At 38.6% G+C, this 55,870-nt stretch carries 65 protein-coding genes and 7 tRNA genes (1 of these 72 cut by a window edge); 29 read left to right on the top strand and 43 right to left on the bottom strand.

The window, feature by feature from the left end; all coding sequences use genetic code 11:
* The 6 genes in view from ABD009_RS02910 to pspF are tightly spaced (at most 6 nt apart) and all read right to left on the bottom strand, a layout consistent with a single transcriptional unit that may run on beyond the window.
* A protein-coding gene (locus ABD009_RS02910; RefSeq protein WP_155695309.1) for an ATP-binding cassette domain-containing protein crosses the window boundary here: on the bottom strand, positions 1 to 350 show its 5' end (the start). 424 nt of this gene lie to the left of the window's left edge; the window shows 350 of its 774 coding nt (coding positions 1–350); it begins with the start codon at positions 348 to 350; the stop codon falls past the left edge of the window.
* Complete coding sequence (locus ABD009_RS02905; protein WP_343822519.1) at positions 351 to 1,346, bottom strand: oligopeptide/dipeptide ABC transporter ATP-binding protein; 996 nt, start codon at positions 1,344 to 1,346, stop codon at positions 351 to 353.
* Positions 1,347 to 1,352: 6 nt separating this feature from the next.
* Positions 1,353 to 2,246 (bottom strand): ABC transporter permease subunit, encoded by an 894-nt coding sequence (locus ABD009_RS02900; protein WP_155695308.1) that lies wholly within the window; start codon positions 2,244 to 2,246, stop codon positions 1,353 to 1,355.
* Positions 2,233 to 3,264: an ABC transporter permease gene (locus ABD009_RS02895; protein ID WP_343822516.1), complete on the bottom strand. Its 1,032-nt coding sequence runs from the start codon at positions 3,262 to 3,264 to the stop codon at positions 2,233 to 2,235. The genes ABD009_RS02900 and ABD009_RS02895 overlap by 14 nt, the downstream gene beginning before the upstream one ends.
* Positions 3,264 to 4,892, bottom strand: a complete 1,629-nt coding sequence (locus ABD009_RS02890; protein WP_343822514.1) for an ABC transporter substrate-binding protein — start codon at positions 4,890 to 4,892, stop codon at positions 3,264 to 3,266. Before ABD009_RS02890 ends, ABD009_RS02895 begins: the two co-directional genes overlap by 1 nt.
* The gene (gene pspF, locus ABD009_RS02885; RefSeq protein WP_343822512.1) at positions 4,879 to 5,976 is read right to left on the bottom strand and encodes a phage shock protein operon transcriptional activator; all 1,098 of its coding nucleotides are present in this window, start codon (positions 5,974 to 5,976) and stop codon (positions 4,879 to 4,881) included. The genes ABD009_RS02890 and pspF overlap by 14 nt, the downstream gene beginning before the upstream one ends.
* A 215-nt stretch (positions 5,977 to 6,191) precedes the next feature.
* On the opposite strand from pspF, the gene pspA reads away from it, so the two are divergent.
* The 17 genes from pspA to ABD009_RS02800 all read left to right on the top strand — a co-directional run bounded on the left by pspA (position 6,192) and on the right by ABD009_RS02800 (position 16,535).
* Entirely contained in the window at positions 6,192 to 6,863 is a 672-nt protein-coding gene (gene pspA / locus ABD009_RS02880; protein WP_343822510.1) for a phage shock protein PspA, read from the top strand.
* Positions 6,864 to 6,886: 23 nt separating this feature from the next.
* Positions 6,887 to 7,126 (top strand): envelope stress response membrane protein PspB, encoded by a 240-nt coding sequence (pspB, locus tag ABD009_RS02875; protein ID WP_155695303.1) that lies wholly within the window; start codon positions 6,887 to 6,889, stop codon positions 7,124 to 7,126.
* A gap of 18 nt (positions 7,127 to 7,144) precedes the next feature.
* On the top strand, positions 7,145 to 7,582 hold the full coding sequence (pspC, locus tag ABD009_RS02870) for an envelope stress response membrane protein PspC (protein ID WP_155695302.1): 438 nt from the start codon (positions 7,145 to 7,147) through the stop codon (positions 7,580 to 7,582).
* A gap of 214 nt (positions 7,583 to 7,796) precedes the next feature.
* On the top strand, positions 7,797 to 9,041 hold the full coding sequence (locus ABD009_RS02865; protein WP_343822507.1) for a trans-sulfuration enzyme family protein: 1,245 nt from the start codon (positions 7,797 to 7,799) through the stop codon (positions 9,039 to 9,041).
* Positions 9,042 to 9,047: 6 nt separating this feature from the next.
* Positions 9,048 to 9,842, top strand: a complete 795-nt coding sequence (gene phhA, locus ABD009_RS02860) for a phenylalanine 4-monooxygenase (protein WP_155695300.1) — start codon at positions 9,048 to 9,050, stop codon at positions 9,840 to 9,842.
* 170 nt (positions 9,843 to 10,012) lie between these two features.
* A complete protein-coding gene (tyrR, locus tag ABD009_RS02855; protein WP_155695299.1) occupies positions 10,013 to 11,578 on the top strand; it encodes a transcriptional regulator TyrR in 1,566 nt (521 codons plus the stop codon).
* Between the two features lie 2 nt (positions 11,579 to 11,580).
* Entirely contained in the window at positions 11,581 to 12,219 is a 639-nt protein-coding gene (maiA, locus tag ABD009_RS02850; RefSeq protein WP_343822504.1) for a maleylacetoacetate isomerase, read from the top strand.
* A gap of 120 nt (positions 12,220 to 12,339) precedes the next feature.
* Positions 12,340 to 12,987: a UvrY/SirA/GacA family response regulator transcription factor gene (uvrY, locus tag ABD009_RS02845; RefSeq protein ID WP_343822502.1), complete on the top strand. Its 648-nt coding sequence runs from the start codon at positions 12,340 to 12,342 to the stop codon at positions 12,985 to 12,987.
* Positions 12,988 to 12,996: 9 nt separating this feature from the next.
* Positions 12,997 to 14,829, top strand: a complete 1,833-nt coding sequence (gene uvrC, locus ABD009_RS02840; protein ID WP_343822500.1) for an excinuclease ABC subunit UvrC — start codon at positions 12,997 to 12,999, stop codon at positions 14,827 to 14,829.
* Between the two features lie 52 nt (positions 14,830 to 14,881).
* On the top strand, positions 14,882 to 15,475 hold the full coding sequence (gene pgsA / locus ABD009_RS02835) for a CDP-diacylglycerol--glycerol-3-phosphate 3-phosphatidyltransferase (RefSeq protein WP_155695295.1): 594 nt from the start codon (positions 14,882 to 14,884) through the stop codon (positions 15,473 to 15,475).
* A 154-nt stretch (positions 15,476 to 15,629) separates the two neighbouring features.
* Positions 15,630 to 15,705, top strand: a tRNA-Gly gene (locus ABD009_RS02830).
* Between the two features lie 25 nt (positions 15,706 to 15,730).
* Positions 15,731 to 15,804 (top strand) — tRNA-Cys (locus ABD009_RS02825).
* Between the two features lie 18 nt (positions 15,805 to 15,822).
* A tRNA-Leu gene (locus ABD009_RS02820) sits at positions 15,823 to 15,909 on the top strand.
* Positions 15,910 to 15,987: 78 nt separating this feature from the next.
* Positions 15,988 to 16,063, top strand: a tRNA-Gly gene (locus tag ABD009_RS02815).
* 94 nt (positions 16,064 to 16,157) lie between these two features.
* A tRNA-Gly gene (locus ABD009_RS02810) sits at positions 16,158 to 16,233 on the top strand.
* Between the two features lie 61 nt (positions 16,234 to 16,294).
* Positions 16,295 to 16,381, top strand: a tRNA-Leu gene (locus ABD009_RS02805).
* 78 nt (positions 16,382 to 16,459) lie between these two features.
* Positions 16,460 to 16,535, top strand: a tRNA-Gly gene (locus tag ABD009_RS02800).
* 243 nt (positions 16,536 to 16,778) lie between these two features.
* Here ABD009_RS02800 and ABD009_RS02795 read toward each other — a convergent pair.
* Entirely contained in the window at positions 16,779 to 17,717 is a 939-nt protein-coding gene (locus ABD009_RS02795) for a mechanosensitive ion channel family protein (RefSeq protein ID WP_343822498.1), read from the bottom strand.
* A 9-nt stretch (positions 17,718 to 17,726) separates the two neighbouring features.
* On the bottom strand, positions 17,727 to 18,698 hold the full coding sequence (locus tag ABD009_RS02790) for a magnesium transporter CorA family protein (RefSeq protein WP_343822495.1): 972 nt from the start codon (positions 18,696 to 18,698) through the stop codon (positions 17,727 to 17,729).
* A 257-nt stretch (positions 18,699 to 18,955) separates the two neighbouring features.
* Between ABD009_RS02790 and ABD009_RS02785 the strand changes: the two genes are divergently transcribed.
* The 3 genes from ABD009_RS02785 (at position 18,956) to ABD009_RS02775 (ending at position 21,716) form a co-directional block, all read left to right on the top strand.
* A complete protein-coding gene (locus ABD009_RS02785) occupies positions 18,956 to 19,678 on the top strand; it encodes a YebC/PmpR family DNA-binding transcriptional regulator (RefSeq protein WP_155695292.1) in 723 nt (240 codons plus the stop codon).
* A 408-nt stretch (positions 19,679 to 20,086) separates the two neighbouring features.
* Entirely contained in the window at positions 20,087 to 20,563 is a 477-nt protein-coding gene (locus ABD009_RS02780; protein ID WP_343822493.1) for a hypothetical protein, read from the top strand.
* Positions 20,564 to 21,386: 823 nt separating this feature from the next.
* Complete coding sequence (locus ABD009_RS02775) at positions 21,387 to 21,716, top strand: hypothetical protein (protein WP_343822491.1); 330 nt, start codon at positions 21,387 to 21,389, stop codon at positions 21,714 to 21,716.
* A 295-nt stretch (positions 21,717 to 22,011) separates the two neighbouring features.
* Here ABD009_RS02775 and ABD009_RS02770 read toward each other — a convergent pair whose 3' ends face one another.
* Positions 22,012 to 23,079, bottom strand: coding sequence for a tetratricopeptide repeat protein (locus tag ABD009_RS02770; protein ID WP_343822489.1), 1,068 nt, complete (start codon positions 23,077 to 23,079; stop codon positions 22,012 to 22,014).
* 302 nt (positions 23,080 to 23,381) lie between these two features.
* Between ABD009_RS02770 and ABD009_RS02765 the strand changes: the two genes are divergently transcribed.
* A complete protein-coding gene (locus tag ABD009_RS02765; protein WP_343822487.1) occupies positions 23,382 to 24,515 on the top strand; it encodes an alpha/beta hydrolase in 1,134 nt (377 codons plus the stop codon).
* Between the two features lie 147 nt (positions 24,516 to 24,662).
* On the opposite strand, the gene ABD009_RS02760 is transcribed toward ABD009_RS02765, so the two are convergent.
* The 6 genes from ABD009_RS02760 to ABD009_RS02735 form a co-directional block, all read right to left on the bottom strand.
* A complete protein-coding gene (locus ABD009_RS02760; RefSeq protein WP_343822485.1) occupies positions 24,663 to 24,944 on the bottom strand; it encodes a hypothetical protein in 282 nt (93 codons plus the stop codon).
* Positions 24,941 to 25,477, bottom strand: a complete 537-nt coding sequence (locus ABD009_RS02755) for an RNA polymerase sigma factor (protein ID WP_343822483.1) — start codon at positions 25,475 to 25,477, stop codon at positions 24,941 to 24,943. Before ABD009_RS02755 ends, ABD009_RS02760 begins: the two co-directional genes overlap by 4 nt.
* Complete coding sequence (locus ABD009_RS02750) at positions 25,477 to 25,827, bottom strand: DUF6249 domain-containing protein (protein ID WP_343822481.1); 351 nt, start codon at positions 25,825 to 25,827, stop codon at positions 25,477 to 25,479. The genes ABD009_RS02755 and ABD009_RS02750 overlap by 1 nt, the downstream gene beginning before the upstream one ends.
* 62 nt (positions 25,828 to 25,889) lie before the next feature.
* Complete coding sequence (locus tag ABD009_RS02745; protein WP_343822479.1) at positions 25,890 to 27,404, bottom strand: serine hydrolase domain-containing protein; 1,515 nt, start codon at positions 27,402 to 27,404, stop codon at positions 25,890 to 25,892.
* Between the two features lie 103 nt (positions 27,405 to 27,507).
* Positions 27,508 to 28,179 carry an RluA family pseudouridine synthase gene (locus tag ABD009_RS02740; RefSeq protein WP_343822477.1) on the bottom strand — a complete coding sequence of 224 codons (672 nt, stop codon included), beginning with the start codon at positions 28,177 to 28,179 and terminating at the stop codon, positions 27,508 to 27,510.
* 163 nt (positions 28,180 to 28,342) lie between these two features.
* Positions 28,343 to 28,681, bottom strand: a complete 339-nt coding sequence (locus ABD009_RS02735; RefSeq protein WP_343822475.1) for a PBPRA1643 family SWIM/SEC-C metal-binding motif protein — start codon at positions 28,679 to 28,681, stop codon at positions 28,343 to 28,345.
* Positions 28,682 to 29,145: 464 nt separating this feature from the next.
* Here ABD009_RS02735 and ABD009_RS02730 point away from each other — a divergent pair, with 464 nt between their 5' ends.
* The gene (locus ABD009_RS02730; protein ID WP_343822473.1) at positions 29,146 to 29,763 is read left to right on the top strand and encodes an RraA family protein; all 618 of its coding nucleotides are present in this window, start codon (positions 29,146 to 29,148) and stop codon (positions 29,761 to 29,763) included.
* 26 nt (positions 29,764 to 29,789) lie between these two features.
* Here ABD009_RS02730 and ABD009_RS02725 read toward each other — a convergent pair whose 3' ends face one another.
* The 4 genes from ABD009_RS02725 to ABD009_RS02710 form a co-directional block, all read right to left on the bottom strand.
* Positions 29,790 to 30,617 carry a class I SAM-dependent methyltransferase gene (locus ABD009_RS02725; RefSeq protein ID WP_343822471.1) on the bottom strand — a complete coding sequence of 276 codons (828 nt, stop codon included), beginning with the start codon at positions 30,615 to 30,617 and terminating at the stop codon, positions 29,790 to 29,792.
* A gap of 169 nt (positions 30,618 to 30,786) precedes the next feature.
* Positions 30,787 to 31,785: a cytochrome d ubiquinol oxidase subunit II gene (cydB, locus tag ABD009_RS02720; RefSeq protein WP_343822469.1), complete on the bottom strand. Its 999-nt coding sequence runs from the start codon at positions 31,783 to 31,785 to the stop codon at positions 30,787 to 30,789.
* Positions 31,778 to 33,145 carry a cytochrome ubiquinol oxidase subunit I gene (locus ABD009_RS02715; protein ID WP_155695286.1) on the bottom strand — a complete coding sequence of 456 codons (1,368 nt, stop codon included), beginning with the start codon at positions 33,143 to 33,145 and terminating at the stop codon, positions 31,778 to 31,780. Before ABD009_RS02715 ends, cydB begins: the two co-directional genes overlap by 8 nt.
* 53 nt (positions 33,146 to 33,198) lie before the next feature.
* The gene (locus tag ABD009_RS02710) at positions 33,199 to 33,741 is read right to left on the bottom strand and encodes a GbsR/MarR family transcriptional regulator (protein WP_155695285.1); all 543 of its coding nucleotides are present in this window, start codon (positions 33,739 to 33,741) and stop codon (positions 33,199 to 33,201) included.
* A 204-nt stretch (positions 33,742 to 33,945) separates the two neighbouring features.
* Here ABD009_RS02710 and ABD009_RS02705 point away from each other — a divergent pair, with 204 nt between their 5' ends.
* The gene (locus ABD009_RS02705; RefSeq protein WP_343822468.1) at positions 33,946 to 36,378 is read left to right on the top strand and encodes a TonB-dependent receptor domain-containing protein; all 2,433 of its coding nucleotides are present in this window, start codon (positions 33,946 to 33,948) and stop codon (positions 36,376 to 36,378) included.
* A 26-nt stretch (positions 36,379 to 36,404) separates the two neighbouring features.
* On the opposite strand, the gene ABD009_RS02700 is transcribed toward ABD009_RS02705, so the two are convergent.
* The 9 genes from ABD009_RS02700 to ABD009_RS02660 all read right to left on the bottom strand — a co-directional run bounded on the left by ABD009_RS02700 (position 36,405) and on the right by ABD009_RS02660 (position 42,861).
* Positions 36,405 to 36,941 carry a lipocalin family protein gene (locus tag ABD009_RS02700; RefSeq protein WP_425543058.1) on the bottom strand — a complete coding sequence of 179 codons (537 nt, stop codon included), beginning with the start codon at positions 36,939 to 36,941 and terminating at the stop codon, positions 36,405 to 36,407.
* Positions 36,942 to 37,008: 67 nt separating this feature from the next.
* The gene (locus ABD009_RS02695) at positions 37,009 to 37,581 is read right to left on the bottom strand and encodes a hypothetical protein (RefSeq protein ID WP_343822467.1); all 573 of its coding nucleotides are present in this window, start codon (positions 37,579 to 37,581) and stop codon (positions 37,009 to 37,011) included.
* A 7-nt stretch (positions 37,582 to 37,588) separates the two neighbouring features.
* The gene (locus ABD009_RS02690) at positions 37,589 to 38,473 is read right to left on the bottom strand and encodes a pentapeptide repeat-containing protein (RefSeq protein ID WP_343822466.1); all 885 of its coding nucleotides are present in this window, start codon (positions 38,471 to 38,473) and stop codon (positions 37,589 to 37,591) included.
* Positions 38,470 to 39,450 (bottom strand): hypothetical protein, encoded by a 981-nt coding sequence (locus ABD009_RS02685; protein WP_343822465.1) that lies wholly within the window; start codon positions 39,448 to 39,450, stop codon positions 38,470 to 38,472. The genes ABD009_RS02690 and ABD009_RS02685 overlap by 4 nt, the downstream gene beginning before the upstream one ends.
* Before the next feature lie 78 nt (positions 39,451 to 39,528).
* Entirely contained in the window at positions 39,529 to 40,152 is a 624-nt protein-coding gene (locus ABD009_RS02680; protein ID WP_343822464.1) for a fumarylacetoacetate hydrolase family protein, read from the bottom strand.
* Positions 40,153 to 40,154: 2 nt separating this feature from the next.
* Complete coding sequence (locus ABD009_RS02675; RefSeq protein WP_343822463.1) at positions 40,155 to 40,889, bottom strand: SIMPL domain-containing protein; 735 nt, start codon at positions 40,887 to 40,889, stop codon at positions 40,155 to 40,157.
* A 46-nt stretch (positions 40,890 to 40,935) separates the two neighbouring features.
* Positions 40,936 to 41,331 (bottom strand): ACT domain-containing protein, encoded by a 396-nt coding sequence (locus tag ABD009_RS02670; protein WP_343822462.1) that lies wholly within the window; start codon positions 41,329 to 41,331, stop codon positions 40,936 to 40,938.
* A 270-nt stretch (positions 41,332 to 41,601) separates the two neighbouring features.
* On the bottom strand, positions 41,602 to 42,249 hold the full coding sequence (locus tag ABD009_RS02665; protein ID WP_343823884.1) for a 2OG-Fe(II) oxygenase: 648 nt from the start codon (positions 42,247 to 42,249) through the stop codon (positions 41,602 to 41,604).
* 345 nt (positions 42,250 to 42,594) lie between these two features.
* The gene (locus ABD009_RS02660) at positions 42,595 to 42,861 is read right to left on the bottom strand and encodes a TIGR03643 family protein (RefSeq protein WP_155695277.1); all 267 of its coding nucleotides are present in this window, start codon (positions 42,859 to 42,861) and stop codon (positions 42,595 to 42,597) included.
* Between the two features lie 320 nt (positions 42,862 to 43,181).
* Here ABD009_RS02660 and ABD009_RS02655 point away from each other — a divergent pair, with 320 nt between their 5' ends.
* From ABD009_RS02655 to ABD009_RS02645, 3 genes are all read left to right on the top strand, one after another.
* Positions 43,182 to 44,036 carry a DMT family transporter gene (locus ABD009_RS02655; protein ID WP_343822461.1) on the top strand — a complete coding sequence of 285 codons (855 nt, stop codon included), beginning with the start codon at positions 43,182 to 43,184 and terminating at the stop codon, positions 44,034 to 44,036.
* A 101-nt stretch (positions 44,037 to 44,137) separates the two neighbouring features.
* Entirely contained in the window at positions 44,138 to 45,097 is a 960-nt protein-coding gene (locus ABD009_RS02650) for an ATP-grasp domain-containing protein (protein WP_343822460.1), read from the top strand.
* Between the two features lie 136 nt (positions 45,098 to 45,233).
* Positions 45,234 to 45,560 (top strand): hypothetical protein, encoded by a 327-nt coding sequence (locus ABD009_RS02645; RefSeq protein ID WP_155695274.1) that lies wholly within the window; start codon positions 45,234 to 45,236, stop codon positions 45,558 to 45,560.
* A gap of 147 nt (positions 45,561 to 45,707) precedes the next feature.
* On the opposite strand, the gene ABD009_RS02640 is transcribed toward ABD009_RS02645, so the two are convergent.
* From ABD009_RS02640 to ABD009_RS02595, 10 genes are all read right to left on the bottom strand, one after another.
* On the bottom strand, positions 45,708 to 46,178 hold the full coding sequence (locus ABD009_RS02640) for a YehS family protein (RefSeq protein WP_155695273.1): 471 nt from the start codon (positions 46,176 to 46,178) through the stop codon (positions 45,708 to 45,710).
* A gap of 173 nt (positions 46,179 to 46,351) precedes the next feature.
* Positions 46,352 to 46,831 (bottom strand): hypothetical protein, encoded by a 480-nt coding sequence (locus ABD009_RS02635; RefSeq protein WP_343822459.1) that lies wholly within the window; start codon positions 46,829 to 46,831, stop codon positions 46,352 to 46,354.
* Positions 46,832 to 47,070: 239 nt separating this feature from the next.
* On the bottom strand, positions 47,071 to 47,682 hold the full coding sequence (locus ABD009_RS02630; protein ID WP_343822458.1) for a MarC family protein: 612 nt from the start codon (positions 47,680 to 47,682) through the stop codon (positions 47,071 to 47,073).
* Between the two features lie 96 nt (positions 47,683 to 47,778).
* Positions 47,779 to 48,186: a GFA family protein gene (locus tag ABD009_RS02625; RefSeq protein ID WP_343822457.1), complete on the bottom strand. Its 408-nt coding sequence runs from the start codon at positions 48,184 to 48,186 to the stop codon at positions 47,779 to 47,781.
* A 28-nt stretch (positions 48,187 to 48,214) separates the two neighbouring features.
* Positions 48,215 to 48,637 carry a VOC family protein gene (locus ABD009_RS02620; RefSeq protein ID WP_343822456.1) on the bottom strand — a complete coding sequence of 141 codons (423 nt, stop codon included), beginning with the start codon at positions 48,635 to 48,637 and terminating at the stop codon, positions 48,215 to 48,217.
* 8 nt (positions 48,638 to 48,645) lie between these two features.
* Positions 48,646 to 49,077: a GNAT family N-acetyltransferase gene (locus ABD009_RS02615; RefSeq protein WP_343822455.1), complete on the bottom strand. Its 432-nt coding sequence runs from the start codon at positions 49,075 to 49,077 to the stop codon at positions 48,646 to 48,648.
* A 121-nt stretch (positions 49,078 to 49,198) separates the two neighbouring features.
* Positions 49,199 to 49,417, bottom strand: a complete 219-nt coding sequence (locus ABD009_RS02610; protein ID WP_343822454.1) for a DUF6500 family protein — start codon at positions 49,415 to 49,417, stop codon at positions 49,199 to 49,201.
* 373 nt (positions 49,418 to 49,790) lie between these two features.
* Positions 49,791 to 50,174, bottom strand: coding sequence for a hypothetical protein (locus ABD009_RS02605; RefSeq protein WP_343822453.1), 384 nt, complete (start codon positions 50,172 to 50,174; stop codon positions 49,791 to 49,793).
* Between the two features lie 69 nt (positions 50,175 to 50,243).
* Positions 50,244 to 50,528, bottom strand: coding sequence for a hypothetical protein (locus ABD009_RS02600; protein WP_343822452.1), 285 nt, complete (start codon positions 50,526 to 50,528; stop codon positions 50,244 to 50,246).
* Between the two features lie 96 nt (positions 50,529 to 50,624).
* Complete coding sequence (locus tag ABD009_RS02595; RefSeq protein WP_343822451.1) at positions 50,625 to 51,053, bottom strand: P-loop NTPase family protein; 429 nt, start codon at positions 51,051 to 51,053, stop codon at positions 50,625 to 50,627.
* A 278-nt stretch (positions 51,054 to 51,331) separates the two neighbouring features.
* On the opposite strand from ABD009_RS02595, the gene ABD009_RS02590 reads away from it, so the two are divergent.
* The gene (locus ABD009_RS02590) at positions 51,332 to 52,282 is read left to right on the top strand and encodes an IS110 family RNA-guided transposase (RefSeq protein ID WP_343822450.1); all 951 of its coding nucleotides are present in this window, start codon (positions 51,332 to 51,334) and stop codon (positions 52,280 to 52,282) included.
* Between the two features lie 28 nt (positions 52,283 to 52,310).
* On the opposite strand, the gene ABD009_RS02585 is transcribed toward ABD009_RS02590, so the two are convergent.
* Both ABD009_RS02585 and ABD009_RS02580 read right to left on the bottom strand, forming a co-directional pair.
* Complete coding sequence (locus ABD009_RS02585) at positions 52,311 to 52,574, bottom strand: type II toxin-antitoxin system RelE family toxin (protein WP_155695260.1); 264 nt, start codon at positions 52,572 to 52,574, stop codon at positions 52,311 to 52,313.
* The gene (locus ABD009_RS02580; RefSeq protein WP_155695259.1) at positions 52,561 to 52,794 is read right to left on the bottom strand and encodes a ribbon-helix-helix domain-containing protein; all 234 of its coding nucleotides are present in this window, start codon (positions 52,792 to 52,794) and stop codon (positions 52,561 to 52,563) included. Before ABD009_RS02580 ends, ABD009_RS02585 begins: the two co-directional genes overlap by 14 nt.
* Before the next feature lie 222 nt (positions 52,795 to 53,016).
* On the opposite strand from ABD009_RS02580, the gene ABD009_RS02575 reads away from it, so the two are divergent.
* Both ABD009_RS02575 and ABD009_RS02570 read left to right on the top strand, forming a co-directional pair.
* Complete coding sequence (locus ABD009_RS02575) at positions 53,017 to 53,295, top strand: type II toxin-antitoxin system RelB/DinJ family antitoxin (RefSeq protein ID WP_343822449.1); 279 nt, start codon at positions 53,017 to 53,019, stop codon at positions 53,293 to 53,295.
* Positions 53,296 to 53,297: 2 nt separating this feature from the next.
* Positions 53,298 to 53,573, top strand: a complete 276-nt coding sequence (locus ABD009_RS02570; protein ID WP_343822448.1) for a type II toxin-antitoxin system RelE/ParE family toxin — start codon at positions 53,298 to 53,300, stop codon at positions 53,571 to 53,573.
* A 104-nt stretch (positions 53,574 to 53,677) separates the two neighbouring features.
* Here the strand turns inward: ABD009_RS02570 and ABD009_RS02565 are convergent, their stop codons facing one another.
* From ABD009_RS02565 to ABD009_RS02555, 3 genes are all read right to left on the bottom strand, one after another.
* Entirely contained in the window at positions 53,678 to 54,121 is a 444-nt protein-coding gene (locus ABD009_RS02565; RefSeq protein ID WP_343822447.1) for a T6SS immunity protein Tdi1 domain-containing protein, read from the bottom strand.
* A gap of 107 nt (positions 54,122 to 54,228) precedes the next feature.
* On the bottom strand, positions 54,229 to 54,813 hold the full coding sequence (locus ABD009_RS02560) for a class I SAM-dependent DNA methyltransferase (RefSeq protein ID WP_343822446.1): 585 nt from the start codon (positions 54,811 to 54,813) through the stop codon (positions 54,229 to 54,231).
* 143 nt (positions 54,814 to 54,956) lie between these two features.
* Positions 54,957 to 55,610, bottom strand: a complete 654-nt coding sequence (locus ABD009_RS02555; RefSeq protein ID WP_343822445.1) for an HNH endonuclease — start codon at positions 55,608 to 55,610, stop codon at positions 54,957 to 54,959.
* Between the last annotated feature and the right edge of the window lie 260 nt (positions 55,611 to 55,870).

Genomic DNA, 55,870 nt, shown 5'->3' with positions numbered 1-55,870 from the left:
AGTAACGGTTGCTCAAGTTGGTCGCCAATTCGAACTGTAGGGTTTAGAGACTTCTGTGAGTCTTGAAAAATCATTCTAATGTTTTGGCAGAAAAACTTAGAGTCGTTCCAATTAATTTCATCATCGCCTAAATATAATTTGCCACCATCGGGTAACTCAGCGCCGGCAAGCAGTCTGCCTACCGTACTTTTACCAGAACCGGCTTCGCCAACAATAGCGAGTGTTTCTCCGCGGTGTAAATCAAAGGAAACAGGGCCAATTTCTACAACACGACCTTTTTTAAACCAATTTGATTTATCTTTGTAAATCTTTTTAATTTCTCTGACTGAAAATAGAGGAATGGACTCCATTTACTTTATTTCCTCAATTAAAGGGTAATGACATCGAAACTGCTGACGCTTAATCTTTTGCTGCTCAGGCATTACAACACAGGCTTTTTGAGCATTAGGGCAGCGTGGCCCGAGTCGGCACCCAGCTGGTAGATGTTGTAGCGTAGGGATTGTGCCTTTTAGCGTATATAACCTTTGCTTATTGTGCATATCAACTTTACTAAAGTCGGGTTCACTATCAAACAAGGCCTTTGTATAAGGGTGTTTAGGCGCTGATAATAGTTTTTTAGTGGGCCCACTTTCAATTAATTGACCACAGTACATAACATTTATAGTGTCAGCCCAACTCGTAATCGTATTTAGATTATGAGTAATGAAAATAACCGCCATATCTTTTAATTGGTTCAAACTCTTAAGTAGTTTTATTACCTGCATAGATGTATTACTTTCTAGTGCGGTTGTAGGCTCATCAGCTATTAGCAACTTTGGCGCTTTGGCAATAGCCATGGCAATCATGATTTTTTGGCAAACACCCTCTGATAACATATGAGGGTAGCTATTAAAAATAGCAACGTGGTCTTTTATTCCTACTTTATGGAGCAGGTTGCTGCACTTTTTAACGCGCTGTTCTTTGTTACCGCCAAACCAACCTGCATAGTCGCTATCAGGAAGTGATTCCTCTAATTGGGAAAATATGTCTGCGGTAGGATCTAGGCATCGACGTGGCTCTTGGTAGATCATGGAAATATTGGAACTGATTATCTTTCGTCGTGCACTATCAGACATTTTATTGAGGTCTTCACCTAAAAAATGCAAACGGTCCGCTGAAACATTCCACCTGTTGTTTAATACACCTACTAAGGCCTTTGCAATTAAACTTTTACCTGACCCTGACTCTCCGATAAGGCCACTAACTTCACCCATTTTCATCGAAAAATTAGCAGACTCCACCGCTCGAACCGCTTCGTCGTTAGTTTGTAATTCTATGTTTAAATTTCGGATATCTAATAAGCGCATAATTACCTACTGTAAACGGCGTTCTTTAAGAGCGCGACGCAATCCATCACCCACTATATTGACTGTTAAAATACATACAAAGAGCAGTAGACCCGGAAGCATAACTGTCCAAGGGCTAAGATAAAATACATCAATACTATCGGCAATCATTGTCCCTAGCTCTGGCTCGGGAGTTTGTGCCCCAATTCCAATAAAACCTAGAACAACAATATCTAAAATTGCAGATGATATGGCCATGGCGCCAAAAATCACCAGCCCTTCAACTAAGTTTGGTATCAAAGCATACTTAAATAGTTGAAATTTATTTGCACCATCAAGGCGATACGCAATAACAAAGTCTTTATTTAATAAGTCTGCTACTTCTGTGCGTACGTGGTGTATAAATTGAGGCAACATTGCTAATACAACGGCCCAAAAGGTGTTTGCGATACCAGGGCCCAGAATTGCCACGATAACAATAGCAATAAGCAATGATGGCATAATCAATGCGATATCAAGTATATGATTAAGTGCACTTGCTCTTATACCTTTGCTAAAGCCGGCTAGGGTACCAATGAACAACCCAATAGTAAGTGCTAACACGACCGCAATTATCGCCAGACCAAAGGAGTAACTAATACCACTTAATACTCGAGACAGGATATCTCTACCCAGTGCGTCAGTGCCAAATAAGTAATTTATTTGACCATCCAAAGCCCATGCTGGGGGAACGAGCAATGCTTCTGGGTGTTGTTCATACGGAGAATAAGGAGCCAACAATGGGCCAAAAATTGACAGTATGAACATGACGATGAAAATCCAAAACGCAACAAGCGCAAAGTGATTCCGTTCAAATAAACTCCAAAGCTGCTTTAATGGAGAGTAATTGCTAGGCGAAGAGAAAAACCTAAATTTTGCCATGACCATGCCTTCTCGCCAGTGGATCAAAAATCATGTACACCACATCAAATAATATTGTGGCCACAAAAACCATGCCTGATAAAACCATTAAGCCACCTTGTATGGCGGGGTAATCTCGTTGGTGTATAGCGTCTACTAACCAAAGGCCAATGCCTGGCCACGAAAATATAACTTCGGTAACCATTGCTAATGTTATTAGAGTACCAAAATGGATACCTAACATTTGAATCACGGGTAATAAACCATTTCTCAAGGCATGTCGCTTCAATACTTGAAAGTCGCTTAAACCTTTAGCTTTTGCTGCTTTAACATAACTCGTATCTAAGACATTGTGCATTGATTGTCGTGTTGTTCGTATTAAAACCGTTGTTGGGTAAGCAGCTAGAACAAATGTTGGCATAATAAGGTGCGTGAGTGCATCAAACATTGCTTCTGCTTTATATGTGACTTCGGACATAAGAATATCAATAAGAATAAAACCTGTAGACACTGGAATGTCATAAATTAGGCTCAAACGACCAGATACCGGAAACCAACCGAGATTAATTGAAAATACCAGGATCATTATAAGTGCGAGCCAAAATATAGGCATAGAAAAGCCGATTAATGACAACGCCAGTATAGGTTTATCTAGCCAAGGGCGATCTGGATTAGACGCGAGGATGCCAAGGGGAATGGCGACAATAAAACTATATAAGAGCGCATACATAGCAAGTTCGATGGTGGCAGGTAAAGCGGTAAATACTTGTTCAAATATACTGGTGTTCGTTATGAAGGAAACGCCCCAATCGCCGTGAACCAAGCGCTCTATATAAGAAAAGTACTGGAAAACGACATTACTATCTAAACGATACTCTTCTATTAAAATTTGATGTAATTCAGTCGATATAGCTTGGTTTCCAGTCATGTTTGTTAACACATCACCCGGAAATAAATAGTTTAGTGAAAAGGCGAATACGGTTACACCAAAAGTAACAAAAACTAATAAGTAAAATTTCCGTAATACATAATTCAACATTACGGTTTACCTTTTTTGGTCGCGGAAAAGTCAATGCCGCCGTAAGGGTTTATATTTACATTACTAATGTATTTATGTTGCACCTTATGTCTTGTTGCATGCGCAATAGGTACTAGCGGAACTTGGTCTCTAATTATATTTTCAGCGTTGGTATAAAATACTTTTCTTTGAGCTTGATCAGCTGTAGATAAAGCCCGTTTAACATTACGGTCAAATTCGTTGTTACACCACGCACTTCTATTTGAACCAGACATAGCCGCAGCACAACTTAATAGAGGTCTATAAAAGTTATCTGGATCTGAATTGTCAGCCAACCAACCAATCAATACCGAGTCATGCTCCCCATTAGCCAATTTCTTTCTGAATGTGCCCCAGTCATAGGTCACAATATTGGCTTTAATGTTCAACTCTTTTAAACTTTGTTGAAGGATCTCCGCCATTTTACTGGCATTTGGATTATAAACGCGTTGCACGGGCATGGCCCAAATATCCATTTCAAACCCATCAGGAAATCCAGCTTCAACTAATAATGCTTTTGCTTTCTCTAAATTGTATTGGCTTACATAAGAGTCAGCATTATAAGCCCAAGAGGTTGGTGGTAGTAAACTTGTAGCTGGTTGAGCCAAACCAAAATAAACAGCATCAATAATAGCGCTCTGGTCTACTGCATATGATAGGGCTTTTCTAACTTGTGGATTATGAAAAGGTGGAACTTCGGTATTAAATGCCCAATAACTCACATTCATTGAGGTACTGTCTTTAATATCTATATCGCTGCGCTTTTCTAAAAAGCCCACATCTGAAGCGGAAGGATAACCCAGCACATCGCACTCTTTGGTTAATAGTTTTGCTAAACGAGTGGAATTATCTGGTGTGATATCAAAAATGATTTGTTCTAAGTTTGACTCTGGTTGCCAGTAGTCCTCATTTTTTGCGTATCGAATATAATGATCTCTCTTATATTCTTTAAATTTGAATGGACCACTGCCAATTGGCATCTGATCGATTTGTTCTTTGTGGTTTTCATTAATTAACTGCTCGCCATATTCTGCAGAAAGAATAACGGCAAAGTCAGTGGCCATATTAGCCAGGAACGAAGCTTGAGGATCAACCAACCTAAACTCTATTGTTAAATCGTCTACGACAATTATCTGCTCAATTAATTGGGATAAGCCAATTCCTTCAAAAAAGGGATATTGACCGCCACTCACTTCGTGAAATGGGTGGTCGGAATGCAGTATCCTTGAAAAAGTAAAAAGTATGTCCGAGCTGTTTAAGTCACGCGTAGGAGTAAAGTAGTCGGTGGTATGAAATTTAATCCCTTTTCGTAGATAAAAGCGATACCGCATAGCGTCACTAGACACAATAACTTTGCGGGCTATATCAGAGACAACCTGACCTGAATCAGAGTCTATTTTAACTAAACGATTATAAATTTGCTGTGATACGGCGTCGATAGTCGTACCGCTGGTGACTAACTGCGGGTTAAATGATTCTGGAGAGCCTTCACTACAATACAGCAGGGTTTTAGATGCTAACCCTGAGTCTTGTTGAATATCACAAGCCGCTATGCTTGATACTCCAAGCATAATTAAGCAGCTGTTTAGTAAGCTTTTAATCTTCGCCATTACTGTCCAACAGATTGTACTTCTTTAAATAGCCACGCAACTGATGATAAGTAACACCAAGTTGTTCAGCAGATTTTTTTTGATTGTAATGACAATTAGCGAGTGCTTTTTTTATCAAATTAATCTCAAACTCCTGGCTGGCCAGTTTAAAGTCTAACGGAAAGGTAGGCTCTAATTCTAAAGGACTACTGGTTTGATTGACAGAAGCATTTACTAAATCATGACTAGAAGTAGCAACTGCAGCTGGGCTAATGACCACGTCAGACTGTCTATCTTGAGTTTTTACACGTTGTTTAGGTCTATAAGGACTATCAAAAGGGTCAATCACAATGTCGTGTACTGGAACGTGAGGGTTGGCCGCACGATAAACACTTCGCTCAACAACATTTTTTAGCTCCCTTACATTTCCTGGCCAATGATACTCCATCAAAAACTCTTTAGCTTTTCTCGAAAACCCGCTAAAAAGCTCCCAACCGAGCTCTTTTACCATCGATATTGCAAAGTGCTCAGCAAGGATCATTATATCCTCTCGACGTTCTCTCAAAGGAGGGAGCGTAATAACATCAAATGCCAGTCGGTCTAATAAATCTGATCTAAACTCACCAGCTTCAGCAAGCGCAGGTAAGTCTTCATTTGTTGCACAGACTAATCGAGTATCAACCTTAACGGTTTTTGAACCACCAACGCGCTCAAACTCACCATACTCAATAACTCTTAATAATTTTTCTTGAACTAACCCTGAAGTGTTTGCAAGCTCATCTAAAAAAAGTGTACCGCTATTTGCTCGCTCAAATCGCCCTTCATGGCGCTTACCAGCTCCTGTAAAGGCACCGGATTCATGGCCAAACAATTCACTTTCAAGAAGATTTTCATTTAATGCAGCACAATTAAGGGTAACGTAGTTCTGATCCCATCGGCTAGAAAGGTAGTGTAGTCGGGCTGCAATAAGCTCTTTACCCGTTCCTCGCTCGCCAATTATTAATACGGGCTTATTTAAGGACGCCAACTGTGAAACTTGCTCTAGTACTTCTAAAAACGAGTTTGCTTGGCCAATGAGGTTATCTTTCTTCCTAAAATGATTCATAGTTTCAACAGTTGGTTAAAATGACTAATTAGTAGTGTATTTTATATTCATCAAAACTAAAAGAACTGATTGAATAAAAATTAAACTTATATAAAACAGGTGTTTAAGTTATTTTTAAAAACTGGCAAGATACCTGAATGTATTATCGCAACGTGACATTAGGTTACTGTTTACAGAACGGGAACGTTCAAACAACCAACATAGAGGTAAGTATTATGGGAATTTTTTCACGCTTTGCGGATATTGTGAATGCAAACATTAATTCATTGCTTGATAAGGCGGAAGATCCAGAAAAAATGGTTCGCTTAATTATTCAAGAAATGGAAGATACTTTAGTTGAGGTTCGTTCATCGTCAGCAAGAACCTTAGCGGATAAAAAAGATGTGGTTCGAATTATTGAACGATTAAAAGCAGAAGCTTCGGATTGGCAGAATAAAGCTGAGCTTGCGCTTTCTAAAGATAGAGAAGACTTGGCGCGTCAAGCGTTAGCTGAAAAGCAAAAAAGCGAAGAGCAAGTGGAAGCTTATGATAAAGACTTGTCTGCTCTTGATGATCAAGTTAGCCGTCTTCAAGATGAAATTGGTCAATTACAAGCTAAGTTAGAAGATGCAAAAGCTCGTCAGAAAACAATTTTGATGCGCGGTAAAACAGCTTCTTCAAGATTAGATGTGAAAAGCAAGCTAAGTAACGGCAAGCTGAATGATGCGCTTTCTCGATTTGAACAGTACGAACGTAAAATTGATAGCATTGAAGCTGAAGCTGAGTCTTACGACTTAGGCAACAAAACATTAGCGGATGAATTTGCTGAATTAGAGTCATCAGAAAAAGTGGATAGTGAACTTGAAGCACTAAAAGCAAAATTAAAGTCGAACAAAAAAGAAAGTTAATTAAATAGGCCAAGGAGAACAATATGGACGATGTAGTAGGAATTTTAGTAGCGCCTATAATTATATTCATGATTTTTGTGGCGCCAATCTGGTTGATTATGCATTACCGTAGTAAAAAGCAAGTTAGCCAAGGATTAAACGAAAGAGAGATTCAAGAGCTATACGACTTAGCGCATAAGGCTGAGTCGTTGGGAGAGCGAGTTAAAACTCTAGAGTCTATATTAGATGTTGAAGCGCCAGGATGGCGTGGACAACCTCGTTAAAAGATGAAGAGGTTTATTATGACAAAGCAAACAACTAAAAAGTTACAACGTATACCGAGTAAAGGCAAAGTAGCAGGCGTGTGTGCCGGTTTGGCCGAGTTCTCAGGAATTGAAACTTGGCTAATAAGAGTTATTTGGTTCAGTGGCATTATCTTTTCAGGCGGCTTTTTTATCGTCGCTTATATCGCCGCTTGGTTTATTTTGGATAAGGATGTAACAGAAAGTCCAACAAAAGGGAGCTTTTCCTCACAAACCAAGCCGTGGGCTACTTTTGAGCAGGAAATTGACCAAGCTGTTCATGTAAAACGCAATGTATATCAGGCTGGAGAACCACCAGTGAAAGCGTTTAGAGATATTAAAAGACAGTTTGATGGCATTGAAGCGCGTATTAGAGGAATGGAAACCTACGTTACGTCGAACGAATACACGTTAAAACGTGAAATTAATAAACTTTAAATAAATACCTACTATTTACATATTGTTCTTTAATTTCTAAAGCCGCTTAAATGCGGCTTTTTGCTGTTTGTTGCTGTTGTCTGGAATGTAAATTTTGATTTACATTCGGTTTGCACTTAATAGTACATTTAGATTATTAACTCTAACAAAATTTATGCAAAGTCTCTCTCAAATGACTCATTAGTAATGTCATGCCTTTTAAGAAGAGTACTTTATGAATATTAATAACAACAAGAATAAAGCTCCACATCCAGACACACTTTGCATCCACGCGGGCAAAGAAAAAGGAGCCTATCACGGCGCATTAACCAGTCCATTATTTCAAACGTCTACCTTTGTATTTGAAAATGCAGCGCAAGGTGCTGCGAGATTCGCAGGTGAAGAGCCTGGATATATTTATACTCGATTAGGCAACCCTACAACCCGTGAGCTTGAAGTAAAAATGGCTGCGCTAGAGAAAATGGAAGACGCCGCAGCGACCGCAACCGGAATGGCCGCTGTTTCAGGTGCGTTATTGAGCTTTTTAGAAGCGGGCGATCACATCATTGCCTGTAAGGCTATTTATGGCTGTTCATTTGCGTTACTAAATCATCAGTTGCCTAAGTGGGGCATTGAAGTGACCTTTATTGATATGGACAACATCGAAGAGTTTAATCAAGCGCTAAAGCCAAATACAAAGATGGTATTTGCTGAGACACCAATTAACCCAAATCTCAGGGTACTTGATTTAGAAATGTTCGGTAATTTTTGTCAGAAACATAATTTAATATCCGTTATCGACAATACGTTCATGTCTCCGCTGTTACAGTGCCCGGCTGATTTTGGCATTGATATCGTTATTCATAGCGCCACAAAATACCTAAATGGCCACGGTGATGTCATTGCTGGAATAATCGTTTCTTCGGCAGAAAAGATAGAAACTATCAAGTTAACTATCCTAAAAGACGTTGGCGGCACGATGAGTCCACATGATGCGTGGTTAATTCTACGTGGATTAAAAACACTTTCTGTTAGAATGGCTAGGCATTGTGAGTCAGCTCAAACCGTTGCAGAGTATTTAGAAATGCATCCGTTGGTTTCAAAAGTCTATTACCCTGGTTTACCATCACACCAAGGTCACCAATTTATTGGTAAACAAATGAAAGGGGCAGGTGGCGTTGTTGGTTTTGAATTAGAAGCCTCAATTGAAGAAGGACAAGCGTTCATAGATGCAATGCAGTTATTTTCTATTGCGGTGAGTTTAGGTGACGCTGAGTCATTAATTCAGCACCCTGCGTCAATGACACACTCGCCGTATACTCCGGAAGAACGTTTATCAGCCGGAATTAGCGATGGACTTATTCGTATATCGGTAGGTCTGGAAAATGTAAATGATTTAATAGCTGATCTAAAGCAAGCGTTTGACTATATACTTGCATTAAGATCAGATTCAGTAAGTACAGCAGTAAGCTGGAGGTAAGGCAACATGGCTAAACAGTCGACATACAGTTCAAAGCAGTCTGACGCAAATGGTATTATTCATTGGAGTGACGATGAAAACCAAGTTTGGAGCGAATTGATCGAACGCCAACTAGACGTAATTAAAGGCAAGGCTTGTGATGAGTACTTTGAAGGCCTAGAGAAACTCGACATGCCAAAAGATCGAGTACCGCAACTTGGCGAAATAAGTGAAGTTTTGCTGGATACAACCGGTTGGCAGTGTGCGGAAGTTCCTGCATTAATAAACTTTGAGTCGTTTTTTAAATTATTAGCAGAAAAGAAATTCCCAACGGCTTCGTTTATAAGACGCAGAGAGCACTTTGATTATTTGCAAGAGCCTGATATTTTTCATGAAATATTTGGTCACTGTGCAATGTTAACAAACCCTGCATTTTCTGAGTTTACTCATACTTACGGTAAGTTAGGTTTAGCTGCGACCAAAGAAGAACGCGTTTATTTAGCTCGCCTATATTGGTTTACTGTAGAATTTGGTTTGATGAAACAAAACGACGAACTTCGCATCTATGGTGGTGGTATTTTATCCTCACCAGGTGAAACGGAGTACGCCTTTAATTCAGATATTCCTGAGCGTAACACTATGAATGTTATTGATGCATTTAGAACGCCTTACCGTATAGACATTATGCAACCTAAATATTATGTCATTGACGGCATCGAGCAATTATTTGAAATATCTCAAATGGACTTGATGGGCATGGTGAGAGATGCGATGAAATTAGGTTTATATCCACCTACTTTTCCGCCAAAAAACGTTGCTTAACAGTGTAATACGCGTTTATAAAACAAACGTTTAAATTACTATTTAAAGAGGCACTTGATTGTGCCTTTTTTGATCCATCAAGGTGTAAATAATTGTTGCCAACGTGGCGCTTTTGTATTTACAATTGCAAACTTACAAGAACACTTTCAGTTTTCATACTCGGAGCAATGATGCGGTTACAAATTGCCTGCCAAGACCGAATGGGCTTAGCGAAAGAAGTACTTAATATTCTCGTTGATCACGATATTGATTTGCGAGGCATTGAGTTTGATAAAGTCAGTAAGTGTCTTTATGTCGCGTTTCCAAAAATAGACTTTGAAGCGTTTCAACAAGTCATGGCCGCGATTCGACGAGTTGATGGCATCACGGATGTTAAAACCACTAACTTTTTACCTTATGAACGCGAACATAATGAATTGGTGACGTTGTTAAGAATATTACCTGACGGCGTTATTTCAATAGATAGCAAAGGTCAAATTGTAACTGCAAACCAAGCTTCGTTGGTGGATCTTGGCGTATCTGAATCAGACATTATTGGTCAGCCAATTCAAAGTATTCTAAAAGGGTTTAACTTTGTAAAATGGCTTGATGCTAAAGAAGTAACCGGCCAAACATTAAAGCTTACCGGCAATAATGAAGAGTTTGTAACAGATATTCTCCCTATTAACGTGACCGACGAAGACGGCAACGTGCAGTTAGCTGGCGCTGTTGTTAACTTAAAATCTCATAGTCGTTTAGGCCAACAAATAAATGCCTTTAGAGATGACAACAACGAGTCGTTTAATGATATTTTGGCAAATAGCACAAGTATGCGAAGAGTCATTCGTGAAGCGAAAAAAATGTCTCAACTTGATGCGCCAGTATTATTACAAGGCGAAACAGGCACTGGCAAAGAACTTCTAGCTAGAGCCTGCCATGACGCAAGTGCTCGCAGTGAACATCCATTTATTGCACTAAGCTGCGCATCTTTACCTGACAACGTCGCTGAGTCAGAGTTATTTGGATTTAGCGGAGACGCTTTTGATACACAAGATACATCAGGTAAAAGAGGTATTTTTGAGCAGGCTAATGGCGGCACTGTATTCTTAGATGAAGTAAGTGAAATGTCATCTGAAATGCAAACCAAGTTACTTCGTTTTTTACAAGATGGCACCTTTAGAAGAGTAGCTGAAGAGCAAGAAGTAAAAGTAGACGTTCGTGTTATCTGTTCTACCCAAAAAGATTTATCAAATATGGTGCAAGAGGGCGAGTTTAGAGAAGACTTGTATTATCGCTTAAATGTTTTGAGCATCACCATTCCACCACTTCGTGAACGAAGAATGGACATCAACCCGCTCGCTAATCACTTTATTCAGAAATTTGCCACAGAGCTTGGCAAACGCGCCCCTACGTTATCTAAAAATTGCTCTGAGTATATTCAAGGTTACCCTTGGCCTGGTAATACGCGCCAACTGGAAAACAGCCTGTATCGTGCAATTAGCATTTCTGAGAACGACATATTAGAGCAACAAGACCTAGAACTACCTTGTTACAGCAATGAATTTGGTTATTTAGATGAAGGGTTTGAGGGCAGTTTAGATCAAGCCGTAAAACGATTTGAAGCAAGTTTATTAAGAAAGCTTTACCCGGCTTATCCAAGCTCACGACAATTAGCCAAAAAATTAGGCCTGAGCCATACCGCCATTGCAAACAAACTACGTGATTACGGCATTAATAAAAAAAGCACGAAGGTATAACTATGAAATTATTTGGATACTGGCGATCATCAGCGGCATACAGGGTAAGAATCGCTTTAAATTTAAAGAAGATAGACTGCGAATTAATTAGCATACACTTAGTTAAAGATGGTGGTCAGCAACACTCACAAAGCTATAAAGAATTAAATCCTAATGAGTTAGTGCCAACGTTAGTTGATGGTGAGATGTCACTAAACCAGTCAATGGCGATATTAGATTACCTAGAACAAAAATACCCTGAGGTTGCTCTCTTGCCAAAAGGCCTAGAGGACAATGTAAAAGCAAAAGCGTTAGCTTACGATATTGCCTGTGACATTCATCCGCTAAATAACCTTAGAGTATTAAGTTATTTAAGCAATGAGTTAAACCAAGAAGACGCTATTAAAAAGCAGTGGTATCAGCATTGGGTTGTTGTCGGTTTTAAAGCGCTTGAAGCTTCTTTGGCTAAGACAAAAGGGCTGTTTTGTTATGGTGATGAAATTAGCTGGGCCGATATCTGTTTGATTCCACAAGTGTATAACGCAGAGCGCTTTAATGTTGATATGAGCCAATTTCCAAACATAATGGAAGTAACAAACCGTTGCAGGGCGCTACCAGAGTTTTGGGCTGCGGCACCAGAACAGCAGGCTGACGCAACTTAACCAACTGATAAATATATTTTTATTCGTTTTTTTAGTAACCAGAGTGACGGTATATTTATATTGCCTTACTTTGAGTTTATGGTAGTTTAATGCGGTATTTTGTGACTGAGGAGAAAGGCCTTGATCAACATATTATTAGTTGATGATCACGAGTTAGTTCGTACTGGTATCAGACGTATATTAGAAGACGTACGCGGCATGAAAGTGATTGGTGAAGAAGAATCAGGCGAAGCTGCGTTTCAGTTTTGTCGTTCTAATGAGCCTGATATCGTATTGATGGACATGAACATGCCAGGCATAGGTGGTATTGAGGCGACAAAGAAGATTTCTCGCTACTGTCCCGACGTAAAAGTGATTATTTTAACCATGTATGCAGAAGACCCTTTCCCAACAAAGGTAATGCAGAATGGTGCTCAAGGTTTTTTAGCTAAAACGACTTCTCCGGATGATCTTGTTAATGCTATAAAACAGGTTAATGTTGGCCAACGATTTATTTCTGCCGAAATAGCCCAACAAATGGCGTTAAGCCAATTTAATGGTGTTGATTCAGATAAACCTTTTGATGCTCTCAGTGAGCGTGAACTTCAAATCATGATGATGATCACCAAAGGTGAGAAAGTACAAGATATTGCCACTCAACTTAATTTAAGCTCAAAAACGGTTAATAGTTATCGTTATAGAATGTTTGAAAAGCTGAATGTCTGTAACGACGTTGAGTTGACTCATCTTGCTATTCGTCACGGCATGCTTGATATGGAAAAACTGTAATTCTAAATTATGTCTGCCGACAAATTCGACTCTTCTAAGTTTTTAAAACATGTAACCACTGAGCCTGGCGTCTATCGTATGTTTGACGCTGGTGCGACGGTTATTTATGTTGGTAAAGCAAAAAACCTAAAAAACCGTTTATCTAGCTATTTTCAGAAGAACGTATCCAGTGTTAAAACGCAAGCGCTGGTGGCTCAGATTTGTAATATTGAAGTTACCGTTACAGAAACTGAAACAGAAGCGTTAATTCTAGAAAACAATCTAATAAAAGAGTATCTCCCCAAATACAATATTCTTTTGCGTGATGATAAATCTTATCCTTACATTTTAATTACTGATCACAAGCATCCAAGACTCACTATGCATCGTGGTAAAAAGCGAAATAAAGGCCACTACTTTGGGCCGTTTCCTAGCGCCGGTGCAGTTTGGCAAAGCTTAAGGATCATGCAAAAAATATTTCCTGTTAGGCAATGTGAAGATGGGTTTTATAAAGTTCGAAGTCGTCCATGCCTTCAGCATCAATTAAAAAGGTGTTCCGCACCTTGTGTGGAAGGTTTTGTTACGGACGAGCAGTATCAAGAGCAAGTTGAGTTGGTTAAAAAGTTTCTTACTGGTAAAAGCCAAGATGTTATCGACTTGCTGATAAATAAAATGGAAGTTGCTAGCGAAAAGCTTCATTTTGAAGATGCCGGTTTTTACCGAGATCAAATATTCGCACTGCGTAAAGTTACAGAGCAACAAAATGTAAGCGGTACTATTGATGAAATAGACGTTTTAGCCTTCTCTAGTGATAAAGGCTTAGCCTCAATGCATGTTTTGTATATTCGAGACCAAAAAGTATTAGGCAGTAAAAACTTTTCTCCAACAGTTCCAGCAAATTCAGAGCCAAGCGAAATTGTCACTTCGTTTATTAGTCAGTTTTACTTAAACGGTGTTGGTGGCCAAAATATACCTAAAACCATCATTGTCCCGCCAGAAACAGAAGAGCTTGAAGAGCTGGCAGCTGCGATTGGCCAAGTACGAAGTGCAAAGGTAGAGTTGGTTAAACCTCAACGAGGTGAAAAGTTTAAGTATTACCAACTGGCACAAAAAAACGCGGATATTGATTTAGCGACTAAGTTATCAGATGGCCGTGCGATAAGTAGCAAGTACAAAGAGTTATGCGAAGTACTTAAAGTGCCTAAAATCGAAAGGATGGAATGTTTTGATATTAGTCACACATTTGGTGAGTATCCTATAGCGTCTTGTGTTGTTTTTGGTCCAGAAGGTCCAACTAAGTCGGCTTATCGTCGCTATAACGTTAAAGGCGTAAAGGGTGGCGATGACTATGGTGCCATGGAGTTTGCGCTTAATAAGCGATACAAGAACGTAGAATCCGCTGAAAATGTACCTGATGTATTGTTTATCGATGGTGGCAAAGGGCAACTGAATAAAGCGGAAGCATTTTTTTCTGACTGGCCTTTAGAAAAGTCTCCAATTATTGCAGGTATTGCAAAAGGAGAGGGCAGAAAGGCAGGATTAGAAATTTTGTATTTAAATGGTGGTGAAATAGAAATTGATTTACCACCAACCTCCTTGGCCCTGCATTTGATTCAACATATCCGAGACGAGTCTCACAGATTCGCAATAACAGGCCATAGAAATAAGCGCAATAAAGCAAAAACGCAGTCTGTTTTGCAAGATATGCCTGGAGTAGGTGCAAAACGACGACAAGCTCTGCTTAAAAACTTTGGTGGTCTACAAGGCGTTATGGCAGCCAAAGCAGAAGACTTTGCTAAAGTTCCTGGTATTAGTAAACAATTAGCAGAAGACTTGCATGCGTTCTTGCATGACAAGGATTAAATAGGCATCATCTACACTATCTCCTCCAAAACAATAATGTAGTAAAATTTTTATGTGGAATATTCCAAATATTTTAACGTCTTTTCGTATCTTTTTAATTCCGGTAATGGTGTATTTTTACTATTTACCTGCGGATGTTTATGAGTGGAAATACTTTGCTACGGCCTTTATTTTTTGGTTTGCTGCAATAACTGATGCTCTTGATGGATATTTAGCAAGAAAACTAGATCAATCTACTCCGTTTGGTGCGTTTTTTGATCCCGTGGCAGATAAGGTGATGGTTGCTGTCGCGTTTATTGTTGCTGTGGATGATTACACTAATGCTTGGGTTGCTGTGCCTGCAATGATTATTGTTGGGCGCGAAATTGTTATTTCTGCGCTTCGTGAATGGATGGCTCAAATGGGACACAGCGGTGATGTGTCTGTATCTATGGTAGGAAAATTCAAAACCGCTGCTCAAATGTTAGCCTTGATTGGTTTGTTGTGGCACCCAAATGAGTATTGGGTGTTTGAAGGTTGGTTGTTAGGTCCACTCTTAGACTATGCAACGTGGTTCTTTTTATATACAGCTACGTTACTAACGGTTTGGTCGCTATTTATTTACTTTAAAGCAGCCTGGCCATTCATTTCTGGTAAAAAAGACTGATTTTTGAGCGTGTCAGCTAAAAAAACAGCAAACGACACTAAAATGTCATTTTTATTGCAATTAGCGGTTGACTACAAACAATCAAAATGTAGAATGCGTTTCCGTTGTCAGCGATGATAACAAACAGAAGTCTAGGAAGACATTTGTGAAGTGCGCGAGTGTAGCTCAGCTGGTAGAGCGCAACCTTGCCAAGGTTGAGGTCACGAGTTCGAACCTCGTTACTCGCTCCAAACAAATGTAGTCAAGCAATAGCTTGGCGGGTTGGCAGAGTGGCTATGCAGCGGATTGCAAATCCGTGGACCTCGGTTCGACTCCGGGACCCGCCTCCATGATTTCGAAATAGTGTCGCCCGGGTGGTGAAATTGGTAGACACAAGGGATTTAAAATCCCTCGCTTAACAAAGCGTGCCGGTTCAAGTCCGGCCCCGGGCACCATTTACTGCTTAGCAGTAAGGTTAGATGAAACATACCAGGATCATCTAATTATCTAAATTACACGAAAGTGTATGTGACGCGAGTGTAGCTCAGCTGGTAGAGCGCAACCTTGCCAAGGTTGAGGTCACGAGTTCGAGCCTCGTTACTCGCTCCAATTTAGATTGGTGTAAGATACAGTGTTAGTGATACAAGTATGAAAGATAAATAAGGCTTATTGCTTTTATTAATCGGACAGAACGTAATGTGACGCGAGTGTAGCTCAGCTGGTAGAGCGCAACCTTGCCAAGGTTGAGGTCACGAGTTCGAGCCTCGTTACTCGCTCCAAATTTTGAAGCTAGAAATAGCTTAAGTAGAGTGCCAACTTTACTATAAAAATACCCCCGATGCCCGGGTGGTGAAATTGGTAGACACAAGGGATTTAAAATCCCTCGCTTAACAAAGCGTGCCGGTTCAAGTCCGGCCCCGGGCACCATTTACTGCTTAGCAGTAACGTTAGATGAAACATACCAGGGTCATCTAATTGTATAAGTTACACGAAAGTGTATGTGACGCGAGTATAGCTCAGCTGGTAGAGCGCAACCTTGCCAAGGTTGAGGTCACGAGTTCGAGCCTCGTTACTCGCTCCAATTCTTATCTAAAGAAAAAGCCCACAAAGTAAAGCCTTCAAAAAGAATACAAAAACACAAAGTTTTAAAAACAAAGCTTAAAAATTTCAAATTTCAGATAATCTAAATCTAAATCTAAATCTAAATCTGCTCGTTGGGTTTGATTGCGCTAGACAGAACGCCAGCGCAAGTTGTGGGAGTATTACTCTCTAGAGACAGATAAACAGTTTGTTTAGTAGAGCATTCCTTGCCTTCTAGTTATTTTCAGTCATGTGGTTTAATGCTGTCGTTACTAATGCTGTCGCGACTAATGCTTTGGCTGCTGCTTTGGTTGGCAGCGCTACCACCAAACCCAACTTCACTGCTTCGAATGTGCAAATCGCGTTGTGGGAACGGGATTTCAATGTTGTTTTCGCGTAACGCGTCGTCTATGGCCCACAAGTAATCAGACATCAGTGCAGTAGGGCGTTTAACCTGCTCATGTGATACCCAAACCCCAAGAGTAAAGTTAATAGCACTGTCGCCAAAGCCTGTCATCCAAACAATGGGTTGTCGACCTGGAACTGATAATGTGTAATTAACGGCTTTAGCAGCCTCTAGAGCCGCCGTTTTGACAACTTCCTTGTCAGAGCCATAAGCAACACTAAAAGGTATCCTGAAGCGTCTCACATTGTCTGCAAGTGTCCAGTTGGTAACAATACCTGACACTAAATCTGCGTTAGGAATTAAAATATCAATATTGTCGTTGGTTCTTACTAAAGTGGCTCGCATATTAATTTCTATTACTTCGCCAACCAAACCTGAACTAATCTCAATAAAATCGCCTACTTTTAAGCTTCGTTCAAACATGATCATTAAGCCGGAAACAAAGTTATTCACCATTCCTTGCAGGCCTAAACCAATACCAATACCTAGCGCACTGGCCATAATCGCCAGCTCAGTTACCTTGAAGCCAAGCATGGTAAGGGCAATAATAAAGCCGACAAACAGAATTAAGTAGTGAATGATCCGGCTTATAATATAAAGATGATGATGGCTTGTATTACCTTGTTGTCGGGCAAGTCTGTTAAAACCAGCCTGAAGCACCTTGCTAACAACTGCAGTAATGACCAGCACCACAAAAAATGAAATTAATTGCCCTAGTTTTAAACTAAAATCCCCAACTTTAAACAGTTGAACATCTAACCACGCTGCATCAATCATTTGCTTTTCCTATAACCAGTTTTTCTTTTTGAATAGCCCAATCAAACCAACGGCGATAGTGAGCATGACGCCAATCAAAATAAAGTATCCGTTTTCAACCTTGAGTTCGGGAATATAGTCAAAATTCATCCCATACAGTCCAGCTAAAAAGCTAAGAGGAACAAATACCGCGGTAATGACAGTTAAAACCCGCATCGTTGCATTTAGCTGGTGAGAGGTTACAGAAAGGTAACCATCAACGAGATCGCCACAAATGTCGTAGTAAAGTTGAGACAAGCTTAATAGCCTATCCAAACGCTCGTTTAGGTCGTTAATTGTGTGAGTCTCTTTGTTGGTTATAAGCTGAGTATCTTCATCATCAATGTAAGACGCCAATGCTTTACCAATATTTACATGGTAGCTAAATGCACGACGAAGCTTTACCAGCCTAGACCGATAAGTTGTTATATCTCGCATTAACGAGTCTGAACCTTTGTTTTGAAACTGATCTTCCAAATTCTCTAGTTCTGTCTCAAAATCTAAAAGTTCAGTTAAATAGAGGCCACAGCTGTGATGAAATATTCTGGTCGCTAAATGAATAGGGCTTCGTTTTAAGTATTTTGCTCCAGCTTCAGTGAACATTGCATTGATGGCCGTCGACTCTTTTTCATGACGCGAAATGAAAATACGTTCGCCAATAAAAAAGCTAATTTGTAGGTGCTCAAATATTAATCCAGGCTGAGTTTTATAAATGCCACGATACAACAAGAACAAATAATCTTTGAATAGCTCAATTTTTGGCGGGTGTCGGTCTCTTTGAGCATCGGTAATAGCCAACGTATGACACCCTAAACTCGTTAGAAGTTTAGCTTCAGACTTTTGCTCCTCTCCCGTCAAATCAATCCAAATGGAACAGGTTGTGTCAGACTTCCACTGTTCTACTAGTTCTGCGCCGCCAAATAGTGTATTTCCATTGGCATCCAACAACATACAATTAATCATTTATAGAATTCCCAAATATTACCGTAGAGTTACGATATTTTTGTCCTTATAGCAGTAGTTTAGCCTAAGTAAAACAAAAGTTTTTATGTAACTAATTCTGCTAGCAACCTAATCAGCCTGCTATTTTTAATAGACCTGAAGCATTAATCAAAAAATAATCTTAAAAAATGTTATCAACACTGCACGAAATCTTTCGTTTATGTATAATGCCAAACTATACCAATGCGTAAAATCATCAAATAAAAAAAGAGATTAAGATGGGAAGAGCTTACCAAAACCGCAAAGAATCAATGGCTAAAACAGCGAATATGAAGACTAAGGTCTATTCCAAATACGGAAAAGAGATCTATGTAATTGCTAAAAACGGCGGCGGTGACCCAGATACAAATATTGCATTAAAAAATATCATTGAACGTGCCAAAAAAGATCAAGTTCCAGCACACGTAATTAAAAATGCGGTTGATAAAGCTGCTGGCGGTGCGGGTGAAGATTACTCTCCAGCTCGATATGAAGGTTTTGGTCCAGGTGGCTGTATGGTAATCGTGGATTGTTTAACTGATAACAACAACCGTACTATCATGGAAGTTCGTAATAGCTTTACTAAAACCAACTCAAAGCTAGGTGCTCAAGGCTCTGCCGCTCACATGTTTGATCACGTTGCTATTTTTGTTTTTGATGGCAATGACGAAGATGAAGTTTTAGAAGCGCTAATGATGGCTGATGTTGACGTTACAGACGTTGAAAGTGAAGAAGGTAAAATTACCGTAACTGCACCACACACAGAATACAATAACGTAAAAACCGCGTTGGAAGAGTCATTCGAAGGCGTTGATTTTGATGTTCAAGAAATCTCTTGGGAACCACAAACTACAACGCCAGTTACCGGTGACGACGTAGCCATGTTTGAGAAATTCATGGACATGCTAGAAAACTGCGAAGACGTTCAAGACGTTTATCACAATGCAGAAATCGAAGGCTAATTGTTTCTAGTAAGCAAGTTGTTTAAAGGCTTTAATTAAGTTCTTTATGGTAAGCAAGTTGTTTAAAGCCTAACGATATTGAGTCGTGTACACGAATAACGTTTTATAGAAGCCCTGCCATTTGGTGGGCTTTTTTGTGGTTGTAAGTTAATAAGGGTGAGCTTTGCGAGTTTTTAGGTTTATTAGGTGATATTTAATGCAAAGCTTATAGGTTTAGCTATTCACCTGACAGTCAGTTATGAGCGAAAAGCGGCCATTGAGGTAGGCTCGTTCAATGTGTTAATACAGGTCTTGTATCATTGAGTTCATTAAGAGTATTTTGAATGCTTTTTCACAAATTAACCTATTGTAATAAATAAAAAAGTAATTAAAATTCCAAACGTTTTTTAATAGTTTAAGGAATTATAAATGTACAAGGACAAAGTTCTAATTATCTCACTGTTTAGCATCTTAGCTAACAGTGCCTATGCCCAAGAAATAAATTTAGATGCTGCAATTAGTCATTATAAAGGTTCAGAGGAAATAACCCATAAAGTTACGCCGTACGAAGTAGAGTTTGTCAATCCAGATATTCCTTCAAGCGGACGCAAGAATAGAGTCATATATGATTTTAATGTATTTGATAACGGCGCATGTGTTGTTTATCGCAGTGTGGGTACTTCAAATAGCAGAAAATTGAGGACTAAAGCGGAAGATCTTAAGTGGGCGCATAAATGCTCATATAAATTACCGAATTACGGAATATGTGGAATCACGGGCTTTGACACAACTAATAAGCAAGTAAGTTTAAAAGATAACTTAAAACCAGTTTGGAATGGCTGGAAAGTAAATCTTTATGCTAAGAAATCATTTTCAGCTTCTCTTTCTATTGCATGTCTTATATAGCTGAATCCGCTAGGCGATTCTCTTTATTTAGACTTTAACAAATATTTTTTGCAACTGCCTATCATTAACCCGTAAGCATGGTTTAGGTTGGGCAGTTAAAATAAATAATTGAAAGTGTCTATTAAGTTAGAGCTAAAAACACTAAAACAAATGTTGACTAAATCGATTCAAAAATAACGTATATTGAACACTTACTCCTCTAACCTCTCAAAATGGCACAAAGCCGAGATCTCAGCAATGAGCGAATTTGAAACTTATTTTGGATTAAATTAATGAATAGAAAATGGATATTGATAGTAGGGTTCATCATTATTTTACTTCCACTATCGTTATTGTTTTATGCGCATACGATTCATGTTTTGAATTCTGATAATATTCTAACAAACTTATTGGGAATAGTTACTTCAGAAACCGTTTACGGACAGATGGATACAGTTTTTTGGTATATTTACCTAGGAGAAATATTACTACTATCTGTTTTAGTAAAAGTAATAATTGGTTTTATCAAAAGGAAATAAAGCGAATGACCGAACATGGCACTTAGAGGCCAAGAAAATTTGTAAAATATGCAATTCCCAACTTAAGGCATTAAGTTGAGATACCAAGTTCCATTTTGGAACATATGGTATTTCTACGTACCTTTTTGGCACTTTTGTGAAGTTCAGCTGAGTACGGATTACGACCACCCAGGAATAGTGAGCGTTAGATTTGAAAAAGTAAAAGCGGACGTTCGATTTATAAGGAAAACAAAGAATCTAGTTTTGCAGAGGAAGCTTATGTTACTGTGAGTCCATAATAAAGAACTGTTAGGTGCAAAGGAAGTATGACTGAAGCTGACAAGGAAATTATAGTTATACTCAAGGAGTTGTTTGGAAATAAAAGCAACGAACTTGTTGACCCTGATGAGCTGCTCCGTGAGAACATTGTTAAGTGGTCTATATATCTGGCTGTTTTTGGGTTACTTACTCTTTTACCTATAAAAATTATCAGTAGCGCTGATCTCTCTGCTACAAGTAGTATATTTTCGAGTATTGCTGGCGTAGCTTTTACACTTTTGTTCATTCATTTAAATGTAAAATCTAAAAATCCGAGCATCATTTTGTACGGACTCACATGGTTATCGTTAATGTTAAGCTTATGGCTAGCCAGTTAACTGCACCTAACAAGAGACTATGACTCAAACGTCAGTTAATGGCACTAAAGCGAAGTTCAGCTACGAGCGAGTATTTAAAGCGGTCAATATACCCCGGACACCTTTTTAGCTAATTCTTCTGCTTTTACTAGCGGTAGCCCGTTTGTTAAATTGACGTGGCCTTTCCCAGCCGTAATAATTCATCAGGTAATAACTCTTATTTCGCTTTCATCATCGATTGAATGTACAGCGTCAATTAAATGGGCGAAACCATAGCGACACCTGAGTGTCAATTGGTCTAATATCGTTTGCGAATTTATTTATTCACTAATTTCAGCAACCTAGACTCTAAGTTGCTGGGATCTTTGCATCCCTTTTTTTGAGAGGCGTCGAAGTATGCTTTAGCTTCTTTAACATTAGTTTGGTTGTCGAGGTAATACCGACTTAACTCATAATCAGCGCGGCAAATATCTTCACCTGACGCTTCTTTCATCAACTCTAAACCTTTTTCTTTGTCTTTAAGTACCCGAAGGTAAGCGATTCCTAAATAAAATTTGGACCAAGAACTACCTTGATTTCGGGCTTCACTTAACCAATATAGAGACTTTTCTATATCTTTCTCTAGGTATGTAGCTCCATAGAGGTATTTGAGTCCAAGATTAATTTGGGACTTTATTACGCCTGTTACTGCGGCCTTTTTTAACCAATACAATGAGTCAACTTGCGAATCTTCGTTTGAAGATAATGGGTTTTCTTTCAGTTTGGTTAATATGACTGATAGATTGTTCATTGACTGAGGGTGACCCAAGTTAGCTGCTTTTTCATAAAACTGCTTTGCTTTTTTATCGTCAGGCTTTCGGCATTTAACTCCTGAGTTTGAGCTATAAGCATGCCCCAATTGATATAAAACCCAGACATTGTTGGACTTCGCTAACTCTTCAAATCTATTTATGGCGTAGTCACAATCCCATGTTTCGTCATCTTGTGTGTAGGACAAATATACCCATTCTGCTTCCACGTTGTGACTTTTAGTTTCTTTTAAAATTTCAATGTATTCGAGAACGAGGTCGGGATGAAAATCTATAGCAACCATATATAAAGAGTTAGCTTTTTTAAGATCGACTTCAACCCCGTATCCAGAGTTATAAAGGAAACCTAGGCGATCAAAAGACATTGGGTGTGCGGATATTTCATAATGAAATTTAGCTTTTTCGAAATTTTGTGGAATTGAGTAACCAAACTCATTGTAGAGGCCAAGCATTAGGTTGGAGTAACTAGAGTTTTCTTGAGTAAGCTCTTCTACTGTTTTTAAATGTACAGGTTTCTCTGTTGCGTGAGTAAAGAACGTTAGTAATAAGATGGCTATTTTAATGAGATTGCTCATGGCTCTTCCTTGTATGTCATGACAAAGCTCAGTTTTATCCGGAGCCAACGATTATATTTGTTCAGGTTGCAATTTGACAATATAGTTGTTTCATTATCGGTTGGCAATTTCGAATACAAATAGCGTGCGTTTTTTCGTATATGCTAGTAACAATTTGAAGTAAAAGAAGTTTGTGGTAGTTTAATTTTATGCTATCAAAGGAAATCACTGATACGTTTAGGTAATGAAAGTTAGTTCTATAAAGTGTACATCATGCTTAATCACTTTTTAGTGACTTCAATGAAATATTAAAAAGGACAATAATGAAGAAAATAGCAGTGAATCTAATTTTTATGCTGATTTGTTCTATTCACATTAACGCTTTTGCGTCTGATCACATTGGTGAAGTTGAAGAAGTTGTTTTAGATAGCCAGATTTTAGATGAGAAACGCAAATTAGTTGTGTACCTGCCTGCAACATACAAAAATGACACTGAGAGCTATCCTGTTATGTATATTACAGACGGTGACATTCAAGGAGGGCATACCTCAGGCACTTTGGATTTTTTGGCAAAATTCGATCAAGCACCTAGCATGATTGTTGTTGGTATAGTAAACCCAAGCCATAAACGCGGTAAGGAGCTAACACTAGCGAACAAAGAGAATTCGGACTTAGAATCTCTTTCTGGTGCAGATCTTTTCCTTTCATTTGTCGAAAAAGAAGTCATTCCTTTCATTAAAGCGCATTATCGTACGCTAGAGTATCAAGCATTGTCTGGCACATCGCATGGTGGTCAATTTGCAATTAATGCGCTCGTCAAACGGCCGAATTTATTCAATGGAGTAATAGCGATAAGTCCATCTTTGTATTGGAATAATAACGAATTACTGGGACTTGCTGAAGAGGCGATGAAAGGCCAAGAGCTTGCTGGTCGCTTGTTTATCTCTATCGCTGACGAAGAGCCAACGATGACAACACCGTTTCAAAAATTTGGCGAATTAATAAAAAAATACCCAAACCCTAATCTCAATGTGTCTATTAAAAATTTTGATGACGAAAGTCACGACTCTACTACATTACTGGGCCAGTATTACGGCATTAAACACTTGTTCCCCAATTGGGCGATCCCTAAAACCCCACAAACATTGGCTGATTTACAATCTATTTTCACGGCACGATCTGAGTTAATTAATCAACCAATGGTTATCCCAGAAGATAGGGCTAATGGCTATGGACAGTGGTTACAATACTTAAATAGAAAGGAAGACGCGTTAGCACTATTTAAATGGAATCGGGATACCTACTCTCAATCTTTTAACGCTCATAAAGCATTAATTAAGTCTTATTTGCATTTTAAACTAGCAAATAAAGCGAAAGCGGCTTTAAGTGAAGCACTAAAAACGCTTAATAAGCTTGATCCTAAACAAAAGCAAGAGCTTGAAAACTTGCTTGCTTAATGGTGAAAAATTATCAGCTAAAACAAATAAAGAGAGCTATCTAGCTACAACAATTAGACTACTTATTTTGTTAAATTCCAAATACGACAGTCGTCTTAACTTGAGCTTTTCAATAGTTGTCGTTAGAAGTTAAATAATATAAAGCCTCTAAAAACTTTCCTTAGCTGACCAAAGTCCGGCACCTAATATCAAGCTAAGCGAGCCAGACAAAAACCATAAAGCTTGCTTATCAGTTAAATCAAATTTGAATTCGAAATTGAATACGAACATTGATAACAATGCCGCCAAAGCAAGCGATACAAACAAAAGTATTAACTTTAGCTGTAGTCTGTTACTTACTTTTTTAAGGACTTGATCTGTAAACTCTTCGCCGTCAATTTCTTCGTGATATTGTAGAGCAGCTATTAAAAAGTCGTCTTCTTTACTCATTGTTTATCTGCCTTACTTAACGCAATAATGTCTATTAACTTTTGTTTACCGCGGTTTATATGAGATTTTACTGTGCCCAATGGAATAGACGTTACTTCACATATTTCCTGGTGACTCATTCCTGCACTAATCGATAGTGTTAAACACGTTTTTTCACTTAAAATTAAATTATTCATTAGCTGTTCTATTAAAATGTCCTTTTCTACTGAGCTGTCAGTATCTTTAAAGTCGCTTAGCTCAAAGGCTTGTACTTCATTTTGAAAGTGAGCCTTTTGTTTGTGCTTTAAAAAGCAGTTGTAAGCTATTTTATGAGCCCATGTACTGAAACTAGATTGACCAGAAAACGTGTTTAACTTTTTATAAATACGTAAAAATGTTTCTTGAGCAACATCTTCTGCTAAATCGTGATGGCCGCCACTTAACCTGCGAACAAACTGACGAATTGGGTTCTGATATTTTTTTACTAAAGTTGCAAAAGCATGGTGATCGTCTTCAGTCAAAACGCGAGCGATCAGCGTTTTATCGTCAATCATTAGTCGTCATATTGGTTTAGCTTCCATGTTAAAAGAAAGGCAATACCAATGAATATTGGAAAAACAGCAATAGCGAATGCAAGCTTGATTTGCGCCAGTAGATTTCCAGATAACAAACAAGCGATTCCAATACTGATTAGAACGATTCCTCTACGAAAGTCTAGTGCCTTTGTTGGCTTTATCGCGCCGATTTTACTTAATAGTTCAGGTGTAACAGGCTCACCTTTATCAATCATATGACGTAACGTCAGTTGGACTTCTTTCTTGTTTTTACTACCTAAAAAAATGGTTAAACCAATTAATATGGTGAATGAGATCATTATTGAAATAGGGATCCATATTTCTGACACTTTGTTTCTCTCTCTGTAAAAGTAAAAAGGACGTTTTTTAAGATTAAAGCATTAATATTGTATTAATCCTTGTATTGGCGACTAAACTTAATCCCCTGATAAGTAAGTGATATTACTCTTTCTTTAACTTCAAACATAATTATTTCACCGTTTGTTGGTTTAAGAGTAACTCGAATTACGTCAAGTTTGTTAAAGCCGGAAACAGTACTATTCATTTGGCCCCAGTTAACTTTGAGTTCATTATCTTGCGAAATAGATAACACCATAGTACCTAAATCGGGATGTCGATATTGCCCCTGGTAAGCGCCGATTTGAAGCGACAAATTCATTTTCCGTTCAGCTATTTTTTGCTGTTGCTTTGTCAGCATGTTTTCAATATTAACTAGCTTAGAATTAAGAGATTCAAAGCGCTTGGCTACTTGGTTTTCTATATCATTTTCGTTGAGTAACTTGCCATAAATAAAGTCTGCAATAACAGCGGTTAGTTTTGAGCTTAAAAAATCTTCATTGTTGATAACCACCAATCCTAGTTTACTTTTAGGCATAAAGGACAAGTGAGCATGGGTTCCAGAGAATCCACCAAAATGATGCAACATATTCTCGCCTTTATAAATTCCTGTATACCAACCCCATGCATACCCATCACGTTGAAAATCCATATAGTTGGCATTAGTAGTAACTTGTTGTTGGTGAGATTTGGTAATTACATTTGCTGGAAACACCTGTACACCATCTACTTTACCTTGGTTTAACTGTGCAATTAGAAACTTAGCGAGGTCACTGGCACTTGAATACATACCACCAGCTGAGTGCATTGTGGCATCCTGTTTTTCTAGAGGCAGTGCATTTGGAAGAGACGAGACCATTAAAGAGTAAGGTTTAGCAACCTTTAGCTTTTGCTCATCATAGAAGGTTCGGGTTGCAGAGGTGCTTGTCATGGATAAAGGTTCAAACAATTGTGTTCTTAATCGAGTTTGCCAATTATCGTCAAAGTATTGATCAGCAAAAATACTATAAAGATTGTAACCAACATTGGTGTATTTAAAAGTGCCTAAATCGTGAGGCTCTTTTATTGAGTAATTATTAGCTAAGGAGATAAGGCTTTTTTCATCATGTAGACCGCTATACGCACTTGCCAATACCAAAGGGTAATTATCAATTGCGCTAGTGTGAGATAATAATTGTTTAATCCCAACCATTTGTTCATTTAAGCCTTTGACATCTAGCTCTGGTAACATAGTTGAAAGCTGTAAGTTCGACGGAAGTCGGTTGTTTTCCATATCAAGAAGTACATTGAGGGCCATAAAAGGTTTGGTAACTGAAGCAATATAATAAGGCGTGTTTTTGGTTACTTTTATTTGATTGGCAATATCAGCAAACCCTATATGAGCTTGAAAAACTATTTGGTCTCCTTTAACTGCGATAATTGAAGTACCAGAGGGAATGCCGGCAATTTTTTTTGTTTTCTCTATATTTTGAGTTAAAAAACTAAAGTCATAGTTTGAGGCTAATGCTGTCAAAGGTATTAAAGCAAAGCAGACTATCACGGATTTTATTGCTGTTTTAAAAAGGGTCATATTGCCTGTTCTTATTCGTTATTTTATTGTTAGATACCTCGCTATTCAAAAACAGATGCAAAAAGAACATTTAATTAGTGTATTTAAGAAAATCGACACAATCTCAGAATGGGCTAGCTGAATAGAAGTGCAGGGGCTCATTCGACTTAGGGTGAGAAAACGACAAGTATGTGGCATGCAGCATGAGTCGCTCAGCCTTAAAATAAGAATCTTCTAAATCATAAAGATCACAGCCAATAATAGGGTGCCCAATGGCCATACTATGCAATCGTAATTGGTGCGTCCGACCGGTTATAGGCTCAAATTTCACATGCGACGTGTTGTTATTTGAATTATAACTCAGTACTTCGTAACGGCTGGTGGCCGGCTTTCCAGTCTCGTAACAGATCTTTTGTAACGGAAACCCATCAGCATCTTTAATCAACGGAAAGTTAATCTCACCTTGAGTTTTGGCCAATTGCCCATCCAGTATTGCCTGGTATTCTTTTTTCACACTCCTCGCTGCAAACTGATCACAAAGCTGCTTGTTAGTATCTTTGTTTAACGCCAGTAACATCAATCCAGAAGTGCCAAAATCCAGTCGGTGAATCAAGGTTGCAGTTGGGAATTGCTGCACTATACGATGGTGAACGGAGTCTTTGTTCAGTGGATGTTTACCCGATAAGCTCAACAATTTAGAAGGTTTGTTAATTACAATAAAATCAGGATCTTCATATTCAACCTGAATATCTTCTAAGCAAGCAGGAACGATGAATGGGTCGGATTGCGGTTGCATTTGCAGAGCCTTAAAATGAGTAAGTTGAATTGGTCGGTAGAATAACATTTTATCTAAGATGACGAACCGGACTATTAACCAACACTTGCATTGAAGTGCTATAAAACCTAAAAAGCCCAATCAACTAGATCGGGCTTTTATCTTCCAAGGGAAATGTTTTACTTTATCCGCAGCATTTTTTGTATTTTTTGCCGCTACCACAAAGACAAGGATCGTTACGAGATGGTGTTTTCTCAACAGTCACAGTAGTGGCTTTATTTAGCAATGTAGAGAGCTGCTCTATAGATTCTTGAGCGTTTTCAGTAGTGTTTACTTCAATATTCGCAAATAACTCGTGTTCGCTAAGTTGTTGTTCAATTTCATTTTTTCTTTCTTCCGAAGTAACAACAAGTTCCAAAGGATACTTTTTACTTCCTGCTTTTTGTGACACTTTAGGTTGGTAGCTTTTTATATGGTTTTGTCGTGCGTCTTGGCGACCTTTGAAAAAAAACTTGTCTGACATGTTTGGGGTCCAAATAGAGTTCTGTTGGAAAAGCATAGTAGGGTACTGATTGAGTTTAGTACCTTAGCTGCACAGTGCCTTTGTTGATTAACAAAATTATATCACAGTGATAGGGCGTAGTGAGCGAAGAAGAGCGATATTAAAGGATTGTTTGCTCAATAATGTGTTTAGCAGGAATTTTTAATTAAAGAACATTAGCAAAAGCTTTTAACCTAAAGCAGTTATAAAAGTACCTGCTAAAAAGTACTTAACAAAAACAATGCTTCAGAAAATACGATATATAAGTTAGATGATTTATTAGGTGAAACATAAAGTGGTTCATTAGAAGAAACATAAATTCACTCATCTTCGGCTTTATCAAATAAGCACAAAGATGTTATAAATTATTAAGCGCCTTAACTAGAGCACTATTGTTAAGTCACTAGTTTACGGCAAGCCACCGTTCAAAAAGGAGAAAATGTAAAATGGGAAAGGTATTTGAGTCATTGTCACCAACAGATTATGCAAATGTGTTACCTCGGACGCAGTTTATCAACTTTTCAATACATTCTCTTTTGCAAACCCCCAATAGAATTGCAGGGCCTGCTTTTACGGTTCAGTTAATTGCGGGCGACCACTTGATGATGCATGCGGCAATTTATGAAGCTCCAAAAGGCTCGATTATTGTTGTGGATGGTGTTGATACTGACTTTGCTGTTGCGGGTGGGAATGTATGTGCCGTAGCACAAAAACGAGGTATCACGGGTTTTGTGGTTGATGGTGTGGTGCGTGATGTTGAGGAAATTAAAGAGAACGCTTTTCCGGTATTTGCTAAGGGCGTATTCCCTGTGCCAGGCAGTAAAAAAGCCAAGTTGCCTTTAAACCAACCTATTGTGTGTGGCGGTGTCACGGTAAACCCCGGCGATATTATAGTTGCCGACTCAGAAGGCATTGCAGTTATACCGCAATACACAGCAGTAGAGGTCTATGAAAAAGCGAAAAAAAAGGCTGATGCAGAACAAAAGATGTCGTTAGATGAATGGCAAGCAAACCACGAACGTCGCATAAAAGAAGCGCTTTTACACGCAACGCCAAAAGTCTAGGTGTTAGGCAATGTAGCAGGCAATGCCTATAGAAGGCTCTTATATTGCTGCCAATCTAAGTGATATTGCCATTGAGCTTTGTGAATGCGAGTGTTTTTGTGGAGTTCCCAGTCTGCTTGGTTGGCAAATGGACCTTTTCTACAAAGCGAACAATAGCCTTCTTGGTCATACTGAAATGACGTTAGTCTCGATTTAATGTTGTGCTCGTTATTGTCGGAATAGACGTAAATATCACTCGCCTCATGTTTAACGCACTTGTCTCTATCTACATTACGAATTAAGTAGTTTTTAAATAGAGACACGTTAAAGGCTTCACTACCTAAAAACTCAACGCTATTTTTGGAATCACCCGAGCCTGTAGCTAAAGAATTTAGAAATAAAGGGGTTAAGCTGGTCTCAATGTGCCAGTGGCTATAAGGCTTCACTGACTTAGTGGTGATATAACATAGACGTTCACCGCTGCTCGATAACAAAACATCAAAGCTGTGTTTTACAAAGTGATACAACAAGTTCCGGTTAAGTAGGTTCGCGGTTTTATCACGTTCTTTTTGATATTGCGCATAAGTTTTTTGTGTAGGCACAAGAGGGTGATTAAAAATAACAATGTCGGCCTGTTCTTGAGGTAACTGTTTAACACTTTCTAAATTAGTTATATCAATATCATGGAATACGGCGACACCGGCATTCAACAAATCATCCAATGCGTTATTTTTGTATTTACTTCTAAGTACCGATTCACTGTCGTAAGTTGATGCAATGAGATTATTAGACGATACATGAGCCAATAATGCTCGAGAGAAACTTAAGTCACCGTCGCCAACGGTTATTACTCGGCAGTTTTTAGGTAAATACATTTGATGGTTTCTTAATAGAACGTTTTTAGATTATATCAAATACGTAAAACATGAGAAACAAAGCAAAGGCAGGTATTACTATGCCTGCCTTTTAACTTTCATTTTTCGAAATTCTACTTTTAGTGTTCAAATTTTTAGACTCTTACTTGCAGAGAGCTGCGCCACGTAACTAATAGTATCGCAACTCCTGGACCTTGCCCCAGAATACTCGATAGGAATAAACGGTATAGGCCAGAATAGTAGGAACAACAATCACTGCGCCGTAAAGTAAAAAGTTAAGTGACTCTTTGGCGGCCACGGATTCCCATATGGTGATCTGATGAGGAACAATGTATGGGAAAAAGCTGTAACCTAAGCCAACAAAACTTAAAACAAAAATAAGCGCCGCTAATATAAACGGGTAACCGGCACCAAAATCTGGTTTTACTTGAAGTTGGGATAGCGCTTTATAGCAAAAACCAAATAACACGGCGCACACAATTGGAATAGGCAATAAAAACACACCTACTGTCCAGGTAAACCACTTTTCATAAATTTCTGGGTTTAATACTAAGTTGGTTAATGAAACAAGTAGAATGCCGGTAAAAGCGATGCCCAGTGCCTTTTTTGCGATGCTAATCGACCACTCTTGTAAAGACGACTCCGTTTTCATAACAAGCCAGGTAGCGCCAATAAAACAATAGGCGGCGCAAACACCAAGCCCGCTTAAAATTGCAAATACAATGCTAAAGGTGTCCGTTGAAAATCCCGTTACGTATGAGCCAAGCATATAACCTTGAGAAAACGAAGCTAGCCAAGAGCCGAGCTTAAAAGCGAAATTCCAACTTGGTTTATGACTAATATTCGCCTTCGCCCTAAAATCAAACGCCACACCACGTAAAATTAGCCCCAACAACAATAATGTTGCGGGAATATATAACTCTTTGAGGATATAACTATGTGCCTCGGGAAACGCTATTAGCAACAAGCCAACGGCTAACACGAGCCAAGTTTCATTCGCATCCCAAAATGGCCCGATACTGGCAATCATAGTATCCGCGCTTTTATCATCGTGCAGCGGTAATAACATGCCAACACCTAAGTCATAACCATCTAAAATTGCGTATAGTAAAACGGCCAAGCCCATTAGTGAAACAAAAATGATAGCCAACGTATTTTGTTCAAACATGAGCTTCTCCTGCTGGGTTGGTTTGAATTTCCAGTGAGCTTACTTCTGGCTTCATTTCTTCAATTTCAACGGCGCGATTCGCCATTACAAAAATTGTGTATAAATAAGCGCAAAGTAGGAACCCGTATAAAAGCAGGTACAAGGTTAAGCTAAATGCAACATTCGTTGGCGCGATGTCCGTAACCGCTTGTTCAACCGTGAGCACGTTTGATACTAAGTAAGGTTGTCGGCCAATTTCAGTAACGTACCAGCCGGCTAATGTCGCTACCCAACCAGAAAAGCTCATTGCTATAAGCACTTTTAACTGCATCGCAGACAAGTTTTTATTTCGCATTGCACGTATACCGCACCACCAGGCAATCAAGATCATTAACATGCCTAAACCAACCATGACTCTGAAAGCATAAAATACCGGTTTAACAGGTGGATGCTCACCAACAAATTCATTTAAACCTTTGATTTCGCCATCGGCGTCGTGAGTTAGGATCAAACTGGCTAAGTTTGGAATAGCAATTTCAAAGTGATTTGTGCGGGTTTCTTCATCAGGAATCGCAAATAACAATAGTGGCACACCACTTTCTGTTTCCCATACACCTTCCATCGCAGCGACTTTTTGAGGTTGGTGTTCCAACGTATTTAAGCCATGAAGATCACCAACAAAGGCTTGCAGAGGAGTTAACACCATAGCGGCTATCAGTGCTATTTTTAACGTCAGCTTTGGTGCTCGTTTATTGTCACCTCGGTAAATGCGATACGCACTTATGCCAGCAACCAAAAAGCTTGCTGTTATTCCAGATGCAATAAGCATGTGGCTGAATCGATAAGGGAAAGAAGGATTAAAAATGATAGCAAACCAATCAAGCGGGTAGGCTACGCCATCTCTCATTTCAAAACCTGTGGGTGTTTGCATCCACGAATTTAGAGAAAGGATCCAAAATGCAGATAATGTCGTGCCAAGAGCAACAACCGCCGTTGCTAATGTGTGTACTTTGGGTGGAACTCTTTTAATGCCAAACAACATTATCCCCAAAAATGTCGCTTCCAAAAAGAACGCCGTTAGTACTTCGTAACCTAACAGTGGCCCTGCAATATTACCGACTTTTTCCATAAAGCCCGGCCAGTTTGTACCAAATTGAAATGACATGGTGATGCCACTAACCACACCTAATGCAAAAGTAAGCGCAAATACTTTTACCCAAAAGCGATAGGCACGCATCCAAATAGGGTCTTGAGTGATATCAAAACGGATTTTAAAGAAAAGCAAAAACCAACACAGGGCGATGGTAATGGTTGGAAACAATATATGAAAACTAATATTGGCTGCGAATTGAATTCGCGACAGGATAAATGTATCTAACATAAATAACTCCGTGAGCACCCAAAGGCACTACTATAATGCTTTGAACGTCAGGTTTATTTTGAGTTGCTTAACAACTTGTCTTTCATATCCAGAACCTTGCCAACACTAGAACCAAGCTTCATCAGTGTTTTAAGTTTATCTGGATTCATCGATTGCAATTCACTTGTCCAACTCGTAATAGACTCAAGAATATTATGAATTTCCATCATTTTGTCTTGGGCATATTCCTCTTGAACGTTTGCTGGCTCTTCAATAATCACTGAACGAAGCAGTGACAGGGTAGGGTCCATTTCTCGTTTTCGGCGCTCTTCAAATACTTGTGTTGCCAGCTCCCAAATGGTGCCAGCAGGTTCATAATAATCTTTACGATCACCAGGAACGTGTTTAGTTTTTATTAAACGCCAGCTTTGTAATTCTTTGATGCCCATGCTGACATTACCGCGAGAAATATTTAACGTGTCCGATAATTCGTTCGCTGTTAATGGCTTATCACTAACAATTAACAACCCAACCATTTGACCTATAGTGCGGTTAAATCCCCATCGACTGCCCATTTCACCGCAGTGCATAACAAAGGTTTCTATTTTTGGCGTCATTTTATTTACACTTCCTATTTAAGTTTCAGAAATTACTGAAAGTTTAAAATCAGAAGATGGGATGGTCAAGCTTTGTTTGAATTTAAATTATAAGGGTGGGTTTTTAGATATGTGGATACTTTGAGTAGGTGTAGCCCTTTCTTCTATTTTAAGACTAGACTTTAAACATCCAATAAATGCGAGATCCCTTTTGGTTGAACTTTTATGAAGCAGAATGTTAACGCTGCGTTAGTCGTTTTATTGCTGTGTTTTAGTATCGTGTGTGCGAATGCAAAGCCTTTAAATACAAAACCAAAAATAGAAAGCGTATATAAAAGCTCAGATAACCATATTAAAAATGTGAGTGGCTTGGACTTTGAGCGTATCGCCGTTACAGGTGTTGTAAAAGGCAAAAACGTAATGGACTCTAGTGTTTCTATTAGTAGCGTCGATCTTTCAAGTATTGAAGTTGCTACGCCACGAACAACCGCTGAGATCTTTAGACTTATTCCTGGCGTTCGTTCTGAAGCAACGGGCGGTGAAGGTAATGCCAACATTGCGGTTCGTGGATTGCCAGTAGCATCTGGTGGAGCTAAGTTCCTTCAGTTACAAGAAGATGGCTTACCAGTATTACAATTTGGTGATATTGCTTTTGGTAACGCTGATATATTTCTACGAGCAGATTCAACAGTTTCTTCAGTAGAGTCGATACGTGGTGGTTCGGCTTCAACGCTCGCGAGTAATTCACCTGGCGGTATTATCAACCTTATCAGTAAAACAGGTGAAGATGATGGTGGCAGCGTTGCAACAACCTTTGGCGTTGACTATGACTCATTTAAAACAGATTTTGAGTACGGAACAGAAATAAATGACACGTTACGGTTCCACGTTGGTGGTTTTGTAAGACAAGGCGATGGCCCAAGAGATGCTGGTTATACCGCAAACAAAGGCGGCCAAATCAAAGCAAATATAACAAAGGACTTTGATTCGGGTTATGTACGTTTATATTTCAAACATTTAGATGACAACTCAATTGGTTACTTACCTATGCCTGTACGAGTCAATGGTAGCTCATTACCGGGATTCGACTCTCTTTCAGATACGCCACACTCGGCATACTTCACCAAAACCTTATCTAGAGGCAAAAATGGAGAATTACGTTTTGGTGATATAAGAGATGGTATGAGTCCTTTGGTGGACTCTTTTGGTGTAGAAGCATCATTTGATTTAGGTAATGACTGGCAAGTAGAAAATCGATTCAGAAAATCTTCAGTAAGCGGTACTTTTAATGCTCCTTTCCCTGCAGAAGTAGGTGAAGCTTCCGCTGTCGCTGAGAGTATTGCAGGTTCTGGCGCGACATTAGAGTATGCGAATGGTCTACAAGCAGGTAATAGTTATAATTCAGATTATGTAATGAGGATCCATACATTTGATGTTGAAATGGACGATTTTGATAACATTGTTAATGACATTAAGCTAACAAAAACCTTAGACAATACGAATGTGACTTTTGGTTATTACGCGGCCACACAAAACATTGGTATGAGCTGGTTATGGAATTCTTATTTATTAGAGCAAAAAGGTGACAATGCTGCTTTGGTAAATGTAGTAGCAGAAGACGGTACTTCTTATTCAGATAATGGTTTATACGCTTATGGAACGCCATTCTGGAGCAACTGTTGTCAAAGAAATTACGATGCTGATTATACCGTCACTGCGCCTTATGTTGCCGTGACAACCGACTATGAAGACTTTACTTTTGACGCAAGTGTTAGATATGACAGCGGTGAAGCTCGCGGTACATATGCAGGTGCTACAACTGGTACTTATGATATGAACGGCGATGGCGTTATTTCAATGCCAGAAGTTGATGTTGTAAATATTGATAATGCCAATGCATCGCCAATTAACTACGACTGGGACTATACATCCTACTCTGTTGGCGTGAACTATAAAGTAGACAAAGATACGGCTGTTTTTGCTCGCATAAGCCATGGTGGCCGAGCAAACGCCGACCGACTTCTGTTTGGTAAGGTTAGAGCTGATGGTTCAGTTGCGTCTGCTGATGCCATTGATGAAGTCGATCAAATTGAAGCGGGTGTTAAATATCGTCAAAACGAATTGGCTATTTTTGCCACTGCTTTTTATGCAGAGACAGAAGAGCAAAACTTTGAAGCAACTAGCCAACGATTTTTTGACCGAAAATATGAAGCGATGGGTGTTGAAGTTGAGGCATCTTACTTTGTCGGTAATTTTGACTTAAGAGGCCACATCACGCTAACAGATGCAGAAATCGCTAAAGATGCATTAAATGAATCGGTTGTTGGTAATACACCACGACGCCAAGCGGATGTTGTTTATTCATTTACGGGCAGGTATAGCTTTGAGTCAGCAGCTGTTGGAGCAAACTTAATTGGTTCAAGCGGCGCTTACGCTCAAGACAGTAATGAACTGGAGTTTGACGCTTATACTCAGTTTAACTTGTTTGCAGACTATAACTTAAGTGACAACTTAACGGTGTCGTTGAATATCAATAATGCATTTGATTCTAAAGGAATTACAGAGTCAGAAGAGGGGGCGTTACCAGCAAACAACATAATTAGGGCTCGCACCCTCGCTGGCCGGACAACCTCAATAACACTGCGTTTTTACTTTTAGCGAGTTATAGAGGCTGTATTTATTGATTAATGCTTAACAAAAATCAGCTTGCTGGTATCAAAGCCTTTGTCTTGAGCACTTGTAATAAACTGGTTTCGTAATTCATCGCTAATATCTGGTGTCCGTGACAATAACCAAAGGAAGTCCGTATCGGGGCCAGATACAAAGGCATATTGATAGTTTTCTTGGTCCATTTCAAAAATGACATAAGAGCCGTAAAACGGGCCAAAAAATGAAACTTTTAAGTAGCCTGTGCTTTCATCTTCAACAAAGTAAGCTTTGCCTAACGCTTCTGACCATTCATTTTCCTCATCGGAAAAACCTCTATTGATGACCTTAACACCGCCACCTTCTTTTAGTTGGTATTCAGCGGTAACTTGGCTTAAACCGCGCTCAAAGGAATGATCAAGCCTTGCTACTTCATACCATTTGCCTAAATACTTAGGTAATTCAAACTGGTTAATAGGTTTTACCTTTTCAGGCATACCTAAACAGCCGGCTATAACAGATACTGCTAAAACGGTGATAATTAACTTGATGAAGCGAAAGGATGACGTGCGCATATTATTCTCTATGGTTCTAAAGGGTTTATGTTTTTAGGTGCAGACATTAAATTACAGGAATCAGATGTTACTCGCTTTGCCATTGGTGTGTGCTGACTAAGTCATCTATTCGTTGCACATACATCTTGTAACCTTCTGCACTGAAGTTATCGCTAAGTTCATTCATAAAGCCATGTTTATATTGGCTCACTTCTAGTTTTACGTTAGGTATAAACGCCAGTTTAGTCACCAACTCAGGAATTGAAAAGTGCGTTTCTTCATTTGGGTATATCATGTGGCTTTCTACGGCGGGTTTAACAGCTAAGAAGTGCCTGACTTGTGATGCGTAAAATAGGATGTTGAACCTAACATTTGCATTGGTGATACTCTCACTAACCGACCATAAGGCCGACGCGCCAGCACTAAATGCAACAATTACCGTTGGGACAGCTAGACCAGCAACTGCTTTGCTTACTTGTTTGGCATAAGTCTCTATTCCAACGTGTTCCATAAAAGTTTGATAAGCCTGTGCTTCATCCCCAAAATTTTGCTCTTCGGTGTTGTACGGGTCAATAATAACCGTATTATCAGATAACTCGTTAGCAAGGCTAGAAACTGCGGGCGTGCGGCCAAAAATATCGGTGATCAATAAAAACTGCATAATTAAATCACCAGCGGCTTACAAATCGATTGGTTATAATAGAAATAAGAATACCCAACATAAAGTACCCCAATACATTCAAACTGGTTTGCACAGGGCCGTTTGTTGCTGCTTGAAAGTTTCCTTGATTGATAAAGTGCAATAAAGAGTGATGCCAGGCGTCGCTATACCCGGAGAAAACCTGGCTTTTGAATTGCGCAAAATATCCGGCAAATACACTAACCATTAATAATGATGAAATTGCCCATCGTTTTAACGAGTGGCCAAAGTCAGAGACTAAACCAATAATAGCGGCAAACAATACTCTTGGTATTTTAGATAAAAACGGCAATTGCTCAATTTCTAATAGCAATAAACTAAGGCGATATTCTCGCGAGCAATACTCAATAAAAGGGGAGAGTTCCGTACCAGATGTGAAGATAGTATGTTTTGCCGTTTGCTTTTGTTTAAGCAGTCTCAAAAAGTGACGAGTACTGGTAACCAGTGCTGGTTTAAACTTAACTCTAAGTACTTTCACATTCCGAAAGCTGGCTAAATCAAAGTCCACCAATGAAAAGTCAACATCGTCAAGACGAGAGTCATCCCAATGAGAATCTCTGCAACTTGAACCCGAAATGTCGGTATTTCTAAATCGTGCGCCCGCTAAGTTTGTATCGTTAAAGTTTGATTCTGTAAGTCGACAACCACGCCACATGCTCTCTGTGCAGTTTGCTTTAGAAAAACTCGCAAACGCATTTTCTTCGGTAAAACATCGATCGAAAATGACACCTGTTAAGTCACAACTCTCAAAAACAGTACTACTTAAATTACATTGTTGAAAAACACAATTACTTAAGTCTTTTCCGGTAAAGTTGATGCCTTTGGCATCGTCATTTGTAAATGTCTGGCTCATTGTTTAACAAACCCCGACATTGTATTGTCGTTTTCAACCGGATAACGCTTAGCACCTGCTGAATCTAAAATGGCTTGAAACACTTCTTGTGGTAATCCATAAGGATCCCAAACCGGAGTGGTGGAACTGTCATCTAACACTAAACCAACGTCTGCGTTTAATGCAGCAAAATCAGTGTATACCTCTGAGTCAGCTCGAATACCGTCTGCGCTAAATAACCAACCACCTGATTTAAGCCATGCAGAGTAATTAGCTCGAATAGGTTTTATTATCTCAAAGTTTTTATATAACAACGATGTCATGAAGTGCTCGGAAACCAAATCAAATTGCTCGTTTGGAAACAATGACGAATCTGTTAAGTCGCCCAATTGGTATTGAACAGAAATGTCGTTTAATTCCTTGTGAAAATCTCTGACAAGTTTGTCTAATGCTTTAGGGCATTTGAATTTTTTATCTTCTACTTCAAAAGAATATCTGAAAAATGGAGTTGCTTCAGCGGCTTTCAAAAAGGCTCTGATTTGTTCTAGCGGAAAGCTACAACGGTCACTAAAAGTCACTTGTATTTTAAAAGAAAGTTGGAGTTCGCGTTGAGCTTGGGCACAAATTAAAAGTTGACCCAAAGCATGAACATAACTCGCTACGCCGGCAATAAGAAGTTGAAATGGCGTATCAGCAGTGTGTGCGATTAAACGTTGCTTGAGTGACTCTTTAAACCACAGTCTTTGTTCTTTAACCAAATACCAACTACCAGCTGGTGGATAGTTTGCACAAAATAGCTTTGCTAATTCTGTTGCGCCTTTAGATGGCGGCATAAAAGAGTGAAATCTATCTGAATTTGACTCAAGTAAGTCGTCAGTAATACCTGAAAACTCGCAATAAACACGGCTGTCATGGTAACCACAAGGCGTCAGTTGGTGGTTAGATACCTGACAAATGTGGGCACTGTCGTTTAATTTGGTTTGGATTTTTTGACTCATAAGGCTTTGACTTCAATCACATTATTTAAAGGTATCAATTCTAATTATGATAAGGGCTTAACAGGAAATAGCCAAGTGTTATAACGTTGCAACCAGCCACTTGGCCTCGATAATAACGCGCTCACCTTCCAGTACTTGTCCTTTAAAGGTACTTCCTACTTCTATTTCACCAACGCCTTTAGGTGTGCCAGTCATAATGATGTCGTTATCATATAACGTCATAAATGAAGATATGTCAGATAAACAGGCATTAGGCGGAAATATCATTTGTTTAACAGAACCATGTTGAATTAACTGGTTGTTAATAAATAGCTTAATGGAAAGGTGATTTATGTCTCCAGAAAAAGAAGTGAAATCACTAAATACCGCTGCACCGTCAAACGCCTTGGCTCGTTCCCATGGCAACCCTTTGGTTTTTAGCTGAGTTTGCAATTCACGTTTGGTTAGGTCTAAACCAAAACCAACTGCACTAATCTGTTTGTTGCTAATCAACAAACAGAGCTCTGCTTCATAGTGGTGGCCATCGGTATTGCTGTCTCCTGCAGATAGGTGATCAGAAATAGCGGAATTAGGTTTTACAAAAATAACTGGAGCGTCAGGTTGCTCGTTATCCAGCTCTTTTATATGTTCAACATAGTTACGGCCAATACAGACTACTTTTGATGGTGTGACGAATTTATTGTCGAGTTTAATTTGTTTCACGATTAATTAAGCTCTAGATCAAAAACAACGTTGATAGACGAAGTGAAAACTAAGTTTTCTTGTAAATACTTACCTGGTCTTGCTTTGGCAACCGCGTTATCGGAAAAGGTTATGCGTTCTATACTTTGATTGGCGCCATAGCGGTCATAGTTAGAGCTAGAGGTTGAATTGATACTGTAAATTCGACCTAACTTCGCATCGAATGCAGAAGCTAATGTATGGCCTTTTGTTTTGGCATCTTTTACTGCTAGTGCACTTGCTTCTTTCTTAAGCTCTAGCTCTTTAGATGACTTTAATTGAATGTTTCTAATTTCATTGACTCCAACGGTCAGTGCAAAGTCCAAAAAGTCGTTTAATAGTGTAATGTCATTTAGGGTCACTTTTAACGTTCGGCTGGCACGAAATCCATCAAGTGTTTGTTGGTTATTTCTGTATAGGTAAACAGGTTGAGTGGAAATGCTAGATGCAGAGACATTGTCTTCAGTAATCATAAATTTACTCAAACCATCGAGCAATTGATTTACGCGATTGTCTATATTCTGCTTGGCCGTGATGCTTTTTTTATCTTTGTGTTCCAATTCCAGACTAATGACAGCGATATCCGGTGATGCTTGAACTTGTGCAGAGCCTACAATAACAATATGACGATTATCAGGCACGGAAGCATTTGCCGAGAATGTGCTTAAGGCTAACACCATAAGGCTTGCTAATTGCTGGTAAAAACGATGATTTTTCATAAGTGTCCTTGTCTTATTGGTTCCAATAAGGTGATTTGTTTTTCTGTTATTGGGTAAACTCATTGAGGGCTGCTAAGGCTTTGTCGGCAACATCAGTTTGTACAAATATGTGATCATGATAAAAAGCAGCAATCACATTCGCACTTAAGCCTTTTTCCGCAAGCTTAGTTGCAACTGCTGCTGTCAAACCAACGGCGTTTAAACTCGAGTGTACGGTCAGTGTAATTTGATTAAAAACACCATCGTATTGCATTCCCTCAGCGTCGGCCGTTTGTTTGCTTATGACAACGGTTAATCCTTCATGCTCTTTAAAGGTCGCAATCGGTTCTAACCTGAGTACATTAAGTAGGGTTGTCTCAATACAACAAAATACATACTCTGTTTCAACGAGCTCTGGCTGCATAGACGTTAATAACGTGTCTAAATTAGTCTCACCATTCAAAATAAAACCCCTACGGCTAATTCAGCCCAACAGTAAAGAAACGCTAAAATAATAAAAAGTATCAGGTGCCAGTGATATTCGACGATATCGAGACCAAAAACATTTGGGAGATTGCAAGCTTAACATCTTAATACTCCTTTACTTTTTGACAGACCAGTTCGCCATTTCCAATTGATAAAGATTGGTTAATATGGCGTTTCGTTGGTCATGCTTATTTTGTTAATACGTTAATGTACAGACAATAACTAAGTCAATTAGTTTAAAATAAATTTAAGCAGGTGGGTCAACCTTATCTCTGCTCGATGAGTTTACTCTAAACCAACCCGCAATAGAGTAACGATCTCGCTTTGTTGGTAATACTTCATGAGGGAACTCTTCGCTTAAAAATGCCACTAAAGTACCTTGTTGTGGTGCAACGCTTATGCCTTCTAAATCGTGTTGATTTTTATACATAACTAACTCACCACCGTCACCTTGTGTCCAAGCTGAGTTTAAGTACACCACGATGGACAAAACACGGTTTGTTTCACCTTTAAAAGCATCTAAGTGACGTTTGTAATATTTGCCTGGCGCGTAATGAGCAAAATGGCTTTCGAACGAAAACAAACCTAAATACAAACGTTTATTAAGGTAGCTCTGTAAACTTGATGCCCAATCTAACCAGCTTATACCTGCTTCAGTATTGCCCGTTATCCAACAAATCTCGTCGGTTCGAACAAATTCATTTTGTATAAAATCAGTTTCTCTACCTATGCCTGCATTTTTAAAATTAGACTCAGGAATCACTAGTTGCTGCGCCTGCAAAGCGGAGATCAATTCAGGTGGCAGAGCCCCGTGTTTAATAGAAAAACCATCTACTGTAAGGTCATGAGCAATGGCGTCAAAAAGGGTGTCATTGGTCCATACTTTGTGAACCAATGTGTGTTGGCTAACATTAACGGTATTGGCCGCAGTAGTATTAGAAGACGAACTGTTTGGGAGAATATGCTTTTTGAGGTTATGGTTAACTTTGTTAAGCGTTAAATCGCTATGATTTAAAGGAACGGATAATGCGTTCAATAAGGGATTGCCTTAAAAGTGAATTAAAGGCGGAGTCTACTCAAATGTATTAAGATTAGATACACAAATTAGCTAACGTAATTCAAAACTCTGCGTTAAATAGATGCCTAGTGAAACCAATACCAAAATGCACCTATTAACTAGTGAAATCATTAACAGAGTAAAACTACTTCCAAATGAGACTACCTGTTTTTTATAACATGGTTATCGTTGTTTATATTGAGTGGAGCAGTGAGAGCGAATTATAGACGGATCTCTCAGTTGGAGGTGTTTGGTGGTGCGACCTGAAACTCGTTTACGCCATAGTTTAAAACTACTGTTTTTTAACTTCGTTCTCATAAGTTGAATCACACGCTTTTCACTCATACCGTACAAATGCTCTATTGCTTCAAAAGGCGTTCTATCTTCCCACGCCATTTCTATTATTCTTGATTCATCTGTTGCTGTTAATTCATTTAAGTTATCAGTCATTTTATTAAAGCTCTTAAAAATTTTATACCGAGAATACATACGGAAATTTTATACTGAGATTTTATTCCGAAGTTTTATACCGAGACTCTATACGGAAACTCTATAATGGGAATCTAAAAGTAAACTTTTTATCCAAATTCTACTCGGGAAATTTATACGGTCGACAGCGTCAAATCGATTACATACAAGTACAAAAATTAGAGTATTTACAGAAGATTTGAATCCCGTAAACTTGCGACACTATTTTCCAGCCTATTTCCAACTATTTACCATCAGTAGAGTAGGCGATTCGTTTAATTTAATTGATTTGGTTTAATTTAATGCGTTATTTGTTATTGATTACTTTGCTGTGGGCTTTTTCGTTTAGTTTAATCGGGGTTTATTTACGAAATGTTGATCCTTGGTTTTCTGTGCTCGTTAGAACATTTTTGGCCATGGTTGTGTTTTTGCCGTTTTTAAAACCAATGCCATCTGTAAAGTTCAAGTTAATGGCTATTGGCGCTGTGCAGTTGGGGCTGATGTATGGCTTTTATTATCACTCATTTTTGTATCTCAGCGTTCCGGAAGTTCTTTTATTTACGGTACTAACTCCTTTGTATGTCACTCTTTTAAACGATTTATTGGATAAAAGGTTTAATAAGCCGTTTTTCATAGCTGCGCTTGTTGCCGTTATAGGTGCGCTCACAATTCGGCTCGACAACGTAACGTCAGGTTTTCTTTTTGGTTTACTGCTAGTGCAGTGTGCCAATATTTGTTTTGCTTTTGGACAGGTGAGTTACAAAAGGCTCATGTCCTCTGAGTCAAATTTGGCAATTAGTGAAAACCCTAAGGCTTTGTTTGGTTACTTTTATATTGGCGCATTCATTTTAGCGTCGGCTTGTTATGCCTTATTTGGCAATGTCGAACGTTTACCAACAACCACTACAGAGTGGGGGATCTTGGTTTACTTAGGTGTCGTTGCTTCTGGACTAGGTTATTTAGGTTGGAATCATGGGGCAACAAAGGTAAATGTGGGTACGTTAGCCGCGATGAATAACTTGCTCATTCCAGCAGGCATTATTGTAAATTTAATAATTTGGAATAGAGAAGCGGATTTAAGTCGCTTAAGTATTGGCGGCGGTATCATCCTTTTATCATTGTGGTTGAGTATTAAAATACGAAAAGCGCATAAATGAAAACCAAATGTTCTTTAGGAAACGCCATTGTTTATACGACAATACATGCAATTAAGTAATCAGATTAATATTTAGTCCAAATTAAAAGCGATGATCATCCTATGAAAAAAATATATGTACTACACGAAAACAATGAGTGGACTATTCACTTACAACATCGTTTGGATGAATTAGATCTTCCTTATGAAATGTGGCACCTTGATGAAGGCATGATTGACCTGTCTTCAGAGCCACCAGAAGGCGTTTTTTACAATCGTATAAGTGCGTCATCACATACGCGTAACCACCGTTTTGCGCCTGAGTTTACCGAGGCAGTGTTAGCCTGGTTAGAGCATCATGGCAGAACTGTGATCAACGGCAGTCGAGCATTGAGACTTGAGGTAAGTAAAGTTAATCAATATACCGCACTAAATACTGCTGGTATTGAAACACCAAGAACGTTAGCTGCGGTAGGTAAAAAGCAGATTATAGAGGCGGCGGAAAAATTAGATCAAGCTTCATTTATTACTAAGCACAACAGAGCAGGTAAAGGACAAGGCGTGCAGCTGTTTCACTCGCTATCAGCATTATCTGACTATGTTGAGGGTGACGCATTTGACGAGCCCGTTGATGGTATTACGCTTGTGCAACAATACATTGAAGCGCCAGAACCATTTATAATCAGGCACGAGTTTATTGGCGGTAAGTTTTTATACGCAGTTAAAGTGGACACCTCTGAAGGTTTTGAGCTATGCCCAGCAGATGCTTGTTCTATTGAGGATATGTTTTGCCCTACAGATGAAGCTGAAGGCAGCGCAACTAAGGTAAAAGCAAAGTTCGAAATTTTAACGGATTATTCCCCAAGTTTTATTCCTGCTTATGAGGCATTTTTAGAATCTAACAACATTCAAGTCGCAGGTATTGAAGCGATACAAGACCAAGATGGTAATGTTTATGCCTACGACGTAAATACCAATACCAACTACAACTCAGATGCAGAATCAATAGCGGGCACGTTTGCTATGCTTGAGTTAGCTAAATATTTGGAAGCTAAACTTAACGGACTACATCTAACAACCTGAATTCAATAACCCGAATTCAACAACCCACACTCAACTGCTTTTAGTTAAAGCATATTGAATTTTGAAATAGGTAGTAAGCGAATTGGCCAAGCTAAGGTATAATTACTTATCTAAGTGCTAACTTAACTGAGAAAAAATGAAATCTTATACCAACATTGAAGAGCTAATTGAGTTGTTTGAAGCAGAGATTGCAGAACTTAATAGTAAAATTAAAACTCTTAAAACAAAGCCAAAAAGCTTAAACGAAGAAATACTATTAAAATATATTGAAACGGCCAGTACGGGTAAAACCAAAGAGTTTGTAAGAGCAAAAGGTGTGCAGTCTGGAAGTGGTTCTATGTTTTCTTCGGCGGATGTAAGTAAGTTAGTAAAAGATGGTGCCGGTGATGTATCTGAAGGTTTATTGACTATTGCCCGCCAAGTGGGTGTATTGACAAAAAGAAAGAACAAAAGCAAAAAATAACGTTTTATTCGACTTAGCCTAAATTTAGGACTTTGTTTGAATTAGAATTACAAAAAAGCCGACTTAGAATTTAACTTCTTAAGTCGGCTTTTTTATTTTTAGTGGCGCTACTTGCCTATAGCATTTATTGCTTACTTTTCGTAGGCGTTATTTGCTTTGAATAGGTCTATATTTAAGCTGTACACCTTGTAAAAAGTTACGAAGAATCTGGTCTTTACACTCTCGGTAATTTTTATTGCCAGGCTTTCTAAATAGGGCGCTTAACTCATGTTTACTTAAGTTAAAGTCAGCTAACGCTAAAATATCTAGTATATCTTCAGCTTGTAAATTAAGGGCGATACGAAGCTTCTGAAAAATCATGTTGTTATTAAGGTTTTTCTCTGGCTCTGGTTGAGCACCTTCACGTTTGCCGCGTTTTAGGTTGATAAAGCCATTAAGGAATGATGCAAAGTCTTTATCGTGCAGACTTACATACCCTTCGTCTTCTTCTTTTTTTAACCAGTCTGTAATTTGATCATTAGTCACAGAAACATTAGTGGAAGAAAAGATATCAATAAGCGCAGAATCTTTTAAATCAAAAGTAAAGCGAAGGCGGCGTAACACGTCATTATTAGTCAATGTAGGTAGTTCCTAGTCTTAGGCTGGGCCCGTTTACCAAAATGGTTGATGGGCGATTAAGTTCATTTTAGCAGAAAGGGAAGGGTAAAGAGACAAAAAAGCCACCTTATATTTATAGGTGGCTTGCAGTTAAGTTACTAAGAAGTTAATAAGCTAAAGTTATTTGCGAGAGGTTAGATCGTTCCAGACTCACATTGCTCACGTCTCAATCGTTTTTCTACTAACTTTGGTAGTTCTAGCTTGGCAACTTTTACATCGGAAACAACAACACCAGTTTCTGCATTCTGAATCCAAATAGAAATCTGTTTCTCATCTACTTTTCTGTTCAACATGTATGTATTACCTGCTTCTAGATCAACTTCAAAATTGATAAAAGCTTCTCTTCGACTATTTTGAATGTCTGTTTTAGCTACTACAGCTTTTACCCAAAGATTATGTTCACCACCTAAATACTCCTTAGATTGATTCCAACCTACAGGCCTTTTTTGGTGACACATTAAATGAAGGTATTCTGTGTTTCTACTAGTGTCGTTTATAAAGTTTTGAAATCGAAAATGTCCTTCATCGATTGAACTGCTTAGTGGTAAAACGGAGCAACCCGAAACAATAGAGCCAATAATGGCTGCAACGACTAACTTAATACTTTTCATCATTAAATATCCTTTTTTTGTTGGAAGTAAGCATCTTATATATTTGAAACTTAACATTTTTAGTAAAGACCAGTTTTTGTATTATTGCAATAATAAAATAATAAAATAATAAAATAATAAAATAATAAAATAATAAAATAATAAAACACATCAACAATAAAAAGGTAAAAAACATCGTTTATGACAGAGAAGGTCACTTGGTCTTTGGCTTTTAAACTTAACAGTTTTGCCAAAACTAAAGACTATTGTGTGCCTACCCACTTAGCAATACCAAGAGCTTTCATAATAAATTCAACAGACAACGCAGCTAATATCATTCCCATAATTCTTGTGAGCAGTGATGCGCCGCCGTTTCCAATAACTCTAATAATGCGTGTAGATAACAATAGTAGCGCAAGCGTAATTAATAAAACAAAGAGCATAGTGAGCGAAGTCACTACCTGCTCTTTAATGGTATAAATATTATTATCGGTAATTAATATAACGGCTAAAATCGCACCAGGGGATGCTGTTGCTGGAATGGCAAGTGGGAATACTGAAATGTCATGAAGGGGCTCTCCGGTTTCTTCCTGGTTGCCGTTTGAGAATATCATTTGCAAGCCTAACAAAAACAGAATAATGCCTCCTGCAACTTGAAAGGAAATGAGGCTTATTCCCATAGCACCTAAAAGTAACTGCCCAACTATTATAGAACCAGTGAGGATAAGTAGTGCATAAAAAATAGTTTTATAGGCCGTTTTCTTGCGTTGTTCAGCCGTTAGTTTAAGAGTCAGGCCGGTAAATAGTGCCATTGTTCCAATTGGATCTATGGTGGCCCATATAATCAAAAAATCGTGTAATATTTTATCTAACAATTTACTTCATCCTCTAGAAAGGGTTAATACGTAAATACACTATAAGGCCCGTAACTGTATCTTCAACTATGACCAAATTAAGAATGTTTAACCTAGTTATTCTCGGCTAGGTTCAAAAGAGTCATACCTTGGTAGGTCGGCATCTAAATCTTCCCAGCTTGCTTTAGACGATATGAAATTATGAGATATCGGACGCTCTGAAATATCTGAATCAAAAATACCCAATCTAATTCTTAAGCGAGAAGGATCGGACTCACTTGCGCTATAAACAGGTGAGCCGCAATGAGAGCAAAAGTATCTAAAACGTCCTGCCTTAAAAGAAAATCGAGTTAAGCGTTCTTGCCCAGATACTATTTTTAGGTCAGCGGAATTAACGAAACCATTCGTAGCGTAGGCTGTTCCGCTATTTTTCCTACAAAGTGAACAATGGCAATGAATTATGTTACTAATTGAGCCAGTTAAATTGATTTTTACTTCTCCGCACAAACAGGAACCAACGTACATAACTCAGAACTCTCCACAATTTAGCTTTTTAATAAGACGACTTGTTGATGTTATTTAGTTGAAGCAAATCCCATTTGTTGCCATATAGATCTTCAAAGACAGCAACGGTTCCGTATTCTTCAACCCTTGGCGTTTCGTTAAATAAAACCCCACTTTTTTGCATTAATTCATAGTCTCGCCAAAAGTCATTCGTTTGTAGAAATAAGAACACGCGACCACCGGTTTGATTTCCGATAGCCTGAGTCTGCATATCATTACTGGCTCTTGCTAGCAGTAAATTTGCGCCATTGGAATTAGGGGGGGATACTTGAACCCATCGCTTACCGTTACCTAAATCTGTATTTTCAACTAACGTAAACTGAAGCTTTTGAGTATAAAATTCAATAGCCTCATCGTAATCTTTGACAAGTAATGCAATATTACCGATTTGCTGCTGTGTAATGTCAGTCATAACTAAATCTACTTGCCGTTAATATTTGTGATTGAAAAGTGATGGCTAGCAATATTGAAACGGTTTATTAAATAAAACCGGTGAGCAGGAAACTTTTGAATACCTGAATCTAAGTGTAGTTGCTGACAGCCAAGCTCTAAACAGTAACGTTTAAACCAATTAATGAGAAACGTGCCAACACCATCGGACCGATGGTTTTCATTGGTAACTAAATCATCTATATAAATATGTTTGCCCCAAGCGAGTTTCTCACCGACTACAAAACCAGCCACACATAAAATATCACCATCTGATACTACATAAGCTAATTGGTAGTCTAACTTCTGTTGTTTTTTAATTTGCTCAATAAGAGAATCGAGGGTGTATTGTGTTCGTAGTTGAAGTATTACTTCTGCAACAGAAGTTAACTCAATTTCTGAGTTTACTAAATGAACTTCCATTGTTGCTCCTTGATACGAATGTTTGGGTATAGTGCAAATATTTGTCAGTTAAACTTTGATGAAGAAGGTGTTTAGACAAACCTTATCGGCTTTTTAATTACTATTTATAATTTTATATAGATTACAGATTATTCTGAATCATTTCTTTTACTTTGTGAGCTTTAACAAAATGATCTAGTTGATGGGTTTGTATCCACCAAGTAGCCGCCTCCATTAGTAATTCAGGGTTATCGTTTCTGTTGGCGAAAAAAGCATAAAAAGATAAACCCACATTATCACCTTTTAATGCTATTTTTTTATCACAAACCTCGATGATTTTACTTCTTAATTCCGGCCTCATAAATAGTCTTCCATACTTAGCTTGCTTAAACTTACTGCCGAACTGCCGAACTGCCGAACTGCCGAACTGCCGAACTGCCGAACTGCCGAACTGCCGAACTGCCGAACTGCCGAACTGCCGAACTGCGACGTCTGCTGTTTGTTACTAAAAATGATGCTTCACGCTTCAATATAAGCACAATAACTCAAGCTGAGGTTGTCGTGACAAGCGTTAAATTGAATAACAGCTTACTTATAGTCTTTTGGCAATACATTATTATCTTTAAGGTGTTTTTCTAACTTCACCACTTTTGCTAATGCAACTATCCCGAATATAAATCCAATGATTCCGAATGTTTCCATATTTATTCCCCTAATATTAATAAATCTACTGATTACTTGCCTTTTTCTTTTTCAAACTTTAATTCTTTAAGCGCTGCCAACGATACTGCATATGTAATGAAAAAAAGAATAAACCCTAGTGTCAAAAAAGTCATGCTAACGTATGGGTTAGTAAAGTCATGAACAAAAATCAAACCCGCACCAAGCGAGGCATTGATAGCAGATAAGTTACCACCTTGTGATAAAGACTTCAGCTTTTGCTTTAGTGGTTTAACAAACTCAATAATAAGCGGTAATACAAGTAATAAAATAATAAATAAGTCTAATTTGTTGCTAGTGCCCAAAACATTCTCCGGTTTAAAAACGCCTGACTGAGAGGCTAATTGATAGGCTAAAATATTATGTGCATAGACAATAGCCTCTACTTGCCTGTGCATTGAGATACTAAAAAGCTTCAATAATCTTGTAAGCTTCAAGAACCTTGTTAGATTTCGAAAATCTATATTCTACATACGGACCAGTACTTCAGTGTGCTCTTCGACTGTTTTTACATTTGAGCGTTCAATCACCTTGACTAACGTAGTTTGAATTACTTCGTCAGACCTTGCGTCACCTTCACTTGAAAAACTTTGTATTTGAACATCAGCACCTTCCTCTAAAGTAAAACTCACTTCCACCTCATTAGCCCATGCTGTTGTTTCGCCATAATAAGTTAGTGAGAGTTTTGGGTAGCCGTGAAACCCACTTTTCACTCTTTTTGCAATACGTTTTTTCGATTTATCCAGATTCATAACCACTCCCAAAAGAAACGACCTAATATTGGACGTTTACAGCTTGTTAAATTGTTTGTAGAAGGCTCGAGTAAGCTTTCACGATACCTTTTTTAACTATCTTTTATGAACGCCTATCATTGAGCTAAACATTATTTTTTTGCCTTTAAAACTATCAAATAATTTTAGATGCGCAACTTTTGAAAAGGAGTCTTCACGGGTATCATACATAGAAATCCAGTCCACAAGCATTTTTAAATTTGCGTCCTGTTTTTCTTTGCTCTCATACTTATGTTGTTCCCAAGGTCGTTTTTTAGCGTTATTTATGCACTCGTTGATTGGCAAGTTAAGAAATACAACATCACTAGCCATCGGAATAACTAACTCTAAGAGATCAGAATAACAGCCTTCTATAACCCAACGCTTATGTGATGTTAAAAAGTCATTAATTAATTTTTCAGAGTCGGAGATCGGCATTCGTTCTGGCGGAGATATTTGCTTCCAGGCAATATTATCCAGATCTAAATGGCTTAGGTTATGTTTCAATACAAGTTCTTTAGCTAATGTTGATTTTCCAGAGCGAGTTTACGAGCCTTGAGGCGCTTGTATGGATAATACACCCACCAAATTTAACTATTTCCGGTAAAGTGAGACCCAAGCCTTAGCTGCAACTAAGACCTTTCTATTTGGTAGTTCGATTAGGCATAGGCTCCTCAGTTGAGAGACCGATAACAAGAATGAACACCAAATAGGACTCCAAGCAAAATACTCGAATAGTCTACTGGGTCCCGAACCCGCATTATGCAAGCAGGAGTTAGCTTATTATGAAATCAGAAATGAAGCAAAACAATAACGTCGGTGTCGATACTGGTAAATTTCAGCTCGACATTTACATTCGTCCTCTCGATATTTTCTTTAGTGTCAGCAATGATGAAGCTGGAATAAAAGAGGCCGTTAAAAAGATAAAACAACACCAGCCTGAACGCATCATTATTGAAGCAACGGGCCGACTCGAAATGCCTTTTATTATGGCTTGTGCAAAAGTTAATTTACCGTTTGTTATTGCTAATCCAATACACATAAAGCGCTTTGCTGGTGCCATTGGTCAGCGTGCTAAAACCGACAAGCTCGATGCGCAGCTCATTGCTCATTACGGTGAAGTTATTCAGCCTCCACTATCCACGTTAAAGCCAGACACAATGCAAGCTATGAGTGATTTAGTCGCTCGGAGGAATCAATTGCTAGGTATGCAAACAATGGAAAAGAACCGCTCACAAATTTTATCCAAAAGCCTTCAAATGACCATAAAACCAATATTAACAGCACTCAAAAATCAAATAGAAAAAGTCGAAAGTAAAATAGTATCTCTCATCGAAAGTTGTCCTGATTACCAGGCCAAGAACACCATCCTTCAGAGCATGAAAGGCATCGGGAAAATCGCTTCAGCATCAATAAGAAGCAACCTACCTGAGCTTGGATACATGACAAATAAACAAGCCGCCTCACTAGTTGGAGTCGCCCCTATGAGCAGAGAAAGTGGTGTATTTAAAGGGAAAAGAACAGTCCAAGGCGGAAGGCATCAAGTTCGCACTGTTTTATATATGGCAATGATGTCAGCCATACAGTCTAATCCGGTTTTTAAGGAGACTTATCAGCGGTTAGTTGAAGCAGGAAAGCCTAAAAAAGTCGACATAATAGCGTGTGTCAGAAAGATGGTTGTGATCTTGAATTCGATGCTTAGAGACGGTGAATTATGGGAAGCGCCAAAAGCTTAGATTTAGCTATTGATGCCATAGTCTCTTGTTAGAAGCCCTTATAAACCGCAGATCGATGTCCTACCTTAATTACGTTAACTATCAACAAATCATCTTTGATTTCATAAATAATACGATATAAACCTTGTCTTACCCGATAATTATTAGAACCGGACAATTTAATACATCCCTCAGCCCTAGGATCATCAATTAAGCCTTCAATGGTTCTCAAAATTTTAGAAACATCCTTATTTGGAATGTTTTTAAAGTCTTTCGTGACTGACTTTTTAAACGAAAGTTTATATTTTGCCATCTAACTTAAGCTCATTTAGAAAGTCTTCATATGACAATTCAGGCTCTTTAGAGCGTTCAGAAATAGCGGCGAGATCTTCTTGATCTTCGCGCATCAATAAACGAACAGCTTCATCAATAAGCTCAGAAACCGAAACATCAGAAGACGCAGCACGAATTTTCAATGCTTGATGAATAGCTGGCTCAAAATATACAGTAGAACGTTTAGATAAATTACTCATGGTTAAACTCCACAATGTTATAGCGTTTTAACATTGTAGCATCATTGTTGTTTAAAACCAGATTTTAAATAGGGCTTATAACGCCTCAATAAGAGGCTAAAAATTAATTGGTTATACTCTAGCGGTGTTTGCGTTGTAAACCAATTGATTTTAGTCCTGCTTAATTGACTTGTTAGTTGCCCTTCGCTAACCTGTGTGTACAGTTGTGATGACGAGGTGGTTATGGATACAAGAATTCAATTCCGAATAGACGAAGATGTAAAAAAGTTGGCGCAACAGATGGCTGAAAGTCAGGGCAGAACAATTAGTGATGCTTGTCGAGAATTGACTGAGCAACTAGCTGAGCAGCAACGATTAAAATCATCACATGAGACCTGGCTAAGTGAACAAGTAAACCTAGCATTCGATAAGATGGAGATGGGTAATTCTAAGTTTATCGCTCATGAAACAGCTAAGATCTCTATGGAGCAAAGGAAAGCTACGATTAGGTTACGAGATTAAAAATGATTTACTGGGAAGAGCAGTCTTTAACCGATAGAGAAAAGATTTTTGGGTTTTTGTATGAGTTTAATGCGCCTGCAGCTGAGGCTACAGATAAAGTTATCGAAGAAAAAGTTGAAAATTTACTATATCAACCAGAGATGGGGGTCGAACGAGAAGGAATTAATGGCCGACTACTAATCATTCCAGAGATCTCAATGATCGTGTCATATTACTTCGATGGTAAAAATATTAGAGTTATGAGAGTAATTCATTCAAAGCAGAAGTTTCCAGAATGACACTAGGGCTACTAACGCCTCATTAAGAGGCAATAAAATAGCTGGTTAAAATTAGCGAGGCACGAGCAAAAACCAGCTGTTTTTTGTCCTGCTTGAATGACTTGTTAGCTTTCTTTTTCGCCAATTTGTTGTGCTACTTGCCCAGTTAATGAAAAGTGAACTTCTATGTCCGTTGGCTCAATATTCGAGAGTTCGTACTGCCCACCCAACAACCAAGGTTTAACCAAACTATAAATTTGGCCACTAGACAAAATATTTCCTGATTGAATTAAATCACCAATCATCTGAACTGCAAAGCAATCAATAACGAACTCTTTGTCCGATAGTAATTCATTAAACTCTTCTGGTGAGCCAGCAACTTGAGATAACTCAGCTCCACCTGTATCGAGCCACCAAACTTGATCATTATTAACGTTTTGCACGAAGGCGTCACCAGAAGCCGAAATTAAAATTGGCAGATACTCACCAGCTAATAGCCATTCCCAGTCAGACAATAGAGAGTCTCGTTCTAGGTGCTCGATATTTACAGTTAAATCATTTAATGTCATCTAAACTTCCGAGAAAGCTAACGCCTGGTTAAGAGGCGAGTTTTAGCTTGCTAAACTGTTTGCCGAAGGCTCGAGCAAGCTTTTACGAGACCTTCTTGAACCACTTGTTAGGCTTTTTTAGCAATAGCCATTAGAACAGGCATATTACCTTTTGAGCTTGTCATGACGAATGGTTTATTAACCTTAATAACATCAAAGCCCGTTCCCAATAATGCGTTTGCAACTCTTTGCTCAGTAAGACCCATTTCAGACGATTCACCCTCAGCATACCAGTCCCATTGAACAAACCTACCACCACCTTTCAATAAAGATCTCAGTAGTTTTAACGTCTCGTCATAATCATCTAGAAAACTGCAAACAGACGAGGCGACAATTAGGTCGAACTGGTGGTTTAATTCAGGAGTACTTTCAATTAAGTCCTGAGTTAAATAATCAGCTATAGAGCAAACATTATTAAGTCTTTTGGAATTTAAGTGCTTAATCATTTCAGAAGATGGATCAATTGCTAGAACACTTTTAGCATAGGGGCTCATGAGTTTAGTTAACGAGCCAGTACCACACCCAAAATCGAGAACTGCTAAGCCATTAATATCTATATTTGCAGTAAGCTCGGAAAATGCATTTTTTGCATACATTTCAACAGTAGGGTCTATATCCCAGCCTTCAGCATAATCATCCCATTCATTCTTCAAAACTGATCCTTAAAGCTAAAAGCAAATTGATAGCCTAACGCTCGCCTAAGCGGCGATTAACAATGGGTTAAAATTATTGAGCGCAGCGACAATAACCCATTGTTAATTGTCCGAGCGAACTTGTGAGCGAATTGAGGCTCTTGTTATATTTTTTTAAGCGCGGACTGCACTTCTTCTACTGTATACGGTGGATTTCGTTTATGTACAACCCTATGGCAATTAGGACACAGTGGAACTAAATCATTGATTGGGTCAATTTGATAATCAATACCTATTTCAGAAATAGGTTTGATATGATGAACCTCAATAATACCTTCTGCAATTGCCCCGTAAAGTTCACCCATATTTTTTAAACAACATTGACATGTTAATCCGTGGTGCTCAATACAAGCAGCACGTGCATATCGATTTCTTTCAAATTTATTAACTTTAATTTGAACCCTTTTTCCTTCCCACAAAGGAGTGTCGGTTTCGATTTCAGGTAATATAGCTGACTCTTCATTTACAATATTTAATACTTTTTCATGTAACTCAGTTTCACTTATATTTTTAAGAGAATTATTAACTTTTACACGAGATGCTCTCTTTTCTGCGCCACTATAACCAGCTCTATGTGGGAAAAAGGCATCATATTCATCGCGAAGTCTCTTCAATGAACTGTCTGGCATTGAAAAGAATCGAGAGTAACTAATAAGTAAATTCGTCATATTTTTATTAGGCTCAAGATTTTTATAAAAATCTGGAAATTTTGCCAAATAGTAGGCTACAACATGTGCTTCTTCTGGGATATGAGCCATTGTGATTTCCTACACTATGAATAAAAATATAACGCCAGCCTAAGCGGCAATTAATAATGGGTTAAAATTATTGAGCGCAGCGACAATAACCCATTGTTAATTGTCCGAGCGAACTTGAGAGCGAATTGAGGCTCTTGTTATATTTCGTTTTTATTCACAATATGTTCAGTACGCAGCCTATAGCTTTCCTCGAATGCTGCGATAGCCGCCAATAATGAAGACACAACAAGAATTGACAAAGAAACAGGAAAAAGTGAGAT

Origin of the sequence: Psychrosphaera haliotis (assembly GCF_039523615.1) — a bacterium.
Taxonomy (GTDB): domain Bacteria; phylum Pseudomonadota; class Gammaproteobacteria; order Enterobacterales; family Alteromonadaceae; genus Psychrosphaera; species Psychrosphaera haliotis.
Note: the sequence above shows the minus strand (reverse complement) of the source record. Positions and strands in the feature narration are given on the sequence as shown.

Coding starts and splice junctions, on each gene's coding strand:
- ABD009_RS02650 (WP_343822460.1), top strand. CDS start 44,138: ATGAAAAAAATATATGTACTACACGAAAACAATGAGTGGACTATTCAC.
- ABD009_RS02580 (WP_155695259.1), bottom strand. CDS start 52,794: ATGAGTAATTTATCTAAACGTTCTACTGTATATTTTGAGCCAGCTATT.
- ABD009_RS02605 (WP_343822453.1), bottom strand. CDS start 50,174: ATGCACAGGCAAGTAGAGGCTATTGTCTATGCACATAATATTTTAGCC.
- ABD009_RS02785 (WP_155695292.1), top strand. CDS start 18,956: ATGGGAAGAGCTTACCAAAACCGCAAAGAATCAATGGCTAAAACAGCG.
- ABD009_RS02710 (WP_155695285.1), bottom strand. CDS start 33,741: ATGACGCCAAAAATAGAAACCTTTGTTATGCACTGCGGTGAAATGGGC.
- ABD009_RS02555 (WP_343822445.1), bottom strand. CDS start 55,610: ATGGCTCATATCCCAGAAGAAGCACATGTTGTAGCCTACTATTTGGCA.
- ABD009_RS02745 (WP_343822479.1), bottom strand. CDS start 27,404: ATGACCCTTTTTAAAACAGCAATAAAATCCGTGATAGTCTGCTTTGCT.
- pspF (WP_343822512.1), bottom strand. CDS start 5,976: ATGAATCATTTTAGGAAGAAAGATAACCTCATTGGCCAAGCAAACTCG.
- ABD009_RS02655 (WP_343822461.1), top strand. CDS start 43,182: ATGCGTTATTTGTTATTGATTACTTTGCTGTGGGCTTTTTCGTTTAGT.
- phhA (WP_155695300.1), top strand. CDS start 9,048: ATGGCTAAACAGTCGACATACAGTTCAAAGCAGTCTGACGCAAATGGT.
- ABD009_RS02675 (WP_343822463.1), bottom strand. CDS start 40,889: ATGAAAAATCATCGTTTTTACCAGCAATTAGCAAGCCTTATGGTGTTA.
- ABD009_RS02575 (WP_343822449.1), top strand. CDS start 53,017: ATGGATACAAGAATTCAATTCCGAATAGACGAAGATGTAAAAAAGTTG.
- ABD009_RS02635 (WP_343822459.1), bottom strand. CDS start 46,831: ATGATGAAAAGTATTAAGTTAGTCGTTGCAGCCATTATTGGCTCTATT.
- ABD009_RS02865 (WP_343822507.1), top strand. CDS start 7,797: ATGAATATTAATAACAACAAGAATAAAGCTCCACATCCAGACACACTT.
- ABD009_RS02700 (WP_425543058.1), bottom strand. CDS start 36,941: ATGCGCACGTCATCCTTTCGCTTCATCAAGTTAATTATCACCGTTTTA.
- ABD009_RS02570 (WP_343822448.1), top strand. CDS start 53,298: ATGATTTACTGGGAAGAGCAGTCTTTAACCGATAGAGAAAAGATTTTT.
- ABD009_RS02590 (WP_343822450.1), top strand. CDS start 51,332: ATGAAATCAGAAATGAAGCAAAACAATAACGTCGGTGTCGATACTGGT.
- ABD009_RS02905 (WP_343822519.1), bottom strand. CDS start 1,346: ATGCGCTTATTAGATATCCGAAATTTAAACATAGAATTACAAACTAAC.
- ABD009_RS02610 (WP_343822454.1), bottom strand. CDS start 49,417: ATGAGGCCGGAATTAAGAAGTAAAATCATCGAGGTTTGTGATAAAAAA.
- cydB (WP_343822469.1), bottom strand. CDS start 31,785: ATGTTTGAACAAAATACGTTGGCTATCATTTTTGTTTCACTAATGGGC.
- ABD009_RS02625 (WP_343822457.1), bottom strand. CDS start 48,186: ATGTACGTTGGTTCCTGTTTGTGCGGAGAAGTAAAAATCAATTTAACT.
- ABD009_RS02795 (WP_343822498.1), bottom strand. CDS start 17,717: ATGATTGATGCAGCGTGGTTAGATGTTCAACTGTTTAAAGTTGGGGAT.
- ABD009_RS02730 (WP_343822473.1), top strand. CDS start 29,146: ATGGGAAAGGTATTTGAGTCATTGTCACCAACAGATTATGCAAATGTG.
- ABD009_RS02780 (WP_343822493.1), top strand. CDS start 20,087: ATGTACAAGGACAAAGTTCTAATTATCTCACTGTTTAGCATCTTAGCT.
- ABD009_RS02725 (WP_343822471.1), bottom strand. CDS start 30,617: ATGTATTTACCTAAAAACTGCCGAGTAATAACCGTTGGCGACGGTGAC.
- ABD009_RS02685 (WP_343822465.1), bottom strand. CDS start 39,450: ATGAGTCAAAAAATCCAAACCAAATTAAACGACAGTGCCCACATTTGT.
- ABD009_RS02645 (WP_155695274.1), top strand. CDS start 45,234: ATGAAATCTTATACCAACATTGAAGAGCTAATTGAGTTGTTTGAAGCA.
- ABD009_RS02790 (WP_343822495.1), bottom strand. CDS start 18,698: ATGATTAATTGTATGTTGTTGGATGCCAATGGAAATACACTATTTGGC.
- ABD009_RS02740 (WP_343822477.1), bottom strand. CDS start 28,179: ATGCAACCGCAATCCGACCCATTCATCGTTCCTGCTTGCTTAGAAGAT.
- ABD009_RS02565 (WP_343822447.1), bottom strand. CDS start 54,121: ATGACATTAAATGATTTAACTGTAAATATCGAGCACCTAGAACGAGAC.
- ABD009_RS02735 (WP_343822475.1), bottom strand. CDS start 28,681: ATGTCAGACAAGTTTTTTTTCAAAGGTCGCCAAGACGCACGACAAAAC.
- ABD009_RS02895 (WP_343822516.1), bottom strand. CDS start 3,264: ATGTTGAATTATGTATTACGGAAATTTTACTTATTAGTTTTTGTTACT.
- ABD009_RS02620 (WP_343822456.1), bottom strand. CDS start 48,637: ATGACTGACATTACACAGCAGCAAATCGGTAATATTGCATTACTTGTC.
- ABD009_RS02615 (WP_343822455.1), bottom strand. CDS start 49,077: ATGGAAGTTCATTTAGTAAACTCAGAAATTGAGTTAACTTCTGTTGCA.
- ABD009_RS02585 (WP_155695260.1), bottom strand. CDS start 52,574: ATGGCAAAATATAAACTTTCGTTTAAAAAGTCAGTCACGAAAGACTTT.
- ABD009_RS02765 (WP_343822487.1), top strand. CDS start 23,382: ATGAAGAAAATAGCAGTGAATCTAATTTTTATGCTGATTTGTTCTATT.
- ABD009_RS02705 (WP_343822468.1), top strand. CDS start 33,946: ATGAAGCAGAATGTTAACGCTGCGTTAGTCGTTTTATTGCTGTGTTTT.
- pgsA (WP_155695295.1), top strand. CDS start 14,882: ATGTGGAATATTCCAAATATTTTAACGTCTTTTCGTATCTTTTTAATT.
- ABD009_RS02755 (WP_343822483.1), bottom strand. CDS start 25,477: ATGATTGACGATAAAACGCTGATCGCTCGCGTTTTGACTGAAGACGAT.
- pspB (WP_155695303.1), top strand. CDS start 6,887: ATGGACGATGTAGTAGGAATTTTAGTAGCGCCTATAATTATATTCATG.
- ABD009_RS02660 (WP_155695277.1), bottom strand. CDS start 42,861: ATGACTGATAACTTAAATGAATTAACAGCAACAGATGAATCAAGAATA.
- ABD009_RS02695 (WP_343822467.1), bottom strand. CDS start 37,581: ATGCAGTTTTTATTGATCACCGATATTTTTGGCCGCACGCCCGCAGTT.
- tyrR (WP_155695299.1), top strand. CDS start 10,013: ATGCGGTTACAAATTGCCTGCCAAGACCGAATGGGCTTAGCGAAAGAA.
- ABD009_RS02770 (WP_343822489.1), bottom strand. CDS start 23,079: ATGAGCAATCTCATTAAAATAGCCATCTTATTACTAACGTTCTTTACT.
- maiA (WP_343822504.1), top strand. CDS start 11,581: ATGAAATTATTTGGATACTGGCGATCATCAGCGGCATACAGGGTAAGA.
- uvrC (WP_343822500.1), top strand. CDS start 12,997: ATGTCTGCCGACAAATTCGACTCTTCTAAGTTTTTAAAACATGTAACC.
- ABD009_RS02890 (WP_343822514.1), bottom strand. CDS start 4,892: ATGGCGAAGATTAAAAGCTTACTAAACAGCTGCTTAATTATGCTTGGA.
- pspA (WP_343822510.1), top strand. CDS start 6,192: ATGGGAATTTTTTCACGCTTTGCGGATATTGTGAATGCAAACATTAAT.
- ABD009_RS02760 (WP_343822485.1), bottom strand. CDS start 24,944: ATGAGTAAAGAAGACGACTTTTTAATAGCTGCTCTACAATATCACGAA.
- ABD009_RS02600 (WP_343822452.1), bottom strand. CDS start 50,528: ATGAATCTGGATAAATCGAAAAAACGTATTGCAAAAAGAGTGAAAAGT.
- ABD009_RS02715 (WP_155695286.1), bottom strand. CDS start 33,145: ATGTTAGATACATTTATCCTGTCGCGAATTCAATTCGCAGCCAATATT.
- ABD009_RS02690 (WP_343822466.1), bottom strand. CDS start 38,473: ATGAGCCAGACATTTACAAATGACGATGCCAAAGGCATCAACTTTACC.
- ABD009_RS02900 (WP_155695308.1), bottom strand. CDS start 2,246: ATGGCAAAATTTAGGTTTTTCTCTTCGCCTAGCAATTACTCTCCATTA.
- ABD009_RS02775 (WP_343822491.1), top strand. CDS start 21,387: ATGACTGAAGCTGACAAGGAAATTATAGTTATACTCAAGGAGTTGTTT.
- pspC (WP_155695302.1), top strand. CDS start 7,145: ATGACAAAGCAAACAACTAAAAAGTTACAACGTATACCGAGTAAAGGC.